The organism is Bradyrhizobium sp. HKCCYLRH3099, from assembly GCF_051167855.1.
Classification (GTDB): domain Bacteria; phylum Pseudomonadota; class Alphaproteobacteria; order Rhizobiales; family Xanthobacteraceae; genus Bradyrhizobium.
On sequence record NZ_JBNPTW010000004.1, the window covers coordinates 1 to 56615 of the forward strand.

General features: G+C 65.9%; 52 protein-coding genes (1 of these 52 running past the window's edge). 40 read left to right on the forward strand and 12 right to left on the reverse strand.

Annotated elements, in window-relative coordinates:
• Window positions 1-440: 440 nt before the first annotated feature.
• Window positions 441-1070 (reverse strand): HAD family hydrolase, encoded by a 630-nt coding sequence (locus ACQR1Y_RS10710; RefSeq protein WP_434877169.1) that lies wholly within the window; start codon window positions 1068-1070, stop codon window positions 441-443.
• Between the two features lie 45 nt (window positions 1071-1115).
• Entirely contained in the window at window positions 1116-2252 is a 1137-nt protein-coding gene (locus ACQR1Y_RS10715; protein ID WP_434877170.1) for an alpha-hydroxy acid oxidase, read from the reverse strand.
• A 395-nt stretch (window positions 2253-2647) separates the two neighbouring features.
• Here ACQR1Y_RS10715 and ACQR1Y_RS10720 point away from each other — a divergent pair, with 395 nt between their 5' ends.
• Window positions 2648-3982 carry a S41 family peptidase gene (locus ACQR1Y_RS10720; protein WP_434859103.1) on the forward strand — a complete coding sequence of 445 codons (1335 nt, stop codon included), beginning with the start codon at window positions 2648-2650 and terminating at the stop codon, window positions 3980-3982.
• A 245-nt stretch (window positions 3983-4227) separates the two neighbouring features.
• On the opposite strand, the gene ACQR1Y_RS10725 is transcribed toward ACQR1Y_RS10720, so the two are convergent.
• The 5 genes from ACQR1Y_RS10725 to ACQR1Y_RS10745 form a co-directional block, all read right to left on the reverse strand.
• Window positions 4228-6939 carry a bifunctional diguanylate cyclase/phosphodiesterase gene (locus ACQR1Y_RS10725; protein ID WP_434877171.1) on the reverse strand — a complete coding sequence of 904 codons (2712 nt, stop codon included), beginning with the start codon at window positions 6937-6939 and terminating at the stop codon, window positions 4228-4230.
• 149 nt (window positions 6940-7088) lie between these two features.
• Window positions 7089-7571, reverse strand: coding sequence for a cyclic pyranopterin monophosphate synthase MoaC (gene moaC, locus ACQR1Y_RS10730; RefSeq protein ID WP_434877172.1), 483 nt, complete (start codon window positions 7569-7571; stop codon window positions 7089-7091).
• A 6-nt stretch (window positions 7572-7577) separates the two neighbouring features.
• The gene (gene trpC / locus ACQR1Y_RS10735; protein WP_434877173.1) at window positions 7578-8396 is read right to left on the reverse strand and encodes an indole-3-glycerol phosphate synthase TrpC; all 819 of its coding nucleotides are present in this window, start codon (window positions 8394-8396) and stop codon (window positions 7578-7580) included.
• A 15-nt stretch (window positions 8397-8411) separates the two neighbouring features.
• Entirely contained in the window at window positions 8412-9425 is a 1014-nt protein-coding gene (gene trpD / locus ACQR1Y_RS10740; protein WP_434859252.1) for an anthranilate phosphoribosyltransferase, read from the reverse strand.
• Between the two features lie 24 nt (window positions 9426-9449).
• Window positions 9450-11360, reverse strand: a complete 1911-nt coding sequence (locus tag ACQR1Y_RS10745; RefSeq protein ID WP_434877174.1) for a peptidyl-prolyl cis-trans isomerase — start codon at window positions 11358-11360, stop codon at window positions 9450-9452.
• Window positions 11361-11583: 223 nt separating this feature from the next.
• Here ACQR1Y_RS10745 and tpiA point away from each other — a divergent pair, with 223 nt between their 5' ends.
• Window positions 11584-12339: a triose-phosphate isomerase gene (tpiA, locus tag ACQR1Y_RS10750; protein WP_434877175.1), complete on the forward strand. Its 756-nt coding sequence runs from the start codon at window positions 11584-11586 to the stop codon at window positions 12337-12339.
• A gap of 36 nt (window positions 12340-12375) precedes the next feature.
• On the opposite strand, the gene ACQR1Y_RS10755 is transcribed toward tpiA, so the two are convergent.
• Together ACQR1Y_RS10755 and ACQR1Y_RS10760 are read right to left on the reverse strand one after the other, a co-directional pair.
• The gene (locus tag ACQR1Y_RS10755) at window positions 12376-12903 is read right to left on the reverse strand and encodes a GNAT family N-acetyltransferase (RefSeq protein WP_434859097.1); all 528 of its coding nucleotides are present in this window, start codon (window positions 12901-12903) and stop codon (window positions 12376-12378) included.
• A 2-nt stretch (window positions 12904-12905) separates the two neighbouring features.
• Window positions 12906-13472, reverse strand: a complete 567-nt coding sequence (locus tag ACQR1Y_RS10760; protein ID WP_434859096.1) for a helix-turn-helix domain-containing protein — start codon at window positions 13470-13472, stop codon at window positions 12906-12908.
• 210 nt (window positions 13473-13682) lie between these two features.
• Between ACQR1Y_RS10760 and secG the strand changes: the two genes are divergently transcribed.
• The 6 genes from secG (at window position 13683) to ACQR1Y_RS10790 (ending at window position 20030) form a co-directional block, all read left to right on the forward strand.
• Window positions 13683-14063, forward strand: a complete 381-nt coding sequence (gene secG / locus ACQR1Y_RS10765; RefSeq protein WP_434859095.1) for a preprotein translocase subunit SecG — start codon at window positions 13683-13685, stop codon at window positions 14061-14063.
• Window positions 14064-14230: 167 nt separating this feature from the next.
• On the forward strand, window positions 14231-15862 hold the full coding sequence (locus ACQR1Y_RS10770) for a CTP synthase (RefSeq protein WP_434859094.1): 1632 nt from the start codon (window positions 14231-14233) through the stop codon (window positions 15860-15862).
• Window positions 15863-16054: 192 nt separating this feature from the next.
• On the forward strand, window positions 16055-16381 hold the full coding sequence (locus ACQR1Y_RS10775) for an NIPSNAP family protein (RefSeq protein ID WP_172109297.1): 327 nt from the start codon (window positions 16055-16057) through the stop codon (window positions 16379-16381).
• Between the two features lie 120 nt (window positions 16382-16501).
• Window positions 16502-17365, forward strand: a complete 864-nt coding sequence (gene kdsA, locus ACQR1Y_RS10780; RefSeq protein WP_434877176.1) for a 3-deoxy-8-phosphooctulonate synthase — start codon at window positions 16502-16504, stop codon at window positions 17363-17365.
• On the forward strand, window positions 17365-18588 hold the full coding sequence (locus tag ACQR1Y_RS10785; protein ID WP_434877177.1) for an MFS transporter: 1224 nt from the start codon (window positions 17365-17367) through the stop codon (window positions 18586-18588). Before kdsA ends, ACQR1Y_RS10785 begins: the two co-directional genes overlap by 1 nt.
• A gap of 929 nt (window positions 18589-19517) precedes the next feature.
• Window positions 19518-20030 (forward strand): hypothetical protein, encoded by a 513-nt coding sequence (locus ACQR1Y_RS10790; protein ID WP_434877178.1) that lies wholly within the window; start codon window positions 19518-19520, stop codon window positions 20028-20030.
• 98 nt (window positions 20031-20128) lie between these two features.
• On the opposite strand, the gene queF is transcribed toward ACQR1Y_RS10790, so the two are convergent.
• Window positions 20129-20605: a preQ(1) synthase gene (queF, locus tag ACQR1Y_RS10795; protein ID WP_434877179.1), complete on the reverse strand. Its 477-nt coding sequence runs from the start codon at window positions 20603-20605 to the stop codon at window positions 20129-20131.
• Window positions 20606-20800: 195 nt separating this feature from the next.
• On the opposite strand from queF, the gene eno reads away from it, so the two are divergent.
• The 7 genes from eno (at window position 20801) to ACQR1Y_RS10830 (ending at window position 27818) form a co-directional block, all read left to right on the forward strand.
• Window positions 20801-22084 carry a phosphopyruvate hydratase gene (gene eno, locus ACQR1Y_RS10800; RefSeq protein WP_434877180.1) on the forward strand — a complete coding sequence of 428 codons (1284 nt, stop codon included), beginning with the start codon at window positions 20801-20803 and terminating at the stop codon, window positions 22082-22084.
• Between the two features lie 44 nt (window positions 22085-22128).
• Window positions 22129-23268 carry a zinc-binding dehydrogenase gene (locus tag ACQR1Y_RS10805; RefSeq protein WP_434877181.1) on the forward strand — a complete coding sequence of 380 codons (1140 nt, stop codon included), beginning with the start codon at window positions 22129-22131 and terminating at the stop codon, window positions 23266-23268.
• A 119-nt stretch (window positions 23269-23387) separates the two neighbouring features.
• Window positions 23388-24386, forward strand: a complete 999-nt coding sequence (locus ACQR1Y_RS10810; RefSeq protein WP_434877182.1) for an MBL fold metallo-hydrolase — start codon at window positions 23388-23390, stop codon at window positions 24384-24386.
• Window positions 24387-24635: 249 nt separating this feature from the next.
• Window positions 24636-25805: a serine hydrolase domain-containing protein gene (locus ACQR1Y_RS10815; RefSeq protein ID WP_434877183.1), complete on the forward strand. Its 1170-nt coding sequence runs from the start codon at window positions 24636-24638 to the stop codon at window positions 25803-25805.
• A 149-nt stretch (window positions 25806-25954) separates the two neighbouring features.
• Window positions 25955-26512 carry an NADPH-dependent FMN reductase gene (locus tag ACQR1Y_RS10820; protein ID WP_434877184.1) on the forward strand — a complete coding sequence of 186 codons (558 nt, stop codon included), beginning with the start codon at window positions 25955-25957 and terminating at the stop codon, window positions 26510-26512.
• Between the two features lie 128 nt (window positions 26513-26640).
• The gene (locus tag ACQR1Y_RS10825) at window positions 26641-27432 is read left to right on the forward strand and encodes an aldolase (protein ID WP_434877185.1); all 792 of its coding nucleotides are present in this window, start codon (window positions 26641-26643) and stop codon (window positions 27430-27432) included.
• A gap of 68 nt (window positions 27433-27500) precedes the next feature.
• Window positions 27501-27818: an FtsB family cell division protein gene (locus tag ACQR1Y_RS10830; protein ID WP_434859080.1), complete on the forward strand. Its 318-nt coding sequence runs from the start codon at window positions 27501-27503 to the stop codon at window positions 27816-27818.
• Between the two features lie 70 nt (window positions 27819-27888).
• Here ACQR1Y_RS10830 and ACQR1Y_RS10835 read toward each other — a convergent pair whose 3' ends face one another.
• The gene (locus ACQR1Y_RS10835; protein WP_434859079.1) at window positions 27889-29568 is read right to left on the reverse strand and encodes a methyl-accepting chemotaxis protein; all 1680 of its coding nucleotides are present in this window, start codon (window positions 29566-29568) and stop codon (window positions 27889-27891) included.
• A 452-nt stretch (window positions 29569-30020) separates the two neighbouring features.
• On the opposite strand from ACQR1Y_RS10835, the gene pdhA reads away from it, so the two are divergent.
• From pdhA to ACQR1Y_RS10955, 24 genes are all read left to right on the forward strand, one after another.
• Entirely contained in the window at window positions 30021-31043 is a 1023-nt protein-coding gene (pdhA, locus tag ACQR1Y_RS10840) for a pyruvate dehydrogenase (acetyl-transferring) E1 component subunit alpha (protein WP_434877186.1), read from the forward strand.
• Between the two features lie 33 nt (window positions 31044-31076).
• Entirely contained in the window at window positions 31077-32474 is a 1398-nt protein-coding gene (locus tag ACQR1Y_RS10845; protein WP_006614387.1) for a pyruvate dehydrogenase complex E1 component subunit beta, read from the forward strand.
• A 12-nt stretch (window positions 32475-32486) separates the two neighbouring features.
• Window positions 32487-32792, forward strand: coding sequence for a DUF5076 domain-containing protein (locus tag ACQR1Y_RS10850; protein ID WP_008963957.1), 306 nt, complete (start codon window positions 32487-32489; stop codon window positions 32790-32792).
• 2 nt (window positions 32793-32794) lie between these two features.
• Entirely contained in the window at window positions 32795-34141 is a 1347-nt protein-coding gene (locus ACQR1Y_RS10855; RefSeq protein ID WP_434877187.1) for a pyruvate dehydrogenase complex dihydrolipoamide acetyltransferase, read from the forward strand.
• A gap of 150 nt (window positions 34142-34291) precedes the next feature.
• Window positions 34292-35713 (forward strand): dihydrolipoyl dehydrogenase, encoded by a 1422-nt coding sequence (gene lpdA / locus ACQR1Y_RS10860; protein WP_434877188.1) that lies wholly within the window; start codon window positions 34292-34294, stop codon window positions 35711-35713.
• Between the two features lie 125 nt (window positions 35714-35838).
• Entirely contained in the window at window positions 35839-37080 is a 1242-nt protein-coding gene (locus tag ACQR1Y_RS10865; protein ID WP_434877189.1) for a threonine synthase, read from the forward strand.
• Between the two features lie 88 nt (window positions 37081-37168).
• The gene (locus ACQR1Y_RS10870; RefSeq protein ID WP_434877190.1) at window positions 37169-38140 is read left to right on the forward strand and encodes a tripartite tricarboxylate transporter substrate binding protein BugD; all 972 of its coding nucleotides are present in this window, start codon (window positions 37169-37171) and stop codon (window positions 38138-38140) included.
• 236 nt (window positions 38141-38376) lie between these two features.
• Complete coding sequence (gene ilvD, locus ACQR1Y_RS10875; protein ID WP_434877191.1) at window positions 38377-40101, forward strand: dihydroxy-acid dehydratase; 1725 nt, start codon at window positions 38377-38379, stop codon at window positions 40099-40101.
• Entirely contained in the window at window positions 40088-40921 is an 834-nt protein-coding gene (locus ACQR1Y_RS10880) for a tetratricopeptide repeat protein (RefSeq protein WP_434877192.1), read from the forward strand. The genes ilvD and ACQR1Y_RS10880 overlap by 14 nt, the downstream gene beginning before the upstream one ends.
• Before the next feature lie 49 nt (window positions 40922-40970).
• A complete protein-coding gene (locus tag ACQR1Y_RS10885) occupies window positions 40971-41447 on the forward strand; it encodes a GNAT family N-acetyltransferase (protein ID WP_434877193.1) in 477 nt (158 codons plus the stop codon).
• A gap of 187 nt (window positions 41448-41634) precedes the next feature.
• Window positions 41635-42684, forward strand: coding sequence for a substrate-binding domain-containing protein (locus tag ACQR1Y_RS10890; RefSeq protein WP_434859070.1), 1050 nt, complete (start codon window positions 41635-41637; stop codon window positions 42682-42684).
• A 112-nt stretch (window positions 42685-42796) separates the two neighbouring features.
• Window positions 42797-44035, forward strand: coding sequence for an ABC transporter substrate-binding protein (locus ACQR1Y_RS10895; RefSeq protein WP_434877194.1), 1239 nt, complete (start codon window positions 42797-42799; stop codon window positions 44033-44035).
• 78 nt (window positions 44036-44113) lie between these two features.
• Window positions 44114-44980: a branched-chain amino acid ABC transporter permease gene (locus tag ACQR1Y_RS10900; protein WP_434877195.1), complete on the forward strand. Its 867-nt coding sequence runs from the start codon at window positions 44114-44116 to the stop codon at window positions 44978-44980.
• The gene (locus ACQR1Y_RS10905) at window positions 44980-46032 is read left to right on the forward strand and encodes a branched-chain amino acid ABC transporter permease (protein WP_434859067.1); all 1053 of its coding nucleotides are present in this window, start codon (window positions 44980-44982) and stop codon (window positions 46030-46032) included. Before ACQR1Y_RS10900 ends, ACQR1Y_RS10905 begins: the two co-directional genes overlap by 1 nt.
• A gap of 1 nt (window position 46033) precedes the next feature.
• Window positions 46034-46762, forward strand: coding sequence for an ATP-binding cassette domain-containing protein (locus ACQR1Y_RS10910; RefSeq protein WP_434859066.1), 729 nt, complete (start codon window positions 46034-46036; stop codon window positions 46760-46762).
• A complete protein-coding gene (locus ACQR1Y_RS10915) occupies window positions 46759-47460 on the forward strand; it encodes an ABC transporter ATP-binding protein (protein ID WP_434877196.1) in 702 nt (233 codons plus the stop codon). The genes ACQR1Y_RS10910 and ACQR1Y_RS10915 overlap by 4 nt, the downstream gene beginning before the upstream one ends.
• A gap of 86 nt (window positions 47461-47546) precedes the next feature.
• Window positions 47547-49061 (forward strand): amidase, encoded by a 1515-nt coding sequence (locus tag ACQR1Y_RS10920; RefSeq protein WP_434877197.1) that lies wholly within the window; start codon window positions 47547-47549, stop codon window positions 49059-49061.
• Window positions 49061-49363: a putative quinol monooxygenase gene (locus tag ACQR1Y_RS10925; RefSeq protein ID WP_434877198.1), complete on the forward strand. Its 303-nt coding sequence runs from the start codon at window positions 49061-49063 to the stop codon at window positions 49361-49363. The genes ACQR1Y_RS10920 and ACQR1Y_RS10925 overlap by 1 nt, the downstream gene beginning before the upstream one ends.
• A 296-nt stretch (window positions 49364-49659) precedes the next feature.
• Complete coding sequence (gene ureE, locus ACQR1Y_RS10930) at window positions 49660-50109, forward strand: urease accessory protein UreE (RefSeq protein ID WP_434877199.1); 450 nt, start codon at window positions 49660-49662, stop codon at window positions 50107-50109.
• The gene (locus tag ACQR1Y_RS10935; protein ID WP_434877200.1) at window positions 50102-50779 is read left to right on the forward strand and encodes an urease accessory protein UreF; all 678 of its coding nucleotides are present in this window, start codon (window positions 50102-50104) and stop codon (window positions 50777-50779) included. The genes ureE and ACQR1Y_RS10935 overlap by 8 nt, the downstream gene beginning before the upstream one ends.
• A gap of 12 nt (window positions 50780-50791) precedes the next feature.
• Entirely contained in the window at window positions 50792-51490 is a 699-nt protein-coding gene (gene ureB / locus ACQR1Y_RS10940) for an urease subunit beta (RefSeq protein ID WP_434877201.1), read from the forward strand.
• A gap of 3 nt (window positions 51491-51493) precedes the next feature.
• A complete protein-coding gene (gene ureC / locus ACQR1Y_RS10945) occupies window positions 51494-53200 on the forward strand; it encodes an urease subunit alpha (RefSeq protein WP_434877202.1) in 1707 nt (568 codons plus the stop codon).
• On the forward strand, window positions 53197-53841 hold the full coding sequence (gene ureG, locus ACQR1Y_RS10950) for an urease accessory protein UreG (RefSeq protein WP_434877203.1): 645 nt from the start codon (window positions 53197-53199) through the stop codon (window positions 53839-53841). Before ureC ends, ureG begins: the two co-directional genes overlap by 4 nt.
• Window positions 53838-54683 carry an urease accessory protein UreD gene (locus tag ACQR1Y_RS10955; protein ID WP_434877204.1) on the forward strand — a complete coding sequence of 282 codons (846 nt, stop codon included), beginning with the start codon at window positions 53838-53840 and terminating at the stop codon, window positions 54681-54683. The genes ureG and ACQR1Y_RS10955 overlap by 4 nt, the downstream gene beginning before the upstream one ends.
• 7 nt (window positions 54684-54690) lie before the next feature.
• Here ACQR1Y_RS10955 and xth read toward each other — a convergent pair whose 3' ends face one another.
• Window positions 54691-55482, reverse strand: coding sequence for an exodeoxyribonuclease III (gene xth, locus ACQR1Y_RS10960; RefSeq protein ID WP_434877205.1), 792 nt, complete (start codon window positions 55480-55482; stop codon window positions 54691-54693).
• A 174-nt stretch (window positions 55483-55656) separates the two neighbouring features.
• Here xth and ACQR1Y_RS10965 point away from each other — a divergent pair, with 174 nt between their 5' ends.
• On the forward strand, window positions 55657-56615 hold the 5' portion of the coding sequence (locus tag ACQR1Y_RS10965) for an aldo/keto reductase (RefSeq protein ID WP_434877206.1). 64 nt of this gene lie beyond the right edge of the window; only the first 959 of its 1023 coding nucleotides appear in the window; its start codon is at window positions 55657-55659; the stop codon falls past the right edge of the window.

Here is a 56615-nt window from a genome sequence, read left to right on the forward strand (position 1 = left end):
CCCGCGTGGACCGCCGCCTTCGGATACCCATCGCAACCTCCCCATCGAGTGTTGCGATGACCGATTGAATCCGCCCCGGATGTCGGCTGAACCTGTGGTGACTGCCGCCTGCTTTTCTTGTTGCAGGCGGGCCATGGGTTGCGGCCTGCAGCCCGGCATTCCCTGCGCCCTCCGAGGGAGGAGGGTGATGAGTTCAGCAAAGCTCGGGCATCTCATGCCGCGAGAACAAATTTGCATGGTTGAAAACCGTCATTGCGAGCGCAGCGAAGCAATCCAGGGTGGCGGGCGGGACTCTGGATTGCTTCGCGGAGCCTGTCATCCGGCCGCGCTTCGCGCGGACCGGGTGGCTCACAATGACGAAGGACCTATTGATTGTTTCGTGCGGAGAGACTTGGGAGGAGAGACTTGGGAGGCAATGGCAACCTGCAAGTCAAACGCACTCAGATCCCCAGCGCCTGCATGGCCGTCGCCACATCATCCGTCGAACGGACCAGCACCGCCTGCAGCCCGCTGGCACGCGCGCCATCGACGTTCTCCGCGAGGTCGTCGAAGAACACGATGCGGTCCGCCGGCACGCCGATCGCAGCGACCACATGCGCGAAGGCCTCAAGGTCCGGCTTGCGCAGGCCGATCGACGACGACAGGAAGACCTCGCGGAAATGACCGAGCAGGTCGGCATAAACAGGCGAGAAGTGTTCGACGTGCGGCTGATTGGTGTTGGAGAACGCGTACAGCGGCAGCTTCTCGGCGGCGCGGGCCAGCAGCGGCGCGATGCCCGGCATCGGGCCGACGAAGATCGCGTTCCAGCCGTCGAGAAACTGCTCGTCGGTGATGTCGATGCCGAGCTGGCTGCGCAGATTGGCGAAGAACGCGGCATCCGAGACGGTGCCGCGCTCATGGCCGTGATAGATCTCGTCGCGCACGAAGCGCGCGGCGATCTGCTCGGCGGGACAGCCGGCATGCGCGGCCCAGCGCGAGGTGACCTCGAAAAAATCGATGTCGATGACGACGCGGCCGAGATCGAACAGCAGCGCATCGGCCGCGCCGGGACGGAGAGCGGAGGAGGGCATGGGAAGCTGCGGTCGGGCTTGAGGTTGAAGCGAAGGATCGCCTCCTCAATACCGATAGGGCTCGATGTCCACCAGCGGAAACGCGCTGACGACGCTCGGCATGTTGGTCGCGGTCGCCGGATGCAGATAGGAGCCGTTCAACTCGGCGAAGGAGGTGACGCCGAGCAGGCCGAGCGCGCGGATGACCTCGTCCTCCAGCAATTCGAGCATCCGAAGGATGCCGTCCTCGCCGGCAGCGGCGAGCGCCCAGCATTGCAGTCGGCCGATTCCAACGAGATCTGCGCCGGAGGCGATTGCCTTGATGATATCCGTGCCGCGGCAAAAGCCGCCATCGACCATGATCTTGGCACGGCCCTTCACCGCCGCGACCACCTCAGGCAGCACATGCATGGCGCCGCGGCCGTGATCGAGCTGGCGGCCGCCATGGTTGGAGACGTAGATCCAGTCGACGCCGTGATCGACCGCGATCTGCGCGTCCTCGGCGGTGGCGATGCCCTTGATGATCAGCGGCAGCTTGAACTTGTCCTTGATCAGCTTGACCGTGTGCCAGCTCAGCGCCTTCTGGTGATCGCCGCCGGTTGCGCGCAGCCGGCTCTCGCGCACATAGCGCTTGGCAATGTCGCGCTCGCGCCGGCTGTAATGCGCGGTATCCACGGTGAGGCAGAACGCGGCGTAGCGGTTGGCGACGGCGCGGCTCACGTAATCCTCGACGAAGGCGTCGTCGCCGCGGACATAGAGCTGGAAGATGCGCAGCGCGTCGGGCGCGGCCTCGGCCGTCTTCTCCAATCCCGGCTCCGACACCGAGCTCAGCATGTGCGCGGCTCCGAATCGGCCCGCGCCGCGAGCCACGCTCGCCGCGCCCGCGGGATTGAAGATCTCGAGCGCGCCGACCGGGGCCATCACGACGGGCAGGCGCAGCCTGCGTCCGAACGCCTCGACCGAGCCCTCGACCCGCGAGACGTCGCGCAGCACACGCGGCCGGAACGCGATCTCGTCCAGCGCCATCCGGTTCCGGCGCAGCGTGGTCTCGGTCTCGGCGCCGCCGATGATGTAGTCCCAGGCGTTCTGATTGAGCTGCGCGCGCGCCTTGCGGATGAACTCGTGCAGGTTCTGGAACTTCTCGTCGCTGGCGCCGAGCTCGACGTTGCGCCATCCACCCTCGATCGGGGTCTGTTGATTCATGCCTGCCTCCCAGCACCTGTTATCTTGCGTTATCTTTTCGCGAGCATTGCCCATCGGCGAGCCCCAGTGCAAGCCATTCCGAACTGGCGAGTGATCGCTTCGCCGCGGGCCAGGCAGGGTGCAGCAGCTCAACACGACTTGGTGAGCTGTGATCGGCCCGTCACCGTGGAAGACCGGAGAGGTCTGATCGGATCCGGCGAAGGCTGCGTTTCGATCTTGATTTCAGGCCTGAAACGTCCATTTCCGCTCAAGCGGGCGCGGTCGAGGGTTGGCGGCGCAATATCGGCCTTGAAGAAACCGAAAATGTGGTGTGAGTTCGCAACACCAATCGCGCCGGCGATGCGTGCGGACCAGTGAATCGGCCGGCCATCCAACAAACGCTCGGGAAGCAAACAATGCGGAAAAACTGGCTGTTCTTGGCGGGCACGATGACCGGCATCGGTCTGACCCTGATGGTCACCGGGCCCGATGGCGCGCAGCTCGTCGCAAAGGCCAAGGCGGCGGCCGGCATGGGCGACACCTATTCGCAGCTCAATTTGTTCGGCGCCGTGTTCGAGCGGGTGCGCGCCGACTACGTCGAGAAGCCGAGCGATCCCGCGCTGATCGAAGGCGCGATCAACGGCATGGTGTCGTCGCTCGATCCGCATTCGCGCTACATGAATGACAAGTCCTGGCGCGACATGCAGGAGACCACCTCCGGCGAATTCGGCGGGCTCGGTCTCGAGGTGACCATGGAGGATGGCCTCGTCAAGGTCGTCGCTCCGATCGACGACACGCCCGCTTCCAAGGCCGGAATCCTTTCGGGCGATCTCATCGCCAAGATCGACGGCGAGAACGTGCAGGGGCTGACGCTCGAACAGGCGGTCGCCAAGATGAAGGGCGGCGTCAACACCAAGACCAAGCTCACCATCATGCGCAAGGGCAAGGATGCGCCGCTCGACGTCGTGCTGAACCGCGAGATCATCAAGGTGCGGCCGGTGCGCTATCACACCGAGGGCGGCGACATCGGCTACATCCGCATCACCTCGTTCAACGAGCAGACCACCGAAGGTCTTCGCAAGGCCATCGCCAGCATCTCCAAGGACATCCCGCAGGAGAAGCTCGCGGGCTACGTCGTCGATCTCCGCAACAATCCCGGCGGACTGCTCGATCAGGCGGTGTCGGTGTCCAGCACCTTCATCCCGCGCGGCGAGGTGGTCTCCACGCGCGGCCGCAATCCCGAGGAGACGCAGCGCTTCACGGCGCGCGGCGGCGATCTTACCAAGGGCAAGCCGCTCGTGGTGCTGATCAACGGGGGATCGGCTTCGGCGTCCGAGATCGTGGCCGGCGCGCTGCATGATCACAAGCGCGCGACGCTGGTCGGCACACGCTCGTTCGGCAAGGGCTCGGTGCAGACCATCATTCCGCTCGGCGCCGGCAACGGCGCGCTGGCGCTGACCACCGCGCGCTACTACACGCCGTCGGGCCGCTCGATCCAGGCGCAGGGCATCGCGCCGGACATCGAGGTCAAGCAGGACGTGCCGGATGATCTGAAGGACAGGACCGATCTCAAGGGCGAGGCCGGCATGCGCGGCCATCTCTCGGCCGCCGACGGCACCGAGCAGACCGGGTCGCAATCCTACGTTCCGCCGGACGAGAAGGACGACAAGGCGCTGCACGCGGCCTTCAACGTGCTGCGCGGCGTGACCGTCAATGCGGATGTGCGTGCCAAGGCGGCGGTGCCGAACTGATCAGGACGGCGCGGCCAGGTGGCGCCGGATGCTTCACACCCGACGGGGCGGCCGTTACGGCCGTCCCGTCGTGGTTTTCGACCAGCGTGTACAGACGAACACGGAGTATGTCCGCCGGTGTCCGATAGATCATGGCGCTGAGGTGAACCGCAAGCGGCAGGTGGTACGATTCGGCGGATAGGGTTTGAATTCGGCTTGCGGAAAAGGCTCAAATTGCAGCGGTATTTATCGGTTTGGAACCGCGGTCAGGCCGCGTCGGACCGGGATCGCCGACGAGCATCGGGGTCGGCGCGGTGCGTCGCGAAGAGGTGGCGAACGTCGGCCGCGGGCTTCGGAGGGCTGAACAGATAGCCCTGCATCTCCGAGCAGCCGAGCCGTTTCAGCACCTGGCGCTGCGCCTCGGTCTCGACGCCTTCGGCGGTCGTCGACATCTTGCGGATGGCGGCGATGTTGACGACGGCCTGCACGATGCTCGCCGAGCCCTCGCTCTCGGTGATGTCCTTGACGAAGCAGCGGTCGATCTTGATCTTGTCGAACGGGATGCGCTGCAGATAGCTCAGGCTCGAATAGCCGGTGCCGAAATCGTCGAGCGCGATGCGCACGCCGAGCGCGCGGAGCTGATGCAAGGTGTCGAGCGCGTCGTCGTCGCGGATCAGCACCGCCTCGGTGATCTCCAGTTCCAGCCGGTGCGGCGACAGCCCGGAGTCGGCGAGCGCCTTGGCGACCTTCAGCGCCAGCGTGCCGCTCTTGAACTGCACCGGCGAGACGTTGACGGCGAGGCGGATGTCGTCCGGCCAGCTCGCAGCCTCGCTGCAGGCGACCTGGAGAACGTGTTCGCCGAGATCGTTGATCAGCCCGGTGTCCTCGGCGATCGGAATGAATTCGGCGGGCGATACGTTGCCGCGCGTCGGATGCTTCCAGCGCACCAGCGCCTCGCAGCCGACGATGCGGTCGTCCTGCAGGCTCAGGCAGGGCTGGTAGTAGACTTCGAGCTGGCCGTCGGCGATCGCCTGGCGCAGGTCGACCTCGAGCTGACGGCGCGCCTTGACCTGGGCGTCCATCTCGGGGGCGAAGAAGCGCCAGGTATGACGTCCCGCGGCCTTCGCGGCATACATTGCCAGATCGGCGTTCTTCATGATCTGGTCGAGATCGGTGCCGTGCTCCGGGATCAGCGCAACGCCGATCGAGGCATCTGCGGTGAGCTGGTGACCGAGGCAGTCGCGCGGCACGCGGATCGCGGCCAGGATGGCCTCGATCAGCCGCTCGACGTCCTGCTGGTCGCGCATCGATGTCTGGACGACGGCGAACTCGTCACCGCCGAGGCGCGCGACGAAGCCGGCGTCGCCGACGCAGGTCCGGAGACTCGCCGCGACCGATTTCAGCAGTTCATCGCCGATCAGGTGGCCGAGCGAATCGTTGACCCCCTTGAATTCGTCGATGTCGATGTAGTGCAGCGCCAGCCGCTGTCCGCTCGCAAGATCGGCCAAGTGCTGCTTCAACCGTTCGTGGAACAGCGTGCGGTTGGGCAGGTCCGTCAGCGCATCGTAGTGCGCCAGATGGGTGATCTGCTGCTCGGCGCGCTTGCGCTCGGTGATGTCCTCGTGGGTGGCGAGCCAGCCGCCGCCGGCGATCGGCTCGTTGACGATCTGGATCCAGCGGCCGTCGGTGGTCTCGATGATCTGAGAGCTGTTGCGGCCGACGTCGCGCAGCACGGCCTCGGCATATTCACTCTCGTCACCGGCGAGCGAGCCGGACGCCTTGCGGTGCGCGATCAGCTCGCGGAAGGTGCAGCCGGGCTTCACGATCTCGGCGGACAGGCCGTACATCTCGATGTAGCGCTGATTGCTGATGACGAGGCGTTCCGAGGCGTCGAACAGCAGCAGCCCCTGGGTCATGTTGTTGACCGCCTTGTCCAGCCGCTCCTTTTCCAGCGTCAAACGGCGGTTCGACGCCTCGTGATCGCTGATCAGGCGGCGCACAACGACGGTGAGCATGCCGGCGATCAGCAGCACCGAGGTGACGCCGACGCTGATCAGGAAGCGCATCTGCTCGCGCCAATCGGCCAGCGCGGCGGACACGGTGGTCGTCGCGGTCACGATCAGCGGATAGCTCGTCAGCCGGTGCGACGCGCCGATGCGGTGCTCGCCGTCGACGGGACTGTTGAAGATACCCGTCGTGTTGCCCTCGCCGGCAAGGATCTGCCGGAAGATGGGCGCATCCTTGTAGTTCTGGCCGACCATGCCGTCATGCCGCGGGTATCGCGCCAGCAGCGTGCCGTCGAAGTGCATCATGGAGATCGCAGCTTCGGGGCCGAGCGCGACGGAGGCGAAGAAGCGCTCGACATTGATGGGTTCGAGACTGCGGCTGATGATGCCGAGAAACTCGCCGGATGGGCTGGTCAGCTTCAGCGCGAGGACCGCGACATAGGTCCCGCTGATCCGGCCCACGATCGGTTCGATCAGCAGTTGCGGCGCGGTTGGATCGGACTTGAGGCGCTTGAAGAACGAACGATCGGAGATGTTGATCGCGGGCACCGGCCACACCGTTGCCGAATTGATCAGGTTGCCGTCGGCATCGAAGATGTTGAGGCCGCCGACATAGGACATCGCGCTCAGCTTGCCCTTCAGCATGGAATTGACGGCGGCCGTTCCCATCTGGTCGTGGAAGCGGGCGCCGGTGTCGATGCGGCTCTGCCGCACGTAGTTGGCGAGGTCGCGCTGGATGGCGGCGAAATCCTCCATCTGCTGGTCGAAATGGCGCGCCAGTAGCAGCACCGTGTTCTCGAGTTCCCGCGTCGCGCTGTTCAGCGCGCGTTCGCGAAAACTGTCGGCCATGATGGTCGCGCCGATCGCGATGGCAGCGATGAGCACAAGTCCTCCGCCGACCAGCCAGCGGATCGGACCGCCGCGGTCGTTCGAAGTTCTGAGGGCATCCCGTGGGTCGATCTTGGTCGTCATCGTCCTGAATACGCTTGCGATCGGCGCTTCGGGATGGAACGCATGACGCCCCTCCCACAACCATGGCTACATGCCCGCGATGGAAGTGAGGTTAGGAAGTTGAGTTAGCGAACGATTAATTTGAAGTTGTATTGAGATTGAAAATACCGTCAGGCGCGATAATGCCCGGACTTGCCGCCGATCTTCTCGGTCAGATGGATGCCTTCGATGCGCACGCCGCGCTCGGCCGCCTTGATCATGTCGTAGATCGTGAGGCAGGCGACCGAGACCGCCGTGAGCGCTTCCATCTCCACGCCGGTCGGTCCGGTCACCTTCACGGTGGCGGTGACGATGCAGCCGGGCAGGGCAACATCCGGCGTGATGTCGACGGTGACCTTGGACAGCGCCAGCGGATGGCACAGCGGAATGAGGTCCGACGTCCGCTTCGCCGCCATGATCCCGGCGATGCGGGCCGTGCCGAGCACGTCGCCTTTCTTCGCATTGCCCGAGACGATCAGCTCCAGCGTCGCCGGGCTCATCACGACGCGCCCCTCGGCCGTTGCGGTCCGTTCCGTCGCGGCCTTGTCGGACACGTCGACCATGCGGGCTTCGCCGCGGGCGTCGATATGGGTGAGGGACGGCTTCTCGGTCATCGCCGGCTACTCGGCCGCGCTGGCAGAGGCGGAATCACGGGCGAGCAGGGTACGTGTCGCCGCTGTCACGTCAGCCTGCCGCATCAGGCTTTCGCCGACCAGGAAGGTCTGGATGTCGACCCGTGCCAGACGCGCAAGATCCGCGCATGTGAAGATGCCGCTCTCGCCGACCAGCAGGCGCTCCTTCGGCACCAGCGGCGCCAGCGCTTCTGAGGTCGCCAGCGTGGTCTCGAAGGTGCGCAGGTTGCGGTTGTTGATACCGATCATCGGCGAGCGCAGCCTGAGCGCGCGGTCGAGCTCGGCGCGGTCGTGAATCTCGATCAGCACGTCCATGCCGCAGGCCAGCGCCGCCGCCTCGATATCGGCGGCCGCCGCGTCATCGAGCGCGGCCATGATGATCAGGATGCAGTCGGCGCCATGCGCGCGCGCCTCGACCACCTGATAGGTGTCGAACATGAAGTCCTTGCGCAGCACGGGCAGGGCGGTTGCGGCGCGCGCGGCGACCATGAAGTCGAGATGGCCCTGGAACGACGGCGTATCGGTCAGCACCGACAGGCAGGCCGCGCCGCCGGCCTCGTAGGCTTTGGCAAGAACCGGCGGATCGAAATCGGCGCGGATCAGGCCCTTCGAGGGCGACGCCTTCTTGATCTCGGCGATCAGCGCATAATTGCCGTGCGCATGCTTGGCACGGATCGCGTTGACGAAGCCGCGCGGCGGCGAGGCATTGCGCGCACGCGCCTCGAGTTCCGGCAACGGGCATGCCCGCTTCGCGGCCGCGATCTCTTCGCGCTTGTAGGCTTCGATCTTGGCCAGAATGTCGGACATGCCGGACTCCAGAGGTCAGCCGTTGGAAACGTCGATCAGCTGCTTCAGACGCGCGGCCGCCGCGCCGCTGTCGAGCGAATCGCGGCCGATCGCGACGCCTTCCTTCAGCGTCTTGGCGCGGCCCGAGACCACCAGGGCAGCGGCAGCATTCAGGAGCGCGACGTCGCGATAGGGGCTCGGCAGGCCATCTAGCACGCTCTGCAGCGCCACGGCGTTGGCCGCGGCATCGCCGCCCTTCAGACCGTCGCTGCCGCACAGGCCGAGGCCGGCTTCCTCCGGCGAAATTTCGAAGGTTCTGATCTGGCCGTTCTCCAGAGCGGCCACGAAGGTCGGACCGGTCAGCGTGATCTCGTCGAGCCCGTCGGAACCGTGCACGACCCAGGCGGCTTCCGAGCCGAGATTCTTGAGCACCTGCGCCAGCGGCTCGACCCATTGCCGCGAGAACACGCCGACCATCTGGCGCTTGACGCCGGCGGGGTTCGACAGCGGCCCGAGCAGGTTGAAGATCGTGCGGGTGGCGAGCTCGACGCGGGTCGGGCCGACATTCTTCATCGCCGGATGATGGGCGGGGGCGAACATGAAGCCGATGCCGGCCTCGCGCACGCAACGCCCGACCTGGTCGGGCTTGAGATCGATCTTGACGCCGAGCGCGGCCAGCACGTCGGCGGCGCCCGAGCGCGAGGACAGCGCGCGGTTGCCGTGCTTGGCGACCGGCACGCCGGCGCCGGCAACGATGAAGGAGGCGCAGGTCGAGACGTTGACCGAGCCGGAACCGTCACCGCCGGTGCCGACGATGTCCACCGCTCCGGCCGGCGCGTCGACACGCAGCATCTTCGCCCGCATCACGCTCACGGCGCCGGTGATCTCGTCGACGGTCTCGCCGCGCACGCGCAAGCCCATCAGCAGCGCGCCCATCTGCGACGGCGTCGCCTCGCCCGACATCATGCGGTCGAAGGCGGACGCGGCTTCGTCGCGGGACAGCGCAGCGCCTGTCGCCACCTTGCCAATGATCGACTTGAGATCGTCCATCACGCGCTTACCCCTGGCGAGCGATTATTGGTTGCTGCCGCCGCCGACCACCTGGGCCACGGCCGCCTCGTTGATCGTGGTCCCGATGTCCTTCTCGAGCTTGAGGACATAGGCCGTGCCCTGCTCGTCGGCGAGCGCGCGCTGCAGCTGATCCTTGAGCTTCTTGACGTCCTCGGACGCCAGATCGACCTTGGGATCGACAATGTCGGTGACGCGGAAGACGATCCATTGCTTTCCGCCATCGGCCTCGGTCTGGCCGACGCCGTCCTTCGCCGTGCGGAACGCAGCGGTGATCGCCCCAGGGGGGACGCCGGGCAGGCTCGCATCGCGCTTGAACGCGGTCGCGTTCTCCAGCTTCACGCCGAGCGTGGTCGCCTCATCCGCGAGCTTGCCGCCCTCGTTCAGCTTCTTGACCAGCTCGGCCGCCTTGGCGCGCAGCTTGGCCGCGACCTCGTCGTCGCGCCAACGCGCGGCGACCTGATCCTTGACCTCGTCGAGGGTGCGATCGCGCGGCGGGGTGATGCCGAGCACCTCGAACCAGACATAACCGCCGCGGAACGAGATCGGCTCATTGTCGACGCCGACATCGCTGTTGAAGGCCTGCGAGACGACATCGAGGCCGAGCGGAATGTTCGGGACGGGCTGGCCGTTGGGCTGCTTGCCGGAGCGGTCCACCGCCTCGACGGTCACGGCATTGAGGCCGATCTTCTTGGCGGCCTCGGCCACGCTCGCGCCGCCGCCGCGCTCGTCCTCCATCTTGTCGCGGAGATTGGCGACCTCCGACTTGGCGCGGTCGGCGGCGATCTCCTTCTTGATGTCGGCGGCCACGCTCTCATAGGCCGGCTCCTGGCCGGGCTGGATCGCACTCACCTTCACCAGCGCCACGTTGAAGGCGCCCTTGACCGGTTGGCTGACCTCGCCGGTCGGCAGCGAGAACGCGGTATCGGCGACCGCGGGGTCGAGGATGGCCGACTTCGTCACCAATCCGAGATCGAGATCCGCGGGGTTCAGGTTACGCTCCTTGGCGAGCTCGTCGAACGTGACTTCGCCCGACGCAATCCGCGCCCGTGCCGCCTGCGCCTCTTCCATGCTCGGGAAGGTCATCTGCAGGACCTGGCGCTTTTCCGGCGTGCCCATCAGGCCCTTGCGCTGATCGAACAGCTTCCGCGCGTCTTCGTCAGAGACGGTGGTCCACTTGCCGATCTCCTCGGGGGTCACCACGACGAAAGAGAGTTTGCGATACTCGGGCGCCTTGAACTGCGCCTTGTGCGCATCGAAATAGGCCGCGAGAACTTCGGGCGCGGGGGTCTCGATGGTGCCGGCCTGCGCCGCGTCGAGCTTGATATAGTCGATCGAGCGCTGCTCGTTCTGAAAGCGGCTCAGTGCATCGAGCATCGTGGTGGTCGGCTCGAGGCCGGCCGCGATGGTGCCGGTGATCTGCCGCCGCAGCGACTGCCGGCGCTGGTCGGCCAGATAACGTTGCTCGGTGAAGCCGAAATTGCGGATGATCGCCTGGAAGCGCTGCGGGTCGAAGGCGCCGTTCGGACCCTTGAAGTTGGGGTCGCTCAGGATCACGCGCATCGTCTCCGCGTCGGACTGGCCAAGACCGAGCCGGCGGGCCTGCTCGTCGAGCGCGGCCTCCGCGATGGTCTGCTGCAGCACCGAACGATCGAGCCCGAACATGCGGGCCTGCTCCTGGCTCAGCGGACGGCCGATCTGGCGGCCGATCTGCTGCAGGCGGTCGGTATAGATCTGCCGGAACTCGTTGATCGAGATCTCGGTGCGTCCCACGGTTGCAGCCGTCGACTGCCCGAAGCCCTTGAAGATGTCGGCGATGCCCCAGATGCCGAAGCTGACGATCAAAACGCCCATGACCACCGCCATGATGGTCTTGCCGAGCCAGTTTGATGAGGCCTTGCGTAATCCTCGAAGCATGGGTCCAGTCTGTCTGCAGGAAAAAGGATGAAGGGGCCGCGCCTTGGAGCGGAGTCCGCGGAAGGGCGCCACCGAGTTGGAACGGCTTATAAAGAGGCAGCCGCCCGGTCGCAACCTCGCGCCTGAGGCGGATTGAAGCGGTGGGAACACCGTTCCCGCTCTGGTACTCCTGCAGGGGCTCTGCTAGCCGATCTCCTGTCACAACGCTCGCTGGAATCCTGCCATGACCGACCGCATCCGCCCCCTGATTGCCGGCAATTGGAAAATGAACGGCCTGAAGGCCTCGATGACGGAGTTCGAGGCGATGATCGCGGGTGCCGCCGAGGTGACCGCGAAGGCCGATTTGCTGGTCTGTCCGCCGGCGACCCTGGTGTCGGCCTTCGCCGAGAAAGCGCATGGCAACAAGGCGATCGCGGTCGGGGCGCAGGATTGCCACGCCAAGGCGTCGGGCGCCCATACCGGCGATCTGTCGGCGGAGATGCTGGCCGATGCCGGCGCGAGCGCCATCATCGTCGGTCATTCGGAGCGGCGGGCCGACCACGGCGAGAGCGATGTTGTCGTGCACCAGAAGACCGAGGCGGTGTGGCGCGCCGGGCTGGTGGCGATCGTCTGCGTCGGCGAAACCCAGCAGCAGCGCGATGCCGGCCAGACGCTCGACATTCTGCGTGGGCAGCTCAACCTCAGCCTTCCCGAGGGATCGCAGGCCGATAACCTCGTCGTGGCCTATGAGCCGGTCTGGGCGATCGGCACCGGGCTGACGCCGACAGCAAAGGATGTCGAGCAGATTCATGCCTTTATCCGGGAGTTGCTGACCAATCGCTTCAAGGAGGAGGGCGCGAAGATGCGAATCCTCTACGGCGGTTCGGTGAAGCCCTCCAATGCCGCCGAGCTGATGGCGGTCGCGAATGTGAATGGCGCGCTGGTCGGCGGCGCCAGCCTGAAGGCGGCGGATTTTCTCGCAATTGCGAAGGGATGTTGAAGGGCCGTCTGAAGACAGCGCGCCAACACTCACGCCTCACGCCGCTTCTCCGAGGCGTTTCCAATAGATCTTCGTCCCGGTGAGGCCGCCATGCGGCTTCACGGCGTAGTCCGGAATGATGCCGCTGAGCTGAAAGCCGAGACCCTCGTACAGCTCCGACGCACCTCCGTCCTCGGCGGTATCGAGCACGAGCATCGTCCGTCCGTGCTGACGGGCGAGGCCTTCGGCGGCGCGCAGCAGCGCGGTGGCAATCCCGCGTTTGCGGTGACTGACGCGCGTCATCATCTTCGCGATCTCCGCGCGATGCGGCTGGTTTGGCGGCAGCTTGAGCTGCAAGGTCACGGTCCCCACCACCGCATCGCCGTCGATGGCGCCCAGCACGATGCGCTCGCCGCGCGCGGCGCTCGACAGCGAATCGCGCCAGAACGCGTCGGCGTCGTTAGTGCTGAGCGGGTGCATGAAGCTGACGGAGCCACCGTTCGCCACGGTCTCGATCAGCATCGCGTTCAGCCCGGCGCGAACGGCAGGTGTATCGGACAGGGGCGCAATTCGAATCGTGGACATTCTCAACTCCGGGCAAGCGCCACGACATAGGTGCAGGGCGCGTCGGTCTCATTGGCGAAGGTGGTATCGATCGGCGGGCCGAAGCCGAGGCAGTCGCCGGGGCTAAGCTCATGGCGCTCGGCGCCTTCGATGATGGTCAGGCGTCCGCTCTGCACCCAGAGCAGTTGGCGGATGTGGATGTAGGACGAGGCCGGCAGGGTCACGCTGCGGCGAGCGGGCATCTCGACGGACACCAGCTCGACCGGATGGTCTGGACGCAGGAACACCTGCCGCCTGAGGTAGCCGGTGTCCGGGTCGCGCCAGACCGGCTGCTCATCGGCCCTGGACACGCGCTCCGGCTGGGCCTCGGCGCGCAGCATCAGTCCTGCCAGGCTGAGCTCGAAGGCGCTCGCCAGCTTGACGAGCACCACAGCCGTCGGGCTCACTTCGGCGCGCTCGATCTTGCTGATGGTGGCCTTCGAGACGCCTGAGCGCTCGGCGAGGTCGGCCAGCGACCAGCCTCGGCCGTCGCGCTCCAGTTGAAGGCGCCGGGCGAGCCGTTGGCTGAAGTCGTCTATTATTTGATCCATTTGTCTCTAATAATGGAATGAAGTTCAGCTTTCAAGAGGAAGCGACGCCGCTCGTGACTGCGCTTGTGAGAAGCGCGGCTGCGATTATCTGCGGGGTGGCGTTGCCCGATTTGATCGTGTAACACCGCGCAAATTTCCGAATAGCCCGCGAAGCTCTCGCGATCCCGGCCTCCGGTCGGGGCCAGCGAGGGCTTGTGACGGAAGGTCACCATGCAGACTGTCTTGATCGTCATCCACCTCATGATCGTCGCCGTCCTGATCGGCGCGGTGCTGTTGCAGAAGTCCGAAGGCGGCGGCCTCGGCATGGGCGGCGGTGCCGGCTTCATGTCGAGCCGCGGCACCGCGAATCTGCTGACGCGCACGACGGCGGTGCTGGCGGTCGGCTTCTTCATCACCAGCCTGCTGCTGACCTGGCTCGCGGGCCTCGAGCGCAAGCCGACGTCGATTCTCGGCACCGTGCCCGGCCAGACACAGTCCGGCGGAACGCCGGTGGCGCCGGGCAGCGGCGGCGTGCTCGACCAGTTGAAGAAGGCCGACGAGCAGCAGGCGCCTGCGGCGCCGAGCGCGCCGTCCGCCCCGCAGTCGCAATAACGCGGGGATGCCATGCAGGAACGCAATTGGCGTCCTGCATCAGGAGGCGGTCTCAAGTTCCTGAGACCATTCATATTTCGACGTAACCCACAGGCCCGCGACAGCGTTGCGGGCCGACCACGATTCGTTTTGGCGAATCGAGCGCGCGGCATTAAAGGTAGGGTCCCATGGCGCGGTACATCTTCATCACCGGCGGCGTGGTTTCCTCGCTCGGAAAGGGTCTGGCTTCAGCCGCGTTAGGCGCGCTGCTGCAGGCCCGTGGCTACAAGGTCCGGCTTCGCAAGCTCGACCCCTATCTCAACCTCGATCCAGGCACGATGTCGCCGTATCAGCACGGCGAAGTGTTCGTGACCGATGACGGCGCCGAGACCGATCTCGATCTCGGCCATTACGAACGCTTCACCGGGCGGCCCGCGACCAAGGCCGACAACATCACCACCGGACGCATCTACCAGGACATCCTGACCAAGGAGCGCCGCGGCGATTATCTCGGCGCGACCATCCAGGTCGTCCCGCACGTCACCAACGCGATCAAGGACTTCGTGTTGTCGGGCAACGACGAGTACGATTTCGTGCTGGTCGAGATCGGCGGCACCGTCGGCGACATCGAGGGGCTGCCGTTCTTCGAGGCGATCCGGCAGCTCAAGAACGAGCTGCCCCGCGACCACGCGATCTACATCCATCTCACCTTGCTGCCCTACATCCCGAGCGCGGGCGAGTTGAAGACCAAGCCGACGCAGCACTCGGTGAAGGAGCTGCGCTCGATCGGCATCCAGCCGGATATCCTGCTGTGCCGCACCGATCGCGAGATCCCGAAGGAGGAGCGGCGCAAGCTCGGCCTGTTCTGCAACGTGCGTGAGAGCGCTGTGATCGAGGCGCGCGACGTCGACAACATCTACGCGGTGCCCGAGGCGTATCACGCCGCCGGTCTCGACGACGAGGTGCTGGCGGCGTTCGGCATCGAGCCGCGCATTCCGCCGGCGCTGGCAAGTTGGCACACGATCAACGAGCGTGTCCGCAATCCGGAAGGCGACGTGACGATTGCGATCGTCGGCAAGTACACGGGCATGAAGGATGCCTACAAGTCGCTGATCGAGGCGCTGTCGCATGGCGGCATCGCCAACAAGGTCCGCGTCAAGCTCGACTGGATCGAGAGCGAGGTGTTCGAGAACGAGGACCCCGCGCCGTTCCTCGAGCACGTCAATGGCATCCTGGTGCCCGGCGGCTTCGGCCAGCGCGGCGCGGAAGGAAAGATCCGCGCGGCGCAGTTCGCGCGGGAGCGTGACGTGCCGTATTTCGGCATCTGCTTCGGCATGCAGATGGCGGTGATCGAAGCCGCGCGCAATCTGGTCGGCATCACCGAAGCCAACTCGACCGAGTTCGGGCCGACCAGGGAGCCGCTGGTCGGCCTGATGACCGAGTGGCTGCGCGGCAATGAGCTGGAGAAGCGCTCGCAGACCGGCGATCTCGGCGGCACGATGCGACTCGGCGCGTACCCTGCAGCGCTCAAGCGCGGCAGCCGTGTGTCCGAGGTGTATGGCGGCGCGACCGAGATCTCGGAGCGGCACCGCCATCGCTACGAGGTCAACACCGCCTACAAGGACCGGCTCGAGCAGCACGGCCTGAAGTTCTCCGGCCTGTCGCCGGACGGCGTGCTGCCCGAGATCGTGGAGTACGAGGACCATCCCTGGTTCATCGGCGTCCAGTTCCACCCCGAGCTGAAGTCGCGCCCGTTCGAGCCGCACCCGCTGTTCGCCTCGTTCATCCAGGCCGCGGTGGTGCAGTCGCGGCTGGTGTAGCAGGCTGCGGGCCTCGACCGTCCTTGCGAGGAGCGCCAGCGACGAAGCAATCCAGAGTCCCGCTCGCGACTCTGGATTGCTTCGCTCCGCTCGCAATGACGGTCGGGGCTGACAGCTCGGCCTTTGACGGCAGCGGTGATTGTTGCGACAACCCTCTCTGAAGTCCGACAACGATCCTAGGGAGGCCATCCAATGATCTACGAGAGCCGCATCTATCGCTGCATTCCCGGCCGGCTGCCGGCGCTGCTGAAGCGCTTCGAAAACACCACGCTGAAGCTGTGGGAAAAACACGGCATCCGCCCCGTGGGCTTCTTCACCACGCTGATCGGCGAATCCAACCAGGATTTGACCTATTTTCTCGCCTGGGAATCGCTCGCCGAGCGCGAGACCAAGTGGACCGCCTTCATGACCAATCCGGAGTGGATCGCGGCGCGCGCCAAGAGCGAGGAGGACGGCCAGATCGTCGCCAACATCACCAGCCAGTTCCTGGTGCCGACGGCCTTTTCCGCGCTGAAATAGGTCGGCGCACGGGGATGCGGGGATGACTGTCCCCGCAACCCTGATATTCGCCGGTTTCTGCCGGGTTGATCCGGCGGGCCGGATTGGCCATGGTCGCGCGCTCACCAAGAGGATGATGCCGTGAACGCTCCGATCTCTGCCGCGCCGGTCGTCACCGTCGGCGCCGTCAAGTTTGGCAATCAGCTGCCGCTCGCGGTGATCGCAGGTCCCTGCCAGCTGGAGAGCCGCGGGCATGCGCTGGAGGTCGCCTCGGCGCTGAAGGAGATCGCGACGCGGCTGAACATCGGCCTCGTCTACAAGACCTCGTTCGACAAGGCCAACCGCACCAGCGGCTCTGCCGCGCGTGGACTCGGCCTCGCACAGTCGCTGCCGATCTTCGCCGAGATCCGGTCCTCGCTCGGCCTTCCCGTGCTGACCGACGTGCATGACGCCAGCCAATGCGCCGAGGTGGCGCAGGCGGTCGACATCCTGCAGATCCCCGCCTTCATGTGTCGCCAGACCGACCTGCTGCTCGCGGCGGCCGCGACCGGCAAGGTCGTGAACGTCAAAAAGGGCCAGTTCCTGGCGCCCTGGGACATGGCGAATGTGGTCGCCAAGATCACCGGCGCCGGCAATCCCAACGTGCTCGCGACCGAGCGCGGCGTCTCGTTCGGCTACAACACGCTGGTGTCGGATATGCGCGCGCTGCCGATCATGGCGAAGATGACGGGCGCGCCGGTGATCTTCGATGCGACCCATTCGGTGCAGCAGCCGGGCGGGCAGGGCACCTCGTCGGGCGGCCAGCGCGAATTCGTGCCCGTGCTCGCACGCGCGGCCGTGGCGGTCGGCGTCGCCGGCGTGTTCATCGAGACCCATCCCGATCCCGATCATGCGCCCTCCGACGGACCGAACATGGTGCCGTTGGCGCAGTTCGAGGGACTGCTGCGGACGCTGATGGCGTTCGACCAGCTGGCGAAGGGCCAGGCGGCGGACGCTGCGTCCTGATGCACCAGCCCGTCGCCAAGCCGTCTGGCAACAAGCCAGACAACAAGTTTCCGCCGGCCGTCAACATCATCGCACTGGCGGGCTTCTCCGCGGCGCTGTCGACGCGCGCGCTCGATCCGGTGCTGCCGCATGTCGCCGAGGATTTTTCGATCAGCATCGCCACCGCGGCGGGCATCGCCGCCGGCTATGCGCTGATCTACGCGCTGATCCAGCCGGCGATCGGCGCCGCGGCCGACCTGTTCGGCAAGGCGCGGCTGATGACCTTGTGCTTGGCGCTGCTCGGCGTCGCCAGCGTGCTCGGCGCACTCGCGACCTCGTTTCCGCTGCTGTTCGCCACCCGCATCCTCGCCGGCATCGCCTCCGGCGGCGTGTTTCCGGTGGCGCTCGGACTGACCGCCGATCTCGTGGCGCCCGACAAGCGCCAGGTCGCGATCGGCCGCACCTTGGCGGGCTCGATGGCCGGCAATCTGCTCGGCGCCACCGCGTCCGGCATCATCGGCGATTTCATCGGCTGGCGCGGCGTGCTCGCCATCCTCGGCGCGCTCGGACTGATCGCCTCCTTCGCGGTCGCCGCCGGCTTCCGCGGCGCCAAGGTGACGCACGCCGCCACCACCGATCTCGCCACCCTGAAGAAGGGCTACGGCATCATCTTCAGGAATCCGAACACGCGGTTCTGCTACTCGGCGGTGTTCGTCGAAGGCTGCTGCGTGTTCGGCCTGTTTCCGTTCATCGCCTCGTTCCTGTTCGATCTCGGCGAGACCTCGCTGTCGATCGCCGGCATCGTCATCGCGGGCTTTGCGGTGGGCGGCCTGTTCTATACGGCCACCGTGTCGAACTTCCTGCCGCGGCTCGGCGTCAAGGGCATGATGATCGTCGGCGCCGCGCTGGTCGGCGTGCAGCTTGCCGCGCTGTCGTTCGGCCCGTCCTGGAAGCTGCAATTCGCCTGCATGCTGATGATGGGCTGGGGCTTCTACATGATCCATGGCTGCCTGCAGGTGTTCGCCAGCGAGCTGTCGATCGGCGCGCGCGCGACTGCGATGTCGCTGCACTCGTTCTTCTTCTTCCTCGGCCAGACCGTCGGCCCGATCGCCTACGGCTTTGGCGTGGTGCACGGCGGCAAGCAGCCGACCTTGTTCATCGCCGGCGCCATGATGGTCGCCCTCGGCCTCGCCTGCGCCGCCCTGCTGCGGCAGCGCCCGCCGGCGGATGCGGCGGTGACGTAACGGTCTTTTCGGCGGCGTGCGCTGGGCCATCGCATTTGACGGTATGGTGCCGTCGCTGCAGAAGCGATTGCTGATTAGTTGCTCCGTCATGGCCGGGCTTGTCCCGGCCATCCACGTCGTTCGGCACGCTGAGAAGGACGTGGATGCCCGGGACAAGCCCGGGCATGACGACGTGGAGAGAGGCGAGCACACAATGCCCATTGTTTGCTGCGTGAGCCGTGGGCACACACCGCCGCCATCTCGCGGCGCCTCTGCGTCCGAGCTTTGCCTTTGGACATGCCCTTTTCCATTGAAGAGGGCACGGGGAATGCCGGGAGCTGGCCGCCCCCATGGCCCGCCTGCGGAAAAAAATGCAGGCGGCGAGAACCACAGGTTCAGCCGAGATATCCCGGCATTCCCCGCGCGATGGTTGGGCGGCTTATACGTACTCTCCCCGGGGACCGGGCTGTCTTGCCCCCGTGACCAGCGGATCATCATCACCGCCAGCGTAGCCTCAGCGTCGGGAGGCCAGGACCATACGACTTCGCCGGCGCATCAGGCCCGTTCGTCCGCATGATGGATCACGCTGCGAACCCGACACGCCCACCGCATCCCGCCTCAACGTCCGTGACGACCGCGAAGCGCCCCTCAGATCGAGACGGGACGGCGAGAGTAAAACACGTATTCTGAAAAAAAGAAAGAAGAAATTTTCTGCTGCGTGGCTGAACGAATGTGTTCCTGGTGCCAAGTCGAAAACCGGCATTCAGGCCGATACGAACGTCACATGGTGGTTCTTATTTGAAATTGGCAGGAGTCTGGCAGCTGCGTTAAAGTCTCCCCGACGGGAGAGTTGAGATGCTAGAAAACATTCGGGCGATTATGGGTGGCGACCACTGGTCATACTCATCAACGCTGCGACATCCAGTTCAATGAGCGAGTTGAGGTGGAGAGTGATCAGATCGCTCGTCAGCTGTTTGGTCTTTGTTGTCCTGATTGTGACGATGACGATCGTGACGGCAGCAGCTAATGGCCTGCGGACTTACTTTTCGGAAGAGGTGCCTGTCGAAATACCGAAGCCCCAGGCCCTGTCATCCATGGATCAAATCGTTCTGGCCAGGGTACGGGTCCTAGACCGGCCTGCAGGTCTCCATGGTTTCGAGGAATCCGCGCGTTCTGGCGAAGCTCCCCACGAGGACTGTTCAGCTTGGTTACAGGTGCTTGCCGTTGTCCGTGGCAAGCGACCAGAGCTGGAGCGCATAAACGTGACTTTCGGCAGCGGCCATAGCTACGCCGAAGGTCCCTCTACCCCTCGTCAGCTCGCGCAAGACTATTTTGTAGCGATGTACGAAGACAACTCCGGGTTTCATCTTATCGGTGTTCCCATCGAGGCCGCCAAGTACACTGAGTGGCAGCAAGAGATTGGTGCGTTTGAGCGAGAGCGCGTTAAGTCGCTTTCGAAATAGTCCGTTATTGCACTTCATCGACGTTCGAGGTGCTGCGCCCGGCCTAAAAAGTCGAGTTCGACGGGTTTTTTGCGTATTGAGCTGGGTCGATCGATCGCTCACCCCCGCCCGCGATACGGCGCGACGCCCTGGTCCGGCACCCACAGTCCCTTCGGCAGCTTCCCCGTCTGCCAGAACACGTCGATCGGGATGCCGCCGCGGGGGTACCAGTAGCCGCCGATGCGGAGCCATTTCGGCTTGATCTCTGACGCCAGGCGCTTGCCGATGGCGACGGTGCAGTCCTCGTGGAAGGCGCCGTGGTTGCGGAAGCTCGCGAGGTAGAGCTTGAGCGACTTGGATTCCACCAGCCAGGGGCCGGGGGCGTAATCGATCACGAGATGGGCGAAGTCCGGCTGGCCGGTCACCGGGCACAGCGAGGTGAACTCCGGGACCGTGAAGCGGGCCAGGTAATCGGTGTCCTTCTGCGGGTTGGGAACGCGGTCGAGCCTGGCCGCCGCCGGGCTGTCGGGGGCCGCCACCTCGCGGCCGAGCTGAAGGCCGGCCGAGGCCAGGGATGGGGTGGTTTTTTTCGCCATATATTTCGTGGCCCTATGTCGTGTCATGCATCGCAATTGGCGCCGCTTTAGCCAATCGCCGGGCGGGCGTCATCTGGTTCGTGATTTCGACGCCAGTTCTGCCCGACTTCCGCTCGACTTGGCCTTTTCGCCCCCGTGACCTTGCGGTAGAAGCGGCGCAGCAAAGCCCACCCAGAAACGTCTCACGAGGACCCCATGACCGCCATCGTCGACATCATCGGCCGCGAAATCCTGGACAGCCGCGGCAATCCCACGGTCGAGGTCGACGTCGTGCTGGAGGACGGCTCGGTCGGCCGCGCCGCGGTTCCCTCGGGTGCGTCCACCGGCGCCCATGAGGCGGTCGAGCTGCGCGACGGCGACAAGCACCGCTATCTCGGCAAGGGCGTGCTCAAGGCCGTCGAAGCCATCAATGACGAGGTCTATGAGGCGCTGGCCGACATGTCGGTGCAGGATCAGGTCCAGATCGATCAGATCCTGATCGAGCTCGACGGCACCGAGAACAAGAGCCGGATCGGCGCCAATGCCATCCTCGGCGTGTCGCTGGCCTGCGCCAAGGCGGCCGCGATCTCCTACGACATGCCGCTCTATCGTTACGTCGGCGGCACCTCGGCGCGCACCCTGCCGGTGCCGATGATGAACATCCTCAATGGCGGCGTGCATGCCGACAATCCGATCGACTTCCAGGAATTCATGATCATGCCGGTGGGCGCGCCGAGCTTCGCGGAGGCGCTGCGCTGCGGCTCGGAGATCTTCCACACGCTCAAGGCCGAGCTGAAGAAGGCCGGCCACAACACCAATGTCGGCGACGAGGGCGGCTTCGCGCCGAACATCCCGTCGGCGGACGCGGCGCTCGACTTCGTCATGGCCGCGATCGGCAAGGCCGGCTACACCGCCGGCGAGGACGTGATGCTGGCGCTCGACTGCGCCGCGACCGAGTTCTTCAAGGACGGCAAGTACGTCTACGAGGGCGAGAACAAGAGCCGCTCGCGGTCGGACCAGGCCAAGTATCTCGCCGACCTCGTCGCGCGCTATCCGATCGTCTCGATCGAGGACGGCATGTCCGAGGACGACATGGATGGCTGGAAGGAATTGACCGACCTGATCGGCCACAAGTGCCAGCTGGTCGGCGACGATCTGTTCGTCACCAACGTGAACCGCCTCGAGGACGGCATCCGCAACGGCCGCGCCAACTCGATCCTGATCAAGGTCAACCAGATCGGCACGCTGACCGAGACGCTCGCCGCGGTCGAGATGGCCTACAAGGCCGGCTACACCGCCGTGATGTCGCACCGCTCCGGCGAGACCGAGGATTCGACCATCGCCGATCTCGCGGTCGCCACCAATTGCGGGCAGATCAAGACCGGCTCGCTGGCGCGCGCCGACCGCACCGCGAAGTACAACCAGTTGCTGCGCATCGAGCAGGAGCTGGATTCGCAGGCCAAATACGCCGGCCGCGCGGCGCTGAAGGCGCTGGCCTGATCGCTGACGACACGACAAGAGCCAAGAGAACAGGGGAGGCACAGATGAGTGGCGAGACCGGCCTGCAACTGCGGACATTGATCAAGCGCAGCGGTGAGCTCGAATTGTCGCTCGTCGATGTGCCGACCCCTGAGCCGGGCCCGGACGAGGTCGTGGTGCGCATCGAGGCGGCGCCGATCAATCCGTCCGATCTCGGCCTGCTCGTCGGTGCGGCCGATCTCTCGACCATGCAGGCGTCGGGCAGCAAGGATCGCCCGGTCATCACGGCCAAGGTGCCGGAGGCCGGCATGCGCGCCATGGCCGGGCGGCTCGACGAGTCCCTGCCGATCGGCAACGAGGGCGCCGGCGTCGTCGTCAAGACCGGATCGTCCGACGCCGCCAAGGCGCTGATGGGCCGCACGGTCGCGGCGATCGGCGGCGCGATGTACAGCCAGTATCGCTGCCTGAAGGTCTCCGAGTGCCTGCCGCTGCCGGACGGCACGACGCCGGAGGAGGGCGCCTCCTGCTTCGTCAATCCGCTGACCTCGCTCGGCATGACCGAGACGATGAAGCGCGAGGGCCACACCGCATTGGTACACACCGCGGCCGCCTCCAATCTCGGGCAAATGCTCAACAAGATCTGCCTCAAGGACGGCATCCCGCTGGTCAACATCGTGCGCAGCCAGGCGCAGGCCGAACTGCTGCGCGGCATCGGCGCGAAGTACGTCGTCGACTCGACGTCTCCGACCTTCATGGAGGAGCTGACGGCGGCGCTGGTCGAGACCGGCGCGACCATCGCTTTCGATGCGATCGGCGGCGGTAAGCTCGCCGGGCAGATCCTCAATGCGATGGAAGCGGCCATCAACAAGTCGGGCAAGTATCCCTACAGCCGCTACGGCTCGGCCGTGCACAAGCAGGTCTACATCTACGGCGGTCTCGATCTGCGCCCGACCGAGATCACGCGCGGCTTCGGCATGACCTGGAGCGTCGGCGGCTGGCTGCTGTTTCCCTTCCTGATGAAGATCGGCAAGGCCGACAGCGAGCGGCTGCGCCAGCGCGTCGTCGACGAGCTCAAGACCACCTTCGCCAGCCACTATACAAAGGTGGTGTCGCTGGCCGAGGCGCTCGATCCGGCGAACCTCGCCGTGTACGCCAAACGGGCCACTGGCGAAAAATTCCTTATCGACCCCAACAAAGATAAGTGACCTAACGCCGCGTCCCGAACGTTGCGGACGGGCTTGCCTTTGGCCTGCGGCCGAAGACAATCCGCGCCGTCTTGTTCGGGGCGGTGTTGGCCGCTGACACCTCTGAGGAGAGATTTCTGATGACACAATTGGATCGCCGTCGCTTCCTGGCCGGTGCCGCGCTGGCTGGCACCGCCGGCACGCTGCCCTCGCTCGCGGGCACGCAGGCCCGCGCGGCCACCGCGCCGGCCGGCGCCCAGGCGCCCGGCTTCTTCCGCTACAAGGTCGGCGACTACGAGTGCACCTCGATCAACGACGGCGCGCGCACCTTCCCGATGCCCGACAAGTTCGTCGTCAACACGCCGAAGGACGAGGCGCTGGCCGCGGCCGAGAGCGCCTACATGCCGAAGGGCATGATCACCATTCCCTTCAATCCGCAGCTGATCAACACCGGCTCCAAGCTGATCCTGATCGACACCGGCAACGGCGCGGGCGCCTTCGAGGCCAGCAAGGGCGCCGTCGGCCGCCTGCAGCAGAACCTCGCCGCCGCCGGCATCGATCCGAAGGCGATCGACGTCGTCGTGCTCTCGCACATGCATGGCGACCATATCAACGGCCTCAAGCTCGCCGACGGCTCGCTGGCGTTCCCGAACGCCGAGCTCAAGGTGCCCTCGGTCGAGTGGGCGTTCTGGAACAGCGACGAGAACGCCGCCAAGGCGTCCTCCGAGCTGATGAAGGGCAACTTCGCCAACTTCAAGAAGGTGTTCGGCGGGCTGGAGAACAAGGTCACCCAGTACGAGTGGGACAAGGAGGTCGCGCCCGGAGTCACCGCGCTGGCCACCCCCGGCCACACGCCGGGCCACACCTCGTTCGCGGTCGCTTCGGGCAATGCCAAGGTGTTCATCCAGTCCGACGTCACCAACGTGCCGGAGCTGTTCCTGCGCAATCCGGACTGGCACGTGATGTTCGACACCGACGCGGCGCAGGCCCAGGAGACCCGGCACAAGTTCTACGACATGGTCGCCGCCGAGAAGGCCAAGGTGATCGGCTTCCACTTCTCGTTCCCGTCGGTGGGTTATGTCGAGAAGGACGGCGCCAAGTACCGGCTGATCCCGGCACCGTGGAATCCGGTGCTGTAAGTTTTCTTCGTCATTGCGAGCGAAGCGAAGCAATCCAGGGGCTCGGTCGGGACTCTGGATTGCTTCGTCGCGGAGCCTGTCCTCGGGCTCGCCGGAGGCGAGACCCGGGGGCTCCTCGCAATGACGGAGGAGAGACTGTGCCAGGCCGCCTCAGGGCGGCCTGTTCGTTTTTGCATATGCGATAGAGCGGACTTTCCCCCGCCGCCGTGACGGCCTATGTCGGACGCTCCGCCATCCGCAGGGCCCCGCATGTCGACCGATCCGTCTCCCGCCAGCGCCGATCTCTCCAACTGGCGCACCGCGCCGTATAGCCGCTGGGCGTTTCACAACATCCGCTCGCTCCTGCCGGTCGCCGACATCGCGAGCGCGCCGGGTAGCGCCTGGCCGCTGCCGGCGGCTCCGGCCTCGTTCGATGGTTTCAGCCTGAAGCTTCCGAAGGGCGGCACGCTCGACCTCGATGGTTTCCTGAAGGCGACGGCGACCGACGGGCTCTTGATCCTGCACGACGGCCGCATCGTGTTCGAGCATTATGAGGGCGGCACCGATTGCGACACGCCGCACATCCTGATGTCGGCGACCAAGTCGATCACCGGCCTGATGCTCGGCATCCTCGTGGACCGTGGCGAGATCGACATCGACGCCGAGGTGACGCGCTACGTGCCGGAGGTCGAAGGCACGGCCTATCGCGGCGCCACCATTCGCCAGCTCACCGACATGCGGGCCGGCATCGTGTTCGACGCTGTCGGCCTGCAGGCCTATGCCGACGCCGCCGGCTGGGAGCCGGTCGCCCCGGGTACGACGCCGAACCTGCACGACTTCTTTGCGACGATGCGGGCGCAGGCCAAGCCGCATGGCGGCGCCTTCAGCTATGTCTCGTCGAACACCGATCTCCTGGGCTGGGCCATCGAGCGCGCCACCGGCCGCAGCTTCGCGAGCCTCGTCGGCACCTTGCTGTGGCAGCCGATGGGAGCCAGCGGCGAGGCGTTCATCACGGTCGACCGCAAGGGCGCGCCGCGTTGCACCGGCGGCTTCTGCGCGACGTTGCGCGATGTCGCCCGGCTCGGCCAGCTCGTGCTGTCGGGCGGCCGGCGCGGCTCGCACGCGATCGTCCCAGAAGCCTGGCTCGATGACATCAGGCACAACGGCGATACCCAGGCCTGGCGCGACGGCCAATGGCGCGACAGCTTCGCCGCGATCAGCCGCAACATGCACTACCGCAGCGGCTGGTACGTCATCAATGATCAGCCGCAGCTGATGTTCGCGATGGGCATCCACGGCCAGAATCTGTTCGTCGACGCCGCCAACAAAATCGTGATCGCCAAGCTGTCGAGCTGGGCGCAGCCGGTCGACGGCCAGGCGATCTGGCTGACGCACCAGGCGGTCGCGGAATTCACCCGCTGTCTCAAGGGGACAGGTTGATTCCGGCGGGTGTGAGCCGGAGGCGGAACCGCTCAGGCGGGCTCCGCGATGAAACGCTGAGTTTCGCGAAGCGTTATTCCATGCACTTGCATGTTCCTGCCGGCGCGCCTTAAGTGCCGCGCCATCCCGGTCTCAAGAGGATTTTTCCCATGCCCGCCCCGTATTCCATCGTCGCGCTCGTCGGCAGCCTCCGCAAGGAGAGCTTCACGCTCAAGATCGCCAAGGCGATGGCCAAGCTCGCGCCCGCAAGCCTCAAGATCGAGGTGGTCACGCTGGAAGGCCTGTCGTTCTTCAACCAGGATGTCGAGGCCAATCCGCCGGCCGAATGGCTCGCGTTCCGCGACAAGCTCAAGGCGTCGAACGGCGTGCTGATCCTGACCCCGGAATACAATCGCTCGATTCCCGGCGTGCTGAAGAACGCGATCGACATCGCCTCGCGCCCTTACGGCCAGAGCTCGTTCCTGGGCAAGCCGGTCGGCCTGATCTCCAACTCGCCCGGCCCGCTCGGCGGCGTCGCTGCCGCGAAGCATCTGCAGAACATCATGCCGGGCATCTCGGGCCCCGTCATGGGCACGCCGGAGATCTACCTTAATGGCGTCGGCGACGCCTTCGACGGCAATGGCGAGCTGACCAAGGAGTCGCTCAAGACCGTGCTGCAGCAATATCTCGACGCCTTCGCGGCCTTCGTGGCCAAGCAGAACGGCTGAGATTCTGGGCACACTGTCGCCAGGACATGACGGGTATAACGGGCAGGGCGTTGACGCGCCTTGCCCGATCCGTTTTCAAGGCGTGGCTGGTCACCTGCGCAACGAAGCGCAACCCGATAGGACACGCCATGGCCCATTCCTTCACGCCCGCCAGCTCGTCAAAGCCGGGACCGAACCAGCCTGTTCTCGACACCGACGCGGTCTGGCAGGCGCGGGTCGATCTGGCCGCCTGCTTCCGGATGGCCGCGCGGCACGGGCTCGAGGAAGGCATCTGCAACCACTTCTCGGCGCTGGTGCCCGGCTATGACGACCTCTTCATCGTCAATCCCTACGGCTACGCCTTCCGCGAACTGACAGCCTCGAAGCTCCTGGTGTGCGACTTCGACGGCCACGTCGTCTCCGGCGAGGGCCAGCCCGAAGCGACCGCGTTCTACATCCATGCCCGCATCCACAAGGCGCTGCCGCGCGCCAAGGTCGCCTTCCACACCCACATGCCCTATGCCACCGCGCTCTCCATGACCGAGGGGCCGCCGCTGATTTTCGCCGGGCAGACCGCGCTGAAATTCTACGGCCGCACCGCTGTCGACGAGAACTACAACGGCCTGGCGCTCGACAACCGCGAGGGCGACCGCATTGCGGGTGCGATCGGCGACGCCGACATCGTCTTCATGAAGCATCACGGCGTGATGGTGCTGGCGCCGACCATCGCCGAGGCATGGGACGATCTCTACTACCTGGAGCGCGCCTGCGAGGTGCAGTGCCTGGCGCTCTCGACCGGCCGCAAGGTGGCGCCGGTCGCGCCGGAGATTGCCGAGGCGGCCTATCGCCAGATGCGCGACGGAGATGCGGAATCGGCGCGGTTGCATCTCGAGGCGGTCAAGCGGATGCTGGACGCCGAGGAGCCGGCCTACCGGACTTAGACGTGCAAGCGGGCCGGGGAGCGCAAGGTTAGCGATTCCTTAACCGACGCCGCAGCATTCTCCGGCGCATGGTCTCCCGCGCACGCCTGAAATCCTTCCTGACCGGGCTCGCCCTCTACACGATGGCGGCGGCCATCATCGGCTATTTCGGCATCAATGCCTATACCGGCCGCTATGGCCTGAATGCCCGCCAGGAGCTCGACCAGGAGATCGTGTCGCTGACCTCGGAGCTGGTGCGGCTGAAGCAGGAGCGCGCGGAAGGCGAGAAGCGGGTGTCGCTGCTGCGCTCCGACCGCGTCGATCCCGACATGCTCGACGAGCGCGCGCGCTTCCAGCTCGGCTACGCCAATCCGCGTGACCTGATCCGCATCAACCGGCCGCAGTGACCGGTCCGTCGGCGCCGAAACGCCGGCCCGTAGTCTGGCCGGCGTTCGGGAGCCCGTGCGTGAGCGGCTGCTAGGCGGCGCGCACCGACGCCAGGAACCGGCTGACTTCGAGCTTGAGCCGCTGGCTGTCCTGCGACAGGCACTGCACGGAATTGAGCACCTGCGACGAGGCGGATCCGGTCTCGCTGGCCTCGCGCTGGACCTGGGCAATGTTGGCCGAGACCTGGCGCGTGCCCTGCGCGGCCTGCTGGATGTTGCGGGAGATCTCCTGCGTTGCCGCGCCCTGTTCCTCCACGGCGGCGGCGATGGTCGAGGCGATCTCGGACATGCGCCCGATCGTATCGCCGATTTCCCGGATCGCGGACACCGAGTGCTGCGTGGCCGCCTGGATGGAGCCGATCTGCTGGCTGATCTCGTCGGTGGCCTTGGCAGTCTGCTCAGCCAGCGCCTTGACCTCGGAGGCGACCACCGCGAAGCCGCGGCCCGCGTCACCGGCCCGCGCCGCCTCGATCGTCGCATTCAGCGCCAGCAGGTTGGTCTGGCCCGCGATCGTGTTGATCAGCTCGACGACATCGCCGATACGGGCTGCGGCCTGCGACAGTTCGCCGACCCGCTCGTTGGTCCGCCGCGCTTGCGCCACGGCTTCGTTGGCGATCGCCGCCGATTGCTGCACCTGCCGGCTGATCTCGTTGACCGAGGACGACATTTCCTCGGTCGAGGCCGCCACGGATTGAACGTTGTTCGATGCATCGCCGGAGGCGTTGGCGACCACGGTCGCAAGGCCCTGGGACCTGTCGGCGGTCGAGGTGAGGGACTTGGCCGAGGTCTCGAGCGCGGCGGCTGCCGACGAGACGGTGTTGATGATGCTGCCGACCGAGCTCTCGAACTCGTTGGCGAGGCGCTCGGTGTCGGCCTTGCGCTGTGCGGCGAGGCGGCCTTCCTGCTCCTTCTGCTCGGCTTCGAGCCTCTGGCGGGCCTCGGCATTGACCTTGAACACCTCGACCGCCCGCGCCATCTCGCCGAGCTCGTCGCGTCGTTCGGCGCCGGGGACCTGTACGGCCAGATTGCCTGTGGCGAGCTCGGTCATCACCCGGGTGATGGCCTGCAGCGGGCGGACTAGCCCTCGCGCAATGGTCAGGGCGATCACGCAGAGCAGTGCGATCAGGCCGGCGGCCCAGACCAGCGCCGTCTTCACCGACGCGTAGAACATCTCGTCGAGATCATCGACATAGACGCCGGTACCGACGATCCAATTCCACGGGTCGGCCTTCAGCGTGTAGCCCAGCTTGGCGACGGGAATGGTGCTGCCGGCGCGGGCAAACATATAGTCGGTGAAGCCGCCCCCGTCGCGCAGACCCGCGGCCACCAGCTCGCGCACGAATGGCAGGCCGTTGGCGTCCTTTTCGTTGCTGAGATTCTTTCCTTCCCAATCGGGGCGGGGGCCGAGAACGATATTCTCTCCATCCGGCTTGTAGACGAAGATGTAGTCGTTCTTGCCGTATCGGATGCCGCGCAGCGTGGCCTTGGCGCGGCTCTGCGCCTCCGCTTCCGTCAGCGATCCCTTCTGGACCTCGGCGGCCAGCGCCTTCACGATCGACACGGCCGATTGCACCTGGCCGACGATGGCCGTTTTGCGTTCATCCAGAAGCGCGGAGCGGGCGCTCAATAGCTGGCTTGCGATGGCCGCGATACAGACTGCAATCGAGACGGCGACAAGGATGCCGAAGCGGCGGGGAATCGTCAGGACCATGGTGCACTTCCGGAAGGCCAGCAGCGCCATTGCTGCATGGCACACCGTGCGGACCGATGGTTTAAGCCTGCTGAATTTGTCTCAGTAGGACTACGCAGTCGGCGGCGAAAATGCCCGGCCGGCTGGCGTCCCGCGAGGACAGGCGGCGCAGCCTTCATCCGCCGCGTGCTCCAGAAGCTCCAGTCCCCGCGGCATCTCGTCAATGGCGCTGCAGCGATTGGCTTGGGCCGGGGCGAAGCGGCGCTGGGACTTGGTCGACCCAAGCCTTCGAGCCTGACGCTCCGATAGGCAGCCATCCATTGATCGTTTCAAAAATCCAGCGGTTCGATTTCTAAAATTTCGCGGCCGTTTGCACTGCGGCAAAGCAAAATGAACCTGGGTTCACGCGGTCCTTTTACGTCCCCTGGAGTTGAGCTAGAGAGGGCTACTTTTTCTCGCAATCCGGAATTGCCATGGCCGCACCGAAGAAGACCGCCGCAAAGGAACACGGGCAGGACAGGGACAACGGCCCGCCGCCGGAATTCACCAAAGAGCAGGAATTGGCCGCGCTGCGCGACATGCTGCTGATCCGCCGCTTTGAGGAGAAGGCGGGTCAACTTTATGGCATGGGTGCGATCGGCGGCTTCTGCCACCTCTATATCGGCCAGGAAGCCGTGGTGGTCGGCATGCAGATGGCGCTGAAGGACGGCGACCAGGTCATCACCGGCTATCGCGACCATGGCCACATGCTGGCTTGCGGCATGGATGCCAAGGGCGTCATGGCCGAGCTTACGGGGCGCCGCGGCGGCTACTCCAAGGGCAAGGGCGGCTCCATGCACATGTTCAGCATGGAGAAGAACTTCTTCGGCGGCCACGGCATCGTCGGCGCCCAGGTCTCGCTCGGCACGGGGCTGGCGCTCGCCAACCGCTATCGCGGCAATGATTCGGTCAGCGTGGCCTATTTCGGCGACGGCGCCGCCAACCAGGGCCAGGTCTATGAGAGCTTCAACATGGCGGAGCTCTGGAAGCTGCCGGTAATCTACGTCATCGAGAACAACCGCTATGCGATGGGCACGGCGGTGTCGCGCGCATCGGCGCAGACCGACTTCTCCAAGCGCGGCCTCTCCTTCAACATTCCGGGCGAGCAGGTCGACGGCATGGACGTCCGCGCCGTGAAGGCGGCGGCCGAGAAGGCGGTTGCCTGGTGCCGCGAGGGCAAGGGCCCCTACATTCTGGAAATGCAGACCTACCGCTATCGCGGCCACTCGATGTCGGACCCGGCGAAGTATCGCACCCGCGAGGAGGTCGAGAAGGTCCGCCACGACCAGGATCCGATCGAGCAGGTGCGCAACCGCCTGCTGGCGGCGAAGGTGAGCGAGCAGGATCTCAAGGCGATCGATGCCGACGTGCGCAAGATCGTCAACGAGGCCGCCGATTTCGCGCAGGCCGATCCCGAGCCGGATGCCGCCGAGCTCTACACCGACGTCTATCGCTAATCGCGCGCGCAAGCTGATTTCTCTGGAGCTGATATGCCTATTCAAGTTTTGATGCCTGCGCTGTCGCCCACGATGGAGAAGGGCAACCTCGCCAAATGGCTGAAGAAGGAAGGCGAGGCGATCAAGTCGGGTGACGTGATCGCCGAGATCGAGACCGACAAGGCGACGATGGAGGTCGAGGCGACCGACGAGGGCACGCTCGGCAAGATTCTCATTCCCGAAGGCACCGCCGACGTTGCGGTGAACACGCCGATCGCGACCATTCTCGCCGATGGCGAAACGGCGGCCGATCTCGGGAAGGCCTCGGCGCCGGCCGCCGAAATGAAGGCCGCGCAATCGGCGCCGCCGGCGGACGCTGGCGTCTCCGTGCAGGCCTCGCCCGCGCCGACCGGCGTGGCCGCGCCGCAGAGCGTCGCCGAGCCGGATCCGGAAGTGCCCGCCGGCACCGAGATGGTGACGCAGACCATCCGCGAGGCGCTGCGCGACGCGATGGCCGAGGAGATGCGTCGCGACGGCGACGTCTTCATCATGGGCGAAGAGGTCGCCGAATATCAGGGCGCCTACAAGGTCACCCAGGGCCTGCTGCAGGAGTTCGGCGCCCGCCGCGTGATGGACACGCCGATCACCGAGCACGGCTTCGCCGGCATCGGCGTCGGCGCGGCGATGGCCGGGCTGAAGCCGATCGTCGAGTTCATGACCTTCAACTTCGCCATGCAGGCGATCGACCAGATCATCAACTCCGCGGCCAAGACCTTGTACATGTCCGGCGGCCAGATGGGCTGCTCGATCGTGTTCCGCGGACCCAACGGCGCCGCCGCCCGCGTCGCCGCGCAGCACAGCCAGGACTACTCGTCGTGGTACTCGCACATTCCGGGCCTCAAGGTCGTCGCGCCGTATTCGGCGGCCGACGCCAAGGGCCTGCTGAAGGCCGCGATCCGCGATCCGAACCCGGTGATCTTCCTCGAGAACGAGGTGCTCTACGGTCACTCCGGCGAGGTGCCGAAGCTCGACGACTACATCATCCCGATCGGCAAGGCGCGCATCGCCCGCACGGGCAAGGACGTGACGATCATCTCCTGGTCGAACGGCATGACCTATGCGCTCAAGGCCGCCGACGAGCTCGCCAAGGAGGGCATCGAGGCCGAGGTGATCGACCTGCGCACCTTGCGTCCGATGGACACCGACACCATCATCGCCTCGGTCAAGAAGACCGGCCGCGCGGTCACGGTGGAAGAGGGCTGGGCGCAGAGCGGCGTCGGCGCCGAGATCGCCGCGCGCATCATGGAGCACGCCTTCGACTATCTCGATGCGCCTGTCACCCGCGTGTCGGGCAAGGACGTGCCGATGCCGTATGCCGCGAACCTCGAGAAGCTCGCGCTGCCGTCGGCTGCGGAGGTCGTGCAGGCCGCAAAATCCGTCTGCTACCGCTAAGGGACATCCCAGATGGCCGGACCCAAGGAGCAGCCGCTGCCGCCCGACGTCGTCGGCCGCGAGGACGCCACCGAAGTGTTGCGCGCCTTCGTGCTCGACGGCGGGCTCTCGATCGCCTTCCAGCGCGCGTTCGAGGAGCCCGACGTGTGGGGGCTGCTCCTGGTCGACGTCGCCCGACATGCTGCGCGCGCCTATGCGCGCGAGAGCGATTATTCCGAAGACGAGGCGCTGCAGCGCATCGTCGAGATGTTCGAAGCCGAGCTGGCTCGGCCGACTGATATGGGCACCACCAGCCCCAGGTCGAAACAAGGTCACTGATCATGCCGATCAACATTCTGATGCCCGCGCTGTCGCCGACGATGGAGAAGGGCAACCTCGCTCGTTGGCTCAAGAAGGAAGGCGACCAGGTCAAATCGGGCGAGGTCATCGCCGAGATCGAGACCGACAAGGCCACGATGGAAGTCGAGGCGGTCGACGAAGGCACGCTCGCCAAGATCCTGGTGCCGGAAGGCACGCAGGACGTCCCCGTCAACGACGTGATTGCGGTGCTCGCCGGCGAAGGCGAGGACGTCAAGGCTGCGGGTAGCGCGCCGGCGGCCGCTGCGCCGAAGGCTGAATCCAAGCCGACCGCGTCGGCGGCTCCCGCCGCGGCGCCGGCACCTAGCGCTGCGCCCGCGCCGAAGCCGGCTGCGGCTCCCGCACCGGCCGCAGCGCCTGCGGCGGCCCCCCAGGTCAACGGCCACGCCCGCATCTTCTCCTCTCCGCTGGCGCGACGCCTCGCCAAGGACGCCGGCATCGATCTCGGCCGCATCACCGGCACCGGCCCGCATGGCCGCGTCGTCGCCCGCGACGTCGAGGAGGCGAAGTCCGGCAAGGGCCTGAAGGCCGCGCCGTCGGCGGCAGGCGCGCCGGCCGTGGCGCCGTCGATGTCCGACAAGCAGATCCTGGCGCTGTTCGAGCCGGGCTCTTACGAGGTCATCCCGCATGACGGCATGCGCCGCACCATCGCGCAGCGCCTGACTGCGGCGACGCAGACCGTCCCGCATTTCTATCTCACGATCGACTGCGACATCGGCAAGCTGCTCGCCGCCCGCGAGGAGATCAATGCGGCAGCTCCAAAGGACAAGGACAAGAAGCCGCTCTACAAGCTCTCGGTGAACGACTTCGTCATCAAGGCGATGGCGGTGGCGCTGCAGAAGATCCCGAACTGCAACGTCAGCTGGACCGAAGGCGGCATGGTCAAGCACAAGCATTCCGACGTCGGCGTTGCCGTTGCCATGCCGGGCGGACTGATCACCCCGATCATCCGCAAGGCCGAGACCAAGACGCTGTCTGCCATCTCCGGCGAGATGAAGGACTTTGCCGCGCGCGCCCGCTCGCGCAAGCTGAAGCCGGAGGAATATCAGGGCGGCACCACCGCCGTGTCCAACCTCGGCATGTACGGCATCACGCACTTCACCGCGGTGATCAATCCGCCGCACGCGACCATCCTCGCGGTCGGCACGAGTGAGGAGCGGCCCGTCGTGCGCAACGGCAAGATCGAGATCGCCAGCATGATGAGCGTGACCCTGTCGTGCGACCACCGCGCCATCGACGGAGCGCTCGGCGCCGAGCTGATCGGCGCCTTCAAGCAGCTGATCGAGAACCCCGTGATGATGATGGTGTGAGCACGCAGCAACTGCATCCACCGTCATTGCGAGCGCAGCGAAGCAATCCAGAGTCCCGCCGGAACCCTGGATTGCTTCGTCGCTTACGCTCCTCGCAATGACGGAGAGAGTTCGACTGACCCGGCTAACGATGAGAATGATTGCATAGCCATGGCCGACACATCCTTCGACGTCATCATCATCGGCTCCGGTCCGGGCGGCTACGTCACCGCGATCCGCGCCGCGCAGCTCGGCTTCAAGACCGCGATCATCGAGAAGACGCATCTCGGCGGCATCTGCCTGAACTGGGGCTGCATCCCGACCAAGGCGCTGCTGCGCTCGGCCGAGATCTATCACTATATGCAGCACGCCAAGGACTACGGCCTGTCGGCGGAGAAGATCTCCTACGATCCCAAGGCGGTGGTGCAGCGCTCGCGCGGCGTCTCCAAGCGGTTGGCCGACGGCGTCGGCTTCCTGATGAAGAAGAACAAGGTGCAGGTGATCTGGGGCCGCGCCAACATCGACGCGCCCGGCAAGATCACCGTCACCAAGTCCGACGTCGAAGCGCCGAAGGGAGCGCTGGGCGAGGGCAGCTACCAGGCCAAGCACATCATCGTGGCGACCGGCGCGCGGCCGCGCGTGCTGCCGGGCCTGGAGCCGGACAAGAAGCTGGTCTGGACCTATTTCGAGGCGATGGTGCCGGACAAGATGCCGAAGTCGCTGCTCGTGGTCGGCTCCGGCGCGATCGGCATCGAGTTCGCCTCGTTCTTCCGCACCATGGGCTCCGAGGTGACGGTGGTTGAGGTGCTGCCGCAGATCCTCCCCGTCGAGGACGCCGAGATCGCCGGCATCGCCCGCAAGCAGCTGGAGAAGCAAGGCCTCAAGATCATGACCGGGGCCAAGGTCACCAAGCTCGACAAGAAGAGCGACAGCGTGGTGGCGACGATCGACGACGGCAAGGGCAAGATCGAGACGACCGAGTTCGACCGCGTCATCTCGGCGGTCGGCGTCGTCGGCAATATCGAGAATCTCGGGCTGGAAAAGCTCGGTGTGAAGACCGACCGCGGCTGCATCGTGATCGACGGCTACGGCAAGACCAACGTGCCCGGCCTCTACGCGATCGGCGACGTCGCCGGTCCGCCGATGCTGGCGCACAAGGCCGAGCATGAGGGCGTGGTCTGCATCGAGGCCATCAAGGGCCTGCATCCGCATCCGATGGACAAGAGCCTCATTCCCGGCTGCACCTATTGCCACCCGCAGGTCGCCTCCGTCGGCCTCACCGAGGCCAAGGCGAAGGAGCAGGGCCGCGACATCCGCGTCGGCCGCTTCCCCTTCGTCGGCAACGGCAAGGCGATCGCGCTCGGCGAGGACCAGGGCCTGGTCAAGGTGATCTTCGACAAGAAGACGGGCCAGCTGATCGGCGCCCACATGGTCGGCGCCGAGGTGACCGAGCTGATTCAGGGCTATGTCGTCGCGATGAACCTGGAGACGACCGAGGAAGAGCTGATGCACACGGTGTTCCCGCATCCGACCCTGTCGGAGATGATGAAGGAAGCCGTGCTCGACGCCTACGGGCGTGTGTTGAACATGTGAGTCGCCGTCATTGCGAGCGAAGCGAAGCAATCCAGGGCCCAGGGTGAGACTCTGGATTGCTTCGTCGCTTCGCTCCTCGCAATGACGAACAACAAACTCCGATCGCTGCAGGAAAGAACAACAACATGAAATCCAGCGACAACCTCACCACCGAGCGCCCGACCTTCGTCACGCATCTCGAATGTGCGATGGAAGGCGATCACTATCCGGCGGACCAGATCCACAACCTCTCCAAGGCCGGCAAGCCGCTCTTGGTGCGCTACGATCTCGCCGGCGTGAAGCAGGCGCTGACCAAGGATGCGCTGGCGCAGCGGCCCGCGGACATGTGGCGCTATCGCGAGCTGCTGCCGGTGCGCAAGTGCCAGGACATCGTCAGTCTCGGCGAAGTCATGACGCCGCTGATCAACCTGCCGAAGCTTGCCAAGAAGCTCGGCGGCGGCGAGATCATCGTCAAGGACGAGGGCCGGCTGCCGACCGGCTCGTTCAAGGCGCGTGGCCTGGTCATGGCCGTGTCGATGGGCAAGGCCCTCGGCATCAAACACATGGCGATGCCGACCAACGGCAATGCGGGTGCTGCGCTCGCCGCCTATGCGACCTCCTGCGGCATCAAGACCACGATCTTCTGCCCGGCCGACACGCCGGAGGTGAACGTCAGCGAAATCGAGCTGCAGGGCGCGACCGTCTACCGCGTCAACGGGCTGATCGACGATTGCGGCAAGATCGTCGGCGAGGGCAAGGCCAAGGTCGGCTGGTTCGACACCTCGACCCTGAAGGAGCCGTACCGGATCGAGGGCAAGAAGACGATGGGCTTGGAGCTCGCCGAGCAGCTCGGCTGGGACGTGCCCGACGTGATCTTCTATCCGACCGGCGGCGGCACCGGCCTGATCGGGATGTGGAAGGCATTCGACGAGCTGGAAAAGATCGGCTTCATCGGCGCCAAGCGCCCGCGCATGGTCGCGGTGCAGGCCTCCGGCTGCGCGCCGATGGTGCGTGCCTACGAGCAGGGCGTCGAGCATGCGACGCGCTGGGAGGACGCCCACACCATCGCCTCCGGCATCCGCGTGCCGCAGGCGGTGGGGGATTTTCTCATCCTGCGCGCCGTTCGCGAGAGCAAAGGTTTCGCGATTGCCGTCGATGACGAGAAGATTTCATCTGCGCTCACCGAGGTCGCGCGCGAGGAGGGCTTCCTGCTGTGCCCCGAGGGCGCGGCGACCTACGCCGCCTACAAGCAGAGCCTCGCCGACGGCCGCGTGACGAAAAACGATCGCGTCATGCTGTTCAATTGCGCGACAGGACTTAAATATCCGCTGCCGCCGGTCACCCGGACGCTCGATCGTCACCAGCCGATCGACTTCGGGCAGTTCTAACTAACAAGCAGCACCGCGGCCTCGGGCACGTTCCGGCGCAGGCGCATCAGCGTCTGCGGACGGCGCGTGCGACACCAGGGAGGACGTGATGCGACGAGCTGTTTTCGCCGTGCTGTTTGCGTGCGTCATGCTGGCTGTGCCGGCACGCGCGGACACCTATCCCTCGCGCGCCATCACGGTGATCGTGCCGTTCGCCGCCGGCGGGCCGTCGGACGCGATGATGCGCATCCTCGCCGAGCACATGCGGCGGACGCTGGGGCAGCCCATCCTGATCGAGAACGTCACCGGCGCGGGCGGCTCGATCGGCGTCGGACGTGCCGTGCGCTCGAAGGCCGACGGCTACACGGTCAGTTTCGGCCATCTCGGCACGCATGTCGCGAATGGCGCGGTGTACCGGCTCGGCTACGACCTCGAAGCCGATCTCGAACCCGTGGTGCTGCTGCCGAGCAATCCGATGATCATCGTCAGCCGCAACAACATTCCGGCGAAGTCGCTGTCCGAGTTTCTCGCCTGGCTGAAGGCGCAGCCGAACCCGGCCTCCGCCGGCACTGCGGGCAACGGCTCCGGCAGCCACATCGCCGGGCTGTATTTCCAGCAGGTCACCGGCCTCAAGCTGCAATACGTGCCGTATCGCGGCACGGGGCCGGCGATGAACGATCTGGTCGCCGGCCAGATCGATCTCATCGTCGACCAGACGTCGAATGCCATCACCCAGGTTCGCGCGGGCACGATCCGGGCCTACGCCGTCACCGACAGCAAACGTCTCGAATCGGCGCCGGAGATTCCGACCGCCGACGAAGCGGGGCTGCCCGGTTTCCACATGACGTTGTGGTCCGGTCTCTGGCTGCCCAAGGGCACCCCCAGGGCAATCGTCGAGACGCTGAACGCCGCCGCCGTCGCGGCGCTGGAGGAGCCCGACGTACAGAATCAGATGAAGAACCTGGGGTTGCAGATGCCAGCGGCGGATCAGCGCACGCCCGAGGCGCTCGGAACCGTGCAGCACGCTGAGATCGAGAAGTGGTGGCCGATGATCAGGTCGGCTGGGGTGGTGCCCGAGTAAGCGGACGGTATTGAATTCCGTAAGAAATGGTGGCGCTGGGGCCACGAATGTTGCGACGCCGCCACAGTTTACCAAGTTTTGGTAACGATCTCTGGCGCTCCGCAAACGCGCCGCTTTTTGGCCACACCTGGTCGTGAAATACTTTGATCAGAACATAACCAGTGCGTGTGAGGCTGCCGGAAATCCATTTTCAGGATTTTGAGCGTTCTCCTCAGCACCGGGAGGCCAGAACAGCGATGGACGCGAAGACCGACATCAAGCGCAGGCTGCCCAGCCGTCATGTGACGGAAGGGCCCGAGCGTGCGCCGCATCGGTCCTATCTCTACGCGATGGGCCTCACCACGGCCCAGATTCATCAGCCCTTCGTCGGCGTCGCCTCGTGCTGGAACGAGGCCGCGCCTTGCAACATCGCGCTGATGCGGCAGGCCCAGGCGGTGAAGAAGGGCGTCGCGCATGCCGGGGGCACGCCGCGCGAGTTCTGCACCATCACCGTGACCGACGGCATCGCGATGGGCCATGACGGCATGCGCTCGTCGCTGCCGTCGCGCGAAGCCATCGCCGATACCGTCGAACTGACGATCCGCGGCCATTCCTACGACGCCCTGGTGGGCCTGGCCGGCTGCGACAAATCGCTGCCGGGCATGATGATGGCGATGGTGCGGCTCAACGTGCCCTCGATCTTCATCTATGGCGGCTCGATTCTGCCGGGCAATTTCCGCGGCCAGCAGGTCACCGTGCAGGACATGTTCGAGGCGGTCGGCAAGCACTCGGTGGGCGCGATGTCGGACGAGGACCTCGACGAGCTCGAGCGCGTCGCCTGTCCGTCGGCCGGTGCCTGCGGCGCCCAGTTCACGGCGAACACGATGGCGACGGTCTCGGAAGCGATCGGGCTGGCGCTGCCGTACTCGGCGGGCGCACCGGCGCCTTACGAGATTCGCGACTCGTTCTGCATGACCGCCGGCGAGAAGGTCATGGAGCTGATCGAAGCCAACATCCGGCCGCGTGACATCGTGACGCGCGCTGCGCTGGAGAACGCCGCTGCGGTGGTGGCGGCCTCCGGCGGCTCGACCAACGCGGCCCTGCATCTACCTGCGATTGCACATGAAGCAGGTATCAAGTTCGACCTGTTCGACGTCGCCGAAATCTTCAAAAAGACACCTTATATCGCGGATTTGAAGCCAGGTGGCCGCTATGTCGCCAAAGACATGTTCGAGGCTGGTGGCATTCCGCTGTTGATGAAGACGTTGCTCGACCATGGCTATTTGAACGGCGACTGCCTCACAGTCACCGGCCGGACGATCGCCGAAAACCTCAAAGGCGTGAAGTGGAACCCGCACCAGGACGTGGTGATGCCGGCTGACAAGCCGATCACCGCAACCGGAGGTGTGGTCGGTCTGAAAGGCAATCTCGCGCCAGAGGGCGCGATCGTGAAAGTCGCGGGCATGTCGAACTTGAAATTTACCGGGCCGGCCCGCTGCTTCGATCGGGAAGAGGATGCCTTTGAGGCCGTCCAGAAGCGCACCTATCGCGAAGGCGAGGTCATCGTCATTCGCTATGAGGGGCCGCGCGGCGGTCCGGGCATGCGGGAAATGCTGCAGACCACGGCGGCGCTGACCGGGCAGGGCATGGGCGGCAAGATCGCGCTCATCACCGACGGCCGGTTCTCGGGCGCGACCCGTGGCTTCTGTATCGGCCATATCGGACCGGAGGCGGCCATCGGCGGGCCGATCGCCCTGGTCCAGGATGGCGACATCATCGAGATCGACGCCGAGGCCGGCATCCTTAACGTCAAGTTGAGCGATGCCGAATTCGCGTCACGCAGAACCAAGTGGACGCCGCGTGAGACACATCACACGTCGGGCGCACTTTGGAAATATGCCCAGCAGGTCGGGCCGGCCGTGGCGGGTGCCGTCACCCACCCAGGTGGTGCGCAAGAGAAGTATTGCTATGCGGACATCTGATCGGATCATCTTTGCATTGATGCTGGGGATTGCCCCGCTCGCGTTGCCGACGCCGTCGTTCGCGTTCGATGGCGCTCCGGTCAACCAGGAGCCGGCGATTCCCGTGGCAGGGCCGCAGGCCGGCGCCGGTGCGCTGCGCAAGTCGATGCCCGCGACCACCGCCACGACCAATCCGACGCAGTCCCTGACTGCGTTGCAATATGCCGCGGAAGAAGGTCACCCGGTCGCGCAGTTCAAGCTCGGGCGGATGTATGCCGCCGGCGACGGCGTGGCGCGTGACGACATGCGCGCGTTCGACTATTTCAGCCGCATCGCCAATGCGCATGCGGAGGACAGCCCGTCGGCGCCGCAGGCGCAGATCGTCGCCAATGCCTTCGTGGCGCTGGGGCGGTACTATCTGAGCGGTATTCCGAACTCGAAGGTGAAGGCCGATCCGGACCGCGCCCGCGAGATGTTCTCGTATGCGGCGTCTTATTTCGGCAATGCCGACGCCCAGTACGATCTGGCGCGGCTGTATCTGAAGACCGCCGACGCCTCGCGCGAGGACTTCCGCTATGGTGCCCGCTGGCTCGGCCTCGCGGCGCAGAAGGGCCAGCATCAGGCCCAGGCCTTGCTTGGCCAGATGCTGTTCAACGGCGACCGGCTGCCGCGCCAGCCGGCGCGCGGCCTGATGTGGCTCACTCTGGCGCGTGACAGCGCTGGTCCGGACGAAGCCTGGATCAAGGAGAGCTACAACCGCGCCTTCGCCAAGGCCTCGGACGACGACCGCGCCACGGCGCTGCAGATGCTCGAGAGCTGGGTGCAGGGCAAGCGCGAGTAGGCGGCAGCGGAATGCATCGCGTTCCCTCCGCGTGACGGAGGGACGAAGGATGATGATCCGCGATGCTACCCCTGATGACGCCGCGGCGATCTGCGCCGTGCTGCGCGCCTCGATCATCGATCTATGCGCCGCCGATCACCGCGGCAATCCGGACATCCTCGCTCGCTGGCTCGCCAACAAGACGCCCGAGACCGTTGCTGGCTGGGCCGACGGGCAGGGCCGGTCGCTGCTGGTCGCCGTCGAGGAGGGGGCGATTCTTGGCGCGGGCGGGCTCGCTCATCCCAACGAGATCACGCTGAACTACGTCTCGCCGCAGGCGCGTTTCCGCGGCGTGAGCTCGGCGCTTGTCGCTGAGCTCGAGCGGCGGGCGATCGCGCATGGAGCGCATGACATCGCGCTGCTCAGCACCGAGACCGCGCACCGATTCTACCTCGCCCGCGGCTATGTCGATGTCGGCGTGCCCGTCGGCAAGTTCGGCACCGCGGCGTCCTACTCGATGCGCAAGACGCTGGTCCGTGGGCCCTGAGTCGGACCCACAGGCCCTCCGCGGCGACTGCCTATGGATTGAGCGGCGTATCGCCGGTCTTTTGATCAGCGCTGCGATCCCTGATCAAAATAGTCGATCTCTGCTCCATAAACGACCCTGAAGACCGCGAATCGCGCTTGGCACGATTTGTGAGTGCAAATGCTCTGCGACAGCAGAGGCGGCACGTTTGCGCAGCGTTCGGATCGGCCTGATCATTCCTCAATGCGGCTCGGCAGGGTTGTGGGCACCCTCCGCCGAAGCCTGCGGTCGGCTGGCCGTGAACGAGCTGAACCAGGCGGCCGGAATCCGCCGCCGGCCGGTGGAACTGGTCGTGATCGACGCCGGGACCAACGGCGTCAGCGCGGGACGGGCGGCGGCCGAGGCGGTGGAGGAGCTCGCGGTCGACGGCCTGGTGGGCATGCTGCCGAGCTACGCCCGCGATCCGGTCGCCGAGGCGGCCCGCGGCCGCGTGCCGTTCCTCTACACCCCGCAGTTCGAGGGGCTCGCGCCGGACAGCGACGTCATGACCACGGGCGAGACCGCCGGCGAACTGCTCGCCCCGGCCATCCAGTGGCTCTCCGAAAGCAAACATGCGCGCCGCTTCTTCCTGTGCGGCAACGACTACATCTGGCCGCGCTCCTCGCTCGCCATCGCCAAGCGGCTGATCGCGCGCTACGGCGGCATCGTCACCGGCGAGCATTACGTGCCGGTCGGCGTGCACGATTTCGACGCGATGCTCGACCGCATCAAGGCGACGCGTAGCGACGTCGTGCTGCCGGTCTTCCTCGGCTTCGACTGCATCGCCTTCAACCGCGCGTTCTGCGAAGCCGGCCTCAGCCGCCACGTGCTGCGCTTCTCCTCCGCGTTCGACGAGACCATCATCTACGGTCTCGACAGCAGCGAGACCGAAAACGTCTTCGTCGCCTCGAGCTATTTCGCCTCGCTGCGGTCGCGCAACAACGGCGCGTTCCTGGAGCGCTACTACACGGCCTATGGTGACAATCCGCCGCCGGCCAACGGCTATGGCGAGTCCTGCTACGAAGGCATCCATGCGCTCGCCGCGCTGATCGAGCGCGCCGAGAGCTTCGACGCGCGCGATCTGCGGCGCGTCTTCGGTCGCACCCTGCAGCGGCGAACGGCCCGCGGCAACGAGGCGCAGCCCGTGGTTGGTGGCCGCCATCCGATCCACCTCGCCGAGCTGGACGGTTACGACTTTGCCGTCGTCGCGTCGCGATAGGATCGCGCCAAAGCAACACGGCGCGGCAAAAAATAACTTGCCATTTCAAATATTGTAATTTTAAACTTTGGCCAACTCGTGAAACCGCATCACCAACCCATGGGGACCTCTGATGACTCTTTCTCGCCGTCGTTTTCTGCAACGCTCGGCCATTGCGACGTCGACCTTGATCGCAGCACCTGCGGTGTTCCGTTCGGGAGCGCTCGCGGCGGAGAACCCGATCACGGTCGGCAGCCTGCACGACCAGTCCGGTCCGATCGGCACCTCCGGCACGCCGATGGTCTACGCGCTGCAGCTGGCCGTCGATGAGATCAACGCCGGCGGCGGCCTGCTCGGGCGGCCGCTGAAGGTCATGCACTACGACACCCAGTCCAACATCCAGCTGTACTCGCAATACGCCCAACAGCTGGCCGTGAAGGACAAGGTCGACGTCGTGCATGGCGGCATCACTTCGGCCTCGCGCGAGGCGATCCGCCCGACCTTCGACCGCTTCAAGGTGCTGTACTTCTACAATACGCTGTACGAAGGCGGCGTCTGCGACCGCAACACCTTCTGCACCGGCACCACGCCGGCCCAGACGGTCGAGAAGCTGGTGCCGAGCGCGATGAAGAAGGCCGGCAAGAAGGCCTACATCATCGCCGCCGACTATAATTACGGTCAGATCACCGCGAAGTGGATGACCAAATACTGCAAGGACAATGGCGGCGAGATCCTCTCGACCGACTTCTTCCCGCTCGACGTCACCAATTTCGGCTCCACCATCTCGAAGATCCAGGCGGCCAAGCCCGACCTGATCCTGTCGGCGCTTGTCGGCGGCAACCACACCGCGTTCTACCGGCAGTGGACCGCGGCCGGCATGAAGGGGAAGATCCCGATCGCCTCCACCACCTTCGGTCTCGTCAATGAGCCTTCGACCCTGGACGCGGCGGAGAGCGATGGGGTCATCGGCGCCTACGGCTATTTCGAGGAGCTGACCACGCCGGCCTCCAAGAGCTTCGTCGAGAAGATCAAGAAGGCGCATCCGGACTCGCCCTACATCAGCGAGCTCGCCTCGTGCACCTATGAAGGCGTGATGTTGTGGGCCGCCGGCGTCAAGAAGGCCGGCAGCATCGACCGCATGAAGGTGATCGAGGCGCTCGAGAGCGGTCTCGTGTTCGATGGTCCGAGCGGCAAGGTCTCGCTCGACAAGCAGACCCACCACACCGTCCGCAACGCGTTCCTCGCCGAGGTGAAGGATCGCAAATGGTCGGTGCTGGAGACCTACACCGACGCCAAGCCGGCGGACACCGCGAGCGTCTGCGACCTCGTCAAGAACCCGAACGACGTCAAGCAGTACATCATCAATCTCTGACGCGCTTCCGGGTCCCGCCGTCCGGCGGGGCCCGGTTTCCTCGACTGCCCTGAGTTGGACTGCCCGGAAAGACCCCGCATGGCGATCTACGTCATCCTCGCGCTCGACGTTCTCAACGGAATCTCCTCGCTGTTCCTGCTGTGCCTGGGGCTGGCGATCATCTTCGGCATGATGAAGATCATCAATCTCGCCCATGGCGAGTTCATCATGCTGGGAGCCTATGCGACCGTGATCTCGGCCAATGCCGGGGTGAACATCTGGATTGCGATGCTGGTCATCGCGCCCGTCTTCGTCGGCCTGGTCGGCCTGGTCATCGAGCGCTGCCTGATCCGCTTCCTCTACGGGCGGCTGGTGGATTCGATGCTCGCGACCTGGGGCCTCAGTCTTCTCATCATCGGCATCATCACCACCATCTACGGCAACACCCAGCAGGGCGTGCCGACGCCGCTCGGCGGCTTCTCGATCGGCTCCTACCAGTCGAGCTACTACACGCTGTTCCTCGCACTTATGGCGGCGGTGATGATGGCGATCATCTACGGCGTGATGCGCTACACCCGCTTCGGCCTGGTCGCGCGCGCCACGATGCAGAACCCCGCCATGGCCGCCACGCTCGGCGTCAACCCGGCCCGGGTCTATATGAGCACCTTCGCGCTTGGTGCGGCCGTCACCGGCCTTGCCGGCGGCCTGCTCGCGCCGGTCTCCGGCATCACGCCGGTGATGGGCGGAGCGTACGTCGCCAAGGCGTTCATGACCGTGGTCGGCGGCGGCGCCGCGATCCTCTCCGGCACGCTCTCGGCGGCGAGCCTGTTCGGCTCGGTCAACCAGGTCGGCGCCTACTTCACCACGCCGGTCTATGGCGAGGTCATCGTGTTCACCACCGCGATCGTGCTCATCCGACTGCTGCCGCAGGGTATCTCCGGGCGCTTCTTCAAGGGGAACCTGTGATGGACAAGCGCCTTCGCTTCGCTCTCCAGGCCGCGGGCACCGTTGTCGCCATCGGCGTGATCGCGATCGTGCCGAGCGTGATCGAGCTGTTCGGCCTGATGCAGCTGACGTTGTTTGCCGCGATGTCGGTGCTGGCGCTGAGCCTCGCCTTCATCTGGGGCTATGGCGGCATCCTGTCGTTCGGCCAGACCGCCTTCTTCGGCCTCGGCGGCTACGCTTATGCAATCGCGGCCGTGAACTTCCAGGACTCCACCCCGGCAATCCTGCTGGCGATCGTGGTGCCCGCGCTGTTCGCGGCGATCCTCGGCTACTTCATCTTCTTCGGCCGCATCTCCGACGTCTATCTCGGCGTCATCACGCTGACCGTCACCCTGATCCTGTTCAACTCGGTCAACTCGACCTCGGGCGACGCCTACAAGATCGGCAAGGCGCTGCTCGGCGGCTTCAACGGCATGCCGGCGGTACCGACCTTCAACATGCCGTTCGATCCGTCGACGGTGCTGTCGCCGGAGCAGTCATGGTGGACGACCGCCTATGTGCTGCTCGGCGTGTTCCTGCTGCTGCGGCTCTTGCTGGCGCTGCCGGCCGGTCGCATCATCGTCGCCGTGCGCGAGAACGAGGTCCGGGCCTCGCTGCTCGGCTACGATCCGCGGCTTGTGAAGTGCCTGACCTTCATCCTCGGCGGCGCCATTGCCGGTCTTGCCGGCGCGCTCTACGTCAACTGGGGCGCCTTCGTCAGCCCGACCATCTTCAGCCTGTCGCTCTCGGCGGAGATCATCATCTGGATCACCGTCGGCGGCCTCGGCACCTTGCTGGGACCGATCATCGGCTGTGTCGTCATCGAGTACATCGTCGCCTATATCGGCTCGCAGCAGCTTCTGAACTCGAACCTCGTGCTCGGCGGCGTGCTGGTCGTGTTCGTGCTGCTGCTGCCGAAAGGCATCTTCCCGACCGCGCGTGATCTGGTGATGCGGCTGATCCCGGATAAGAAGCCGAAGACCAATGGCCCCGTGCCGTCAGCGGCAGCGCCGCATCCCGCAGGAGCCGAATGACATGGCGGAACTCGTCCCTCTGCTCAAGGCCGAGCACCTGACGATGCGCTTCGGCGGCGTGGTCGCCAATGACGACATCACCTTCACGCTGCAGGAGATGGAGCTGCGCTGCCTGATCGGCCCGAACGGTGCCGGCAAGAGCACGTTCTTCAAGACCCTCACGGGACAGCTGGTGCCGACCTCCGGCTCCATCGCGTTCCGCGGCATGCCGATCGCGGGCAAGGCTTCGCACGAGATCGCGCGCATGGGCATCGGCATCAAGACCCAGGTGCCGAACGTGTTCAACGGTCTCTCGGTGCGCGAGAACATCTGGATGGCCGTGCGCCGCAAGGCGACGCCGCGGCAGCAGGGACCTGCCGTCGACGCGGTGCTGGAGATGATCCGGTTGACCGACTATGCCGAAAGCATCGTCGCGACGCTCTCGCATGGCCAGCGGCAGTGGGTCGAGATCGGCATGGTGCTCGCCGCCGAACCTGAACTGATCCTGCTCGACGAACCCGCCGCAGGGATGACTGACGAGGAAACCTTCCATACGGCGGCGATCATCCGTGAGATCAATCAGACCCGCGCCATCGTCGTCGTCGAGCACGACATGGAGTTCATCAAGCAGATCGCCAAGCGCGTCACCGTGTTCCACCAGGGCCGCGTGCTGGTCGAGGACACCGTCGACAAGGTGCTCGCCGATCAGCGCGTGCGCGACGTCTATCTCGGCAAGAAGGTGGCGGCATGAGCGCGCTTCTCGAGGTCAAGGGCCTCAAGTCCGGCTATGGCCGAATCCCGATTCTGTTCGGCGTGGACCTCACGGTGGCCGACGGCGAGTATCTCGGCATCCTCGGCCATAACGGCATGGGCAAGACCACCGCGCTGCGCACCCTGATGGGGCATTTGCCGACCACCGACGGCTCCGTCGTGTTCGCCGGCAAGACCATCACCCATCTCAAGCCGCACGAGCGCTCCCGGCTCGGCATCGGCCTGGTGCCGCAGGGCCGCGAGATCTTCCCCGATCTCTCGGTCATGGAAAACCTCCGCATGGGCCTCGCCGCGGCTCCGAAAGAGGACCGCAGCGTCATCGACGCCGTGCTGCAGGATTTCCCGCGCCTGGTGCGGCTGCTCGACCGCCGCGGCGGCGCGCTGTCCGGCGGCGAGCAGCAACTGCTGGCGCTGGCGCGCTGCCTGTGCACCAAGCCGAAGCTGATCCTGCTGGACGAGCCGACCGAAGGCATCCAGCCCTCGATCATCGAGGAGATCATCGAGACCTTGCTGGCGCTGAAGACGCGCTGGAAGATGTCCCTCATCGTCGTCGAGCAGAACCTCGAATTCATCACGTCGTTATCGGACCGCATCCTGCACATCCAGAAGGGACGCATCACCGAGGAACTCGACCGTGAGACTTTGTTGGCCCGGGAAGGTCAGATGATTCCGAGCTAGCGAATTCCGGCGCGGCTGCGTCGGCGCAACTGAACTGTACACTCTTAGTCTCTGCTCCAGCTTGTCCTCACAAGAAAGGATGACTCATGTCAATCAAACGCCCGAATGCCGAGGAAGTCGCCGATCTCGCCGCCAGCCTGCACATGAACATGACGGTCGAGGAGGCCGCCGAATATCTCGCGCTGATGGGCGGCATGTTCGATCAGTACGACATCATCGATGAGCTGCCGAACCCGCTGCCGCCGGTGAAATATCCGCGCACGCCGGGCGCCAAGCCGCCGGCGAAGGAGAACAAGTATAACGCCTGGGCGATCAAGACCGAGGTGAAGGGCGCTGGCTCCGGCAAGCTCGCCGGCCGTACCGTCGTGCTGAAGGACAACGTCGCGCTCGCCGGCGTTCCCATGATGAACGGCTCGACCACGCTCGAAGGCTTCATTCCCGCCGCGGACGCCACCATCGTCTCGCGCATCCTCGATGCCGGCGGCACCATCGTCGGCAAGGCCGTGTGCGAGCACTTCTGCCTGTCCGGCGGCAGCCACACCTCCGATCCGGCGCCGGTGCACAACCCCTGGAAGATGGGTTATTCGGCCGGCGGCTCGTCGTCGGGCAGCGCCGCGCTGGTGGCGGCCGGCGAGGTCGATATGTCCATTGGCGGCGACCAGGGCGGCTCGATCCGTATCCCCGCATCCTATTGCGGCATCTACGGCATGAAGGCGACCCACGGCCTCGTGCCCTACACCGGCGTGATGCCGATCGAGTCGACGATCGACCACACCGGACCGATGACGGCCAACGTCAAAGACAACGCGCTGCTGCTCGAAGTGCTGGCCGGCGCCGACGGCCTCGATCCGCGGCAATACGCGCCGAAGGTCTCGGCCTACACCGAGGCGCTCGGCAAGGGCGTGAAGGGTCTGAAGATCGGCGTGCTCAAGGAAGGCTTCAGCGCGCCGAACATGCAGGAGGGCGTGGTCAGCAAGGTCAAGGCCGGCGCCGAGCGTTTCGCCAAGATGGGCGCCTCCGTGTCGGAGGTCTCGATCCCCGAGCACATGCATGCGCTGGCGGCGTGGAATCCGATCACGCTGGAAGGCTTCCTGGTGCAGATGATGCTCGGCAACGGCATGGGCTTCAACTGGAAGGGCCTCTATGACGTCGGCCTGCTCGACGCGCATTCCGGCTGGCGCACGCGTGCCGACGATCTCTCGGTGACCCTGAAGCTGACCATGCTGGTCGGCCAGTGGGGCCTCGAGCACTATCGCGGCCGCTACTACGCCAAGTCGCGCAACATCGCGATCCAGGCCAAGGCGGCCTATGACGCGATGTTCGGCTCCTACGACCTGCTGCTGATGCCGACCCTGCCGTGTGTCGCCACGCCGATCCCGGCCAAGGACGCGCCGCTCGCCGAAGTCGTGCAGCGCGCCTTCGAGATGACCGCGACGACGAGCCCGTTCGACGTCACCGGTCATCCTGCGATGACCGTGCCGTGCGGCCTCTCCGACGGCCTGCCGGTCGGCCTGATGCTGATCGGCAAGGACTACGCCGAAGCGACGATCTATCAGGCGGCGGCGGCGTTCGAGGCCGACGGCGACTGGAAAAAGTTCTGATGATCACCATCACCGCGGTCATCAGGGCCAAGGCGGGACACGAGGCCACGATGCGCGACGCCCTCGTCGCCGTCGCGGCCCATGTCGCGGCCAACGAGCCGGAGACGATCGGGTTCTTCATCTCGCAGAGCGAGACCGAGCCCGGTCTGTTCACCACCTATGAGCGCTTCGCCGACAAGGCCGCGATGGAGCGCCACAACGGCTCCGCCGCGGTGGCGACCTTCTTCGGCATCGCCAAGCCGATCCTCGACGGCGAGGTCATTCTCGTGACCTCGCAGGAGGTGTCGGCGACGATGCGGTAGGGGGGGCGAGAGAGGCGAGTTCGCCAATCGTCCTTCGAGACGCCCGCCAAGCGGCGGGCTCCTCAGGACAAGGGCGGTGGGTGTGGCGAGATGAGCGTCTGTTGCCAGGGCTTGCTCTGCAAGAATTTGCAAGAGCGAGCTCCGCAAGAACTCCTATGAGCTTGCAGCCACATCGCATGGAAGTCCCGCACACGATCTCAACCCTCATGGTGAGGAGCCCGCCGCTTGGCGGGCGTCTCGAACCACGAGGCCCCAATCGAACCACGAGCGCTGAACAACAAAGAGGACCACCGCCGATGCTCCGTCTGCACGGCATCATGGGACGCGCCGACGACAAGATCTATGCGCGGCAACTGCATACGTTGGAGCATCGCGGCGGCATCGAGCTGTTGTTCGTTCCGCCGGAGGATTCCGGCCGCAAGCGCTTCCGCCTGACCACCGATCGCGGTACCGACTGCGCGGTCAGCCTCGACCGCGACGAGGAACTCATCGACGGCGCGCTGCTGCATCTCGATTCCGACCGCGCCATCATCGCCCGTTTCGGCGAGCAGCAGGTCTGGCGCCTGCGCGCGCGCGATCCGGCCTGCGCGCTGAAGCTCGGCTGGCACGCCGGCAATCTGCACTGGCGCGTCCGCTTCGAGGGCGACTGCCTCGTCGTCCTGCTCGACGCGCCGCTTGCCACCTATCGCGCCCGCATCCAGTCGCTGCTCGACTCCGGCGAGGTGGTGGAGCGCGACCATGTTTGACCGCGGCGAGGCGCTGGCGCTGCTGCAACTCGGCGACAGCGCCTTTCCCGCCGGCGGCTTCGCGTTCTCCTGGGGCATCGAAGGACTCGCGGCCGACGGTCTGCTGTCCGGTCGCGATGATCTCAACGATGTCATCGCCGATCATCTGGCACAGCGTTGGGCCACGATGGATCGCGTTCTGCTCCGGCGCGCCTGGCTGGCCCGAGACATCGCTGCGATCGCAGCCGTTGACCGCCTCGCGGAGGCCACCACGCCGTCCGCCGAGATGCGCGAGGGATCGCGGCGCGCGGGCAGGGCGCTGCTCGGCGTCTGGGTCAAGCTCGCGGGTCCGCTGTCGGTGTCCTATCGCGCGCGTGTCTCGGCGGATGCGCGGCTTGGCCATCTTGCCGTCGTGCAGGCGATCGCCGGCCGTGACGCCCGCCTGAGCCTTGATGCCGCCGAGCTGGTCTCGGGCTGGACCTTGATCACTGGCCTCGTCAGCGCCGCCGTGCGGCTCGGCCTGATCGGCCACATCGACGCGCAGCAGAGCCTAGCGCGCGCCCGCGCGCTGCTCGCGGATCTGCTCGCCGACGCGCCCGACGACGACGCGACGCCGTCGAGCTTCACGCCCTTCATCGATATCGCCGTGTCGCGCGGGCCGTTGCGGCACGTGCGGATGTTCACGACCTGAGGTGCCCTGGCCATGATGAACCTGTCGCCGACGGAGCTCGATCGTCTCGTCATCTTCAACGCCGCGCAGATGGCGCGGCGCAATCGCCAGCTCGGCATCAAGCTCAGCCATCCCGAGGCGGTCGCCTACATCACCGATGAGGTGATGACCGCCGCGCGCCGCAATCTGCCTTACGCCGAGATCCGCGACATGGCGGGACGGCTGCTGACGACCGACGACGTCGAGCCCGGTGTCGCCCAGATGATCCCGATGCTCTATGTCGAGCTGATGTTCGCCGAGGGCACCAAGGTGATGGCGCTGTTCGAGCCGATCCAGCCCGCCGAGGGCGCTGCGAGTGATGACGTCGTGCCCGGCGAGATCATCGCGGGCGGCGACGACATCTCGATGTTCACGGATCTGCCGGCGGTCACGATCGACGTCGTCAACACCGGGGATCGCGACGTCCAGGTACGCAGCCACACCCACTTTTTCGAGGTCAACCGCGCGCTGCGCTTCGACCGCGCCGCCGCTTGGGGCATGAAGATCGACCGGCCCGCGGGCCTCGGTGTCCGCTTCGAGCCCGGTGTCTTCAAATCAGTTCGTCTCGTGCCGATCACAGGCGACCGGATCGTGCGCGGCCAGGCCGGGCTGGTCAACGGCCCGCTGGACGCGCCAGGCGCGCGCGACGCCGCGCTCAAGCTCGCGCAGTCGCGCGGCTATCTCGGAGCCTGAGCCATGGCCACACTCACCCGCCAAGCCTATGCCGAGCTCTACGGTCCCACGAAAGGGGACCTGGTCCGGCTCGCCGATACCAGCCTGCTCGCCGAGATCGAGCACGACTACACGACCTACGGTCATGAGCTGCTGGTCGGCGCCGGCAAGAACATCCGCGACGGCGAGGCCGTCGCCGCGCACCGGACGTCCACTCACAAGGCCCTCGACGTCGTCATCAAGAACGCGACCATCGTCGATGCCGTGATCGGCATCGTGAAGGCCGATATCGGCATTCGCGATGGCCGCATCGTCGGCATCGGCAAGGCCGGCAATCCCGACATCATGCCGGACGTGCATCCGGACATGGTGGTCGGCCATACCACCGCGCCGATCGCGGGCGGCCCGTTCATCGTCACCGCAGGCGCGATCGAAAGCCACGCGCATCTGATCTCGCCGGAACAGTCCGATCACGCGCTCGCCGGCGGCACCACCACGATGGTCGGCAACGGCTCGGGTCCGGTGTTCGACGTCGGTTCAGGCTCTGGGCCGAACTTCGGCCACTTCCTCAAGTCGATCGAGTTCTCGCCGCTGAACTACGCGCTGTTCGGCCGCGGCGGCTCGAACCCGGAGGCGGTGGAAGAGGCGGTCGCGGCCGGCGGCATGTCGGTCAAGATCCACGAGGACTTTGGCGCATCCCCTGATGTCATCGACAAGACGCTGATCGCGGCGGATCGTCATGATTTCGCGGTCCATCTGCATACCGACTCGATCAACGAATACGGCTTCTGCGAGGACACGATGGCGGCGGTCGATGGCCGCACCATCCACATGTACCACGTCGAGGGCGCCGGCGGCGGCCACGCGCCGGACCTGCTCAAGGTCGTGTCCTGGCCGAACGTCATTCCGTCCTCCACCAACCCGACCAATCCCTACACCTCCTATGGCATGGAGGAGGGCGTGCCGATGACGATGATCTGTCATCAGCTCAACTACAATTCGCCCGAGGATGTCATGTTCGGCGAGGCCAGGGTGCGTGCGCAGTCGATGGCCGCGGAAGACTTTCTGCACGACATGGGCGCGATCTCGATCTTCGGCACGGACACGCAAGGCATGGGCCGGCTCGCTGAGAACGTCGCCAAATGCTGGCAGCTCGCCAGCGTGATGAAGGACCGCATCGGCCGGCTGCCCGAGGAGACGACGGCGCGTGCCGACAATGAGCGCATCAAGCGCTACGTCGCCAAGCTCACGATCAATCCGGCCATTGCCGTCGGCATCGATCATGTCGTCGGCTCGATCGAGGTCGGCAAGATGGCCGATCTCGTGCTGTGGCCGCGCGCCTCGTTCGGGCTCAAGCCCTACATGGTGATCAAGAACGGCTTTCCGGTGTGGGCCGCGATGGGGGACGGCAATGGCAGCCTCGGGCTGTCAGAGCCGATGATCCAGAAGCGGATGTGGGGCGCGCTGGGCGCCGCGCCGCAGCGGCTCGGCGTCAACTTTATGTCCAAGCTTGCGGTCGATGCCGGCGTTCGCGACAGGCTGGGTTTGGGCCGCGAGACCGTGCAGATCAAGAACGTCCGCCGCCTGCGCAAGACCGACATGATCCGCAACGCGGCGATGCCCCACGTCGAGGTCGATCCGCAGACCTTCGAGGTGCGCGCCGACGGCAAGCTGCTGATGTGTCCGTCGGCTACCTCCGTGCCGCTTGCCAGGAGGTTCATGCTGCGATGAGCCGTCTCGCTCTCACCCGTGTCGATCAACCCATGACCGCCGCGCGCGTCGGCATCGGCGGCCCCGTCGGCTCCGGCAAGACCGCGCTGGTCGAGCAATTGATCCCCGCGCTGCAGGCGCGCGGCATCGACATCGCCGTCATCACCAACGATCTCGTCACGGCTGAAGACGCCGAGCGCGTGCGCCGTTCCGGCCTGATCGATCCCGAGCGGGTGTCGGCGGTGGAGGCGGGCGCCTGTCCGCACACCGTGATCCGCGAGGACCCGACGCTGAACATCGAGGCCGCCGACGAATTGGAGCGGCGCTTCCCCGGCGTCGAGCTGATCCTCTTGGAGAGCGGCGGCGACAATCTCGCCTCGACCTTCTCGCGCGACCTCACCGATTTCTGGATGTTCGTGATCGACGTCGCCGGCGGCGACGATATCCCGCGCAAGCGCGGCCCCGGCGTGATCCGCGCCGATCTCTTGGTCATCAACAAGGTCGATCTCGCCCCCCATGTCGGCGTCGACATCACCCGCATGCAGCGCGAGGCCACGGAGGTGCGCGGTGGCCGTCCGGTGCTGCTGACCAACTGCCGGCGGGGCGAGGGCATCGACGCGATCGTCGATCTGCTCGAACGCGAGGTGCTGTTCCGCACGTGAGTGATCTTGGCCCAGAGAAGCCGCGGCTCGACCTGTCCTTCGTCCGCCGCGGCGGCCGCACCGTCATCGACCGGCGCTTGTTCGCCTGGCCCTTCGTGCTCACGCGCAGCTTCCATACCGATGCCGCGCGGCCGGACCAGCTCAGCGTGATCCTCCAGACCGGCAGCGGCGCCGTCCATGGCGAGGACCGGTTGACGCAGCGCTTCACGCTGGCGGAAGCGGCGGCGGTTTGCATCACCACGCAGGGCGCGACCTCTGTGCATCGCGCCGAACCAGGCACGCGCGCCGTGGAACACGTGCTGCTGCGCGTCGCGGCGGGCGCGTCGCTCGACTATCGGCCGGAGCCGCGCATCCTGTTTCCCGACGCCGCGCTGCGCCAAGTGCTCGAGCTCGACTGCGCCGGCGATGCGTTTGCACTCGTCACCGACGCGTTCACGATGCACGATCCGGACGGGCAGGGCCGGCTGTTCCGCGAACTCGACTCCACGCTGGTCGTCCGGCGGCCGGGTGCGGAGCCCGTGCTGATCGACCACATGCATCTGCGCGAGCCGGATATCGCCCGCTTCAACGGGCACCGCGCCTTCGGCTCGGCCACGCTGCTGCTGCCTTCGCACGATCCCGGGGCGATCGGCCAGCTGCTGTCGCATGCGATCGCGCCGGTTGACGGCCTCTACGCGGCCGCGAGCGTGCTGCCCGGGCGCGTCGGCATCGGCGTGCGGCTGGCCGGACGCGAGATGCGCGCGCTGCGCGCCGGCTTCGACGCCATCGCCGGGGTCTATCGCGAAATCGAGATCAACGCGCGAGCGACGTCGCGGAGCAGTCCGGTCGCCGGCGCCGCCTAAACGGGGCTCACGCCGTTTCAAGATCGAAATCGGCCCACACCGGCACGTGATCCGACGGCTTCTCCCAGGCGCGCACATAGCTGTCGATGCCGACCTCGACCAGCCGGTCGCTGGCCTGCGGCGACAGCAGCAGATGATCGATCCGGATCCCCATGTTCTTCTGCCAGGCGCCGGCCTGGTAGTCCCAGAACGTGTACTGTCCCGGCGCGTCGTTGACGGCGCGCAGCGCGTCGGTCAGGCCGAGGCCGAGCAGCGACTGGAAGCTCGCGCGAGTCTCGGGGCGGAACAGTGCGTCGTCGACCCAGGCCTCCGGGTTGGAGACGTCGGCGGCGGCCGGGATCACGTTGAAGTCGCCTGCGAGGATCAGCGGCTCCTCGGTCTTCAGCCGTTCACGCGCATAGTCACGAAGCCGCGACATCCATTTGAGCTTGTAGGGATATTTATCCGTGTTCGCGGGATTGCCATTGGGCAGATAGAGGCATGCGATGCGGACCACGCCGGTCTTCAAGCTGACGACGCCCTCCAGGAACCGCGCATGCACGTCCTCGGCATCGCCGTCGAGCCCGGACTTGGTCTCGTCGAACGGCAGCTTCGATAGCAGAGCGACGCCGTTGAACGTCTTCTGGCCGTGGGTGACGACGTTGTAGCCGAGCGCCTCGATCTCGAGCCTTGGGAAGGCATCGTCGGTGCACTTGATCTCCTGCAGGCAGACGATGTCAGGCGAGCACTCCTTGAGCCAGGTCACGAGGTGCTCGATCCGTTGCCGGACGGAATTGACGTTCCAGGTGGCGATGCGCATCGGCGGGTTCCCAGCAGGCTCAAACGATCGGTCCCGGTTAGACCAAGCGGCAGGGCCCCGGGTCAAGGCGATTGGCCGGCAGACTCACAGGCCGGCGCAGCCGGGCCATGCAGAGGTGCCCCATGGCGGCCGGCCGCGTGTCCGCGTATTCATGCTTTCAACAGGGAGACCATCATGGATCATCGACGTCTCGGCCATTCCGGCCTGCGGGTGCCCGCGCTCAGCTTCGGCACCGCGACCTTCGGCGGCGGCAACGACTTCTTCAAGGCCTGGGGCGCGACCGACGCCGATGGCGCGAGCCGGCTGATCGACGTCTGCCTCGATCATGGCGTGTCGATGTTCGACAGCGCCGACGTCTATTCGAGCGGCCTCGCCGAGACCATTCTCGGCCAGGCCATCAAGGGCAAGCGCAACCGGCTCCTGATCTCGACCAAGGGCACGTTCCCGAAGGGCGACGGTCCCAACGATTACGGCTCGTCGCGCCAGCATTTGATCGAAGCGGTCGACGGCTCGCTCAAGCGGCTCGGCGTCGATCACATCGACCTCTATCAGCTGCACGGCCAGGACTACAACACGCCGGTCGAGGAGACGCTCTCGACGCTCGACCAGCTCGTGCGCGACGGCAAGATCCGCTACATCGGCGGCTCGAACTTCTCGGGCTGGCACCTGATGAAGTCGCTGTCGGCCGCTGACCGTTACGGTTACCCGCGTTACGTCGCGCACCAGGCCTATTACTCGCTGCTCAACCGCGACTATGAGTGGGAGCTGATGCCGCTCGGCATCGACCAGGGGGTCGGCGCCGTGATCTGGAGCCCGCTCGGCTGGGGCAAGCTGACCGGCAAGATCCGCCGCGGACAGCCGGCCAAGCCCGGCACGCGCGCCCACGACATCGCCGGTACGGGTCCGCATTTCGAGGAGGAGCGGCTGTATCGCGTCGTCGACGCGCTCGACGGCGTCGCCAAGGAGACCGGCAAGACCATTCCGCAGGTGGCGTTGAACTGGCTGCTGCAGCGCCCGACCGTGTCGACGATCATCGTCGGCGCCCGCGACGAGAACCAGCTGGTCGAGAACATCGGCGCGGTCGGCTGGAACCTGACGGCCGAGCAGGTGGCCACGCTCGATGCCGCGAGCGA

What these genes read in the sequence shown, in the direction of transcription:
- ACQR1Y_RS10710 (WP_434877169.1), bottom strand. Translation starts at nt 1,070, where the DNA reads ATGCCCTCCTCCGCTCTCCGTCCCGGCGCGGCCGATGCGCTGCTGTTC.
- ACQR1Y_RS10715 (WP_434877170.1), bottom strand. Translation starts at nt 2,252, where the DNA reads ATGAATCAACAGACCCCGATCGAGGGTGGATGGCGCAACGTCGAGCTC.
- ACQR1Y_RS10720 (WP_434859103.1), top strand. Translation starts at nt 2,648, where the DNA reads ATGCGGAAAAACTGGCTGTTCTTGGCGGGCACGATGACCGGCATCGGT.
- ACQR1Y_RS10725 (WP_434877171.1), bottom strand. Translation starts at nt 6,939, where the DNA reads ATGACGACCAAGATCGACCCACGGGATGCCCTCAGAACTTCGAACGAC.
- moaC (WP_434877172.1), bottom strand. Translation starts at nt 7,571, where the DNA reads ATGACCGAGAAGCCGTCCCTCACCCATATCGACGCCCGCGGCGAAGCC.
- trpC (WP_434877173.1), bottom strand. Translation starts at nt 8,396, where the DNA reads ATGTCCGACATTCTGGCCAAGATCGAAGCCTACAAGCGCGAAGAGATC.
- trpD (WP_434859252.1), bottom strand. Translation starts at nt 9,425, where the DNA reads ATGGACGATCTCAAGTCGATCATTGGCAAGGTGGCGACAGGCGCTGCG.
- ACQR1Y_RS10745 (WP_434877174.1), bottom strand. Translation starts at nt 11,360, where the DNA reads ATGCTTCGAGGATTACGCAAGGCCTCATCAAACTGGCTCGGCAAGACC.
- tpiA (WP_434877175.1), top strand. Translation starts at nt 11,584, where the DNA reads ATGACCGACCGCATCCGCCCCCTGATTGCCGGCAATTGGAAAATGAAC.
- ACQR1Y_RS10755 (WP_434859097.1), bottom strand. Translation starts at nt 12,903, where the DNA reads ATGTCCACGATTCGAATTGCGCCCCTGTCCGATACACCTGCCGTTCGC.
- ACQR1Y_RS10760 (WP_434859096.1), bottom strand. Translation starts at nt 13,472, where the DNA reads ATGGATCAAATAATAGACGACTTCAGCCAACGGCTCGCCCGGCGCCTT.
- secG (WP_434859095.1), top strand. Translation starts at nt 13,683, where the DNA reads ATGCAGACTGTCTTGATCGTCATCCACCTCATGATCGTCGCCGTCCTG.
- ACQR1Y_RS10770 (WP_434859094.1), top strand. Translation starts at nt 14,231, where the DNA reads ATGGCGCGGTACATCTTCATCACCGGCGGCGTGGTTTCCTCGCTCGGA.
- ACQR1Y_RS10775 (WP_172109297.1), top strand. Translation starts at nt 16,055, where the DNA reads ATGATCTACGAGAGCCGCATCTATCGCTGCATTCCCGGCCGGCTGCCG.
- ACQR1Y_RS10785 (WP_434877177.1), top strand. Translation starts at nt 17,365, where the DNA reads ATGCACCAGCCCGTCGCCAAGCCGTCTGGCAACAAGCCAGACAACAAG.
- queF (WP_434877179.1), bottom strand. Translation starts at nt 20,605, where the DNA reads ATGGCGAAAAAAACCACCCCATCCCTGGCCTCGGCCGGCCTTCAGCTC.
- eno (WP_434877180.1), top strand. Translation starts at nt 20,801, where the DNA reads ATGACCGCCATCGTCGACATCATCGGCCGCGAAATCCTGGACAGCCGC.
- ACQR1Y_RS10805 (WP_434877181.1), top strand. Translation starts at nt 22,129, where the DNA reads ATGAGTGGCGAGACCGGCCTGCAACTGCGGACATTGATCAAGCGCAGC.
- ACQR1Y_RS10810 (WP_434877182.1), top strand. Translation starts at nt 23,388, where the DNA reads ATGACACAATTGGATCGCCGTCGCTTCCTGGCCGGTGCCGCGCTGGCT.
- ACQR1Y_RS10815 (WP_434877183.1), top strand. Translation starts at nt 24,636, where the DNA reads ATGTCGACCGATCCGTCTCCCGCCAGCGCCGATCTCTCCAACTGGCGC.
- ACQR1Y_RS10820 (WP_434877184.1), top strand. Translation starts at nt 25,955, where the DNA reads ATGCCCGCCCCGTATTCCATCGTCGCGCTCGTCGGCAGCCTCCGCAAG.
- ACQR1Y_RS10825 (WP_434877185.1), top strand. Translation starts at nt 26,641, where the DNA reads ATGGCCCATTCCTTCACGCCCGCCAGCTCGTCAAAGCCGGGACCGAAC.
- ACQR1Y_RS10830 (WP_434859080.1), top strand. Translation starts at nt 27,501, where the DNA reads ATGGTCTCCCGCGCACGCCTGAAATCCTTCCTGACCGGGCTCGCCCTC.
- ACQR1Y_RS10835 (WP_434859079.1), bottom strand. Translation starts at nt 29,568, where the DNA reads ATGGTCCTGACGATTCCCCGCCGCTTCGGCATCCTTGTCGCCGTCTCG.
- pdhA (WP_434877186.1), top strand. Translation starts at nt 30,021, where the DNA reads ATGGCCGCACCGAAGAAGACCGCCGCAAAGGAACACGGGCAGGACAGG.
- ACQR1Y_RS10845 (WP_006614387.1), top strand. Translation starts at nt 31,077, where the DNA reads ATGCCTATTCAAGTTTTGATGCCTGCGCTGTCGCCCACGATGGAGAAG.
- ACQR1Y_RS10850 (WP_008963957.1), top strand. Translation starts at nt 32,487, where the DNA reads ATGGCCGGACCCAAGGAGCAGCCGCTGCCGCCCGACGTCGTCGGCCGC.
- ACQR1Y_RS10855 (WP_434877187.1), top strand. Translation starts at nt 32,795, where the DNA reads ATGCCGATCAACATTCTGATGCCCGCGCTGTCGCCGACGATGGAGAAG.
- lpdA (WP_434877188.1), top strand. Translation starts at nt 34,292, where the DNA reads ATGGCCGACACATCCTTCGACGTCATCATCATCGGCTCCGGTCCGGGC.
- ACQR1Y_RS10865 (WP_434877189.1), top strand. Translation starts at nt 35,839, where the DNA reads ATGAAATCCAGCGACAACCTCACCACCGAGCGCCCGACCTTCGTCACG.
- ACQR1Y_RS10870 (WP_434877190.1), top strand. Translation starts at nt 37,169, where the DNA reads ATGCGACGAGCTGTTTTCGCCGTGCTGTTTGCGTGCGTCATGCTGGCT.
- ilvD (WP_434877191.1), top strand. Translation starts at nt 38,377, where the DNA reads ATGGACGCGAAGACCGACATCAAGCGCAGGCTGCCCAGCCGTCATGTG.
- ACQR1Y_RS10880 (WP_434877192.1), top strand. Translation starts at nt 40,088, where the DNA reads ATGCGGACATCTGATCGGATCATCTTTGCATTGATGCTGGGGATTGCC.
- ACQR1Y_RS10885 (WP_434877193.1), top strand. Translation starts at nt 40,971, where the DNA reads ATGATGATCCGCGATGCTACCCCTGATGACGCCGCGGCGATCTGCGCC.
- ACQR1Y_RS10895 (WP_434877194.1), top strand. Translation starts at nt 42,797, where the DNA reads ATGACTCTTTCTCGCCGTCGTTTTCTGCAACGCTCGGCCATTGCGACG.
- ACQR1Y_RS10900 (WP_434877195.1), top strand. Translation starts at nt 44,114, where the DNA reads ATGGCGATCTACGTCATCCTCGCGCTCGACGTTCTCAACGGAATCTCC.
- ACQR1Y_RS10905 (WP_434859067.1), top strand. Translation starts at nt 44,980, where the DNA reads ATGGACAAGCGCCTTCGCTTCGCTCTCCAGGCCGCGGGCACCGTTGTC.
- ACQR1Y_RS10910 (WP_434859066.1), top strand. Translation starts at nt 46,034, where the DNA reads ATGGCGGAACTCGTCCCTCTGCTCAAGGCCGAGCACCTGACGATGCGC.
- ACQR1Y_RS10915 (WP_434877196.1), top strand. Translation starts at nt 46,759, where the DNA reads ATGAGCGCGCTTCTCGAGGTCAAGGGCCTCAAGTCCGGCTATGGCCGA.
- ACQR1Y_RS10920 (WP_434877197.1), top strand. Translation starts at nt 47,547, where the DNA reads ATGTCAATCAAACGCCCGAATGCCGAGGAAGTCGCCGATCTCGCCGCC.
- ACQR1Y_RS10925 (WP_434877198.1), top strand. Translation starts at nt 49,061, where the DNA reads ATGATCACCATCACCGCGGTCATCAGGGCCAAGGCGGGACACGAGGCC.
- ureE (WP_434877199.1), top strand. Translation starts at nt 49,660, where the DNA reads ATGCTCCGTCTGCACGGCATCATGGGACGCGCCGACGACAAGATCTAT.
- ACQR1Y_RS10935 (WP_434877200.1), top strand. Translation starts at nt 50,102, where the DNA reads ATGTTTGACCGCGGCGAGGCGCTGGCGCTGCTGCAACTCGGCGACAGC.
- ureB (WP_434877201.1), top strand. Translation starts at nt 50,792, where the DNA reads ATGATGAACCTGTCGCCGACGGAGCTCGATCGTCTCGTCATCTTCAAC.
- ureC (WP_434877202.1), top strand. Translation starts at nt 51,494, where the DNA reads ATGGCCACACTCACCCGCCAAGCCTATGCCGAGCTCTACGGTCCCACG.
- ureG (WP_434877203.1), top strand. Translation starts at nt 53,197, where the DNA reads ATGAGCCGTCTCGCTCTCACCCGTGTCGATCAACCCATGACCGCCGCG.
- xth (WP_434877205.1), bottom strand. Translation starts at nt 55,482, where the DNA reads ATGCGCATCGCCACCTGGAACGTCAATTCCGTCCGGCAACGGATCGAG.